The sequence below is a fragment of the Pseudomonas fluorescens genome (assembly GCF_900636825.1).
In the GTDB taxonomy this organism is placed as follows: domain Bacteria; phylum Pseudomonadota; class Gammaproteobacteria; order Pseudomonadales; family Pseudomonadaceae; genus Aquipseudomonas; species Aquipseudomonas fluorescens_BG.
In genome coordinates, this window is sequence record NZ_LR134318.1 from 5,926,408 (window position 1) to 5,984,078 (window position 57,671).

At 59.6% G+C, this 57,671-nt stretch carries 48 protein-coding genes and 1 pseudogene (2 of these 49 only partly in view); 27 read left to right on the forward strand and 22 right to left on the reverse strand.

Going from position 1 to position 57,671, the window contains the following annotated elements:
- Together EL257_RS27175 and EL257_RS27180 are read left to right on the forward strand one after the other, a co-directional pair.
- Nucleotides 1–236 carry the end of a helix-turn-helix domain-containing protein gene (locus EL257_RS27175; protein WP_126367792.1) on the forward strand. 823 nt of this gene lie to the left of the window's left edge, so only the last 236 of its 1,059 coding nucleotides appear in the window; the start codon falls outside the window, past its left edge; the stop codon is at nucleotides 234–236.
- Complete coding sequence (locus EL257_RS27180; RefSeq protein ID WP_126367794.1) at nucleotides 233–724, forward strand: type II toxin-antitoxin system VapC family toxin; 492 nt, start codon at nucleotides 233–235, stop codon at nucleotides 722–724. The genes EL257_RS27175 and EL257_RS27180 overlap by 4 nt, the downstream gene beginning before the upstream one ends.
- 18 nt (nucleotides 725–742) lie before the next feature.
- On the opposite strand, the gene EL257_RS27185 is transcribed toward EL257_RS27180, so the two are convergent.
- A complete protein-coding gene (locus tag EL257_RS27185; protein WP_126367796.1) occupies nucleotides 743–2,041 on the reverse strand; it encodes an MFS transporter in 1,299 nt (432 codons plus the stop codon).
- A gap of 377 nt (nucleotides 2,042–2,418) precedes the next feature.
- On the opposite strand from EL257_RS27185, the gene EL257_RS27190 reads away from it, so the two are divergent.
- Together EL257_RS27190 and EL257_RS27195 are read left to right on the forward strand one after the other, a co-directional pair.
- Entirely contained in the window at nucleotides 2,419–2,823 is a 405-nt protein-coding gene (locus EL257_RS27190; protein ID WP_003229628.1) for an acyl-CoA thioesterase, read from the forward strand.
- Between the two features lie 57 nt (nucleotides 2,824–2,880).
- Nucleotides 2,881–3,780, forward strand: a complete 900-nt coding sequence (locus tag EL257_RS27195) for a D-hexose-6-phosphate mutarotase (RefSeq protein WP_126367798.1) — start codon at nucleotides 2,881–2,883, stop codon at nucleotides 3,778–3,780.
- A 38-nt stretch (nucleotides 3,781–3,818) separates the two neighbouring features.
- Here the strand turns inward: EL257_RS27195 and EL257_RS27200 are convergent, their stop codons facing one another.
- The 5 genes from EL257_RS27200 to EL257_RS27220 all read right to left on the reverse strand — a co-directional run bounded on the left by EL257_RS27200 (nucleotide 3,819) and on the right by EL257_RS27220 (nucleotide 7,589).
- Nucleotides 3,819–4,355 carry a DUF3299 domain-containing protein gene (locus EL257_RS27200; protein WP_126367800.1) on the reverse strand — a complete coding sequence of 179 codons (537 nt, stop codon included), beginning with the start codon at nucleotides 4,353–4,355 and terminating at the stop codon, nucleotides 3,819–3,821.
- Nucleotides 4,356–4,447: 92 nt separating this feature from the next.
- Nucleotides 4,448–4,693 (reverse strand): GlsB/YeaQ/YmgE family stress response membrane protein, encoded by a 246-nt coding sequence (locus EL257_RS27205; protein ID WP_095187854.1) that lies wholly within the window; start codon nucleotides 4,691–4,693, stop codon nucleotides 4,448–4,450.
- Nucleotides 4,694–4,805: 112 nt separating this feature from the next.
- On the reverse strand, nucleotides 4,806–5,888 hold the full coding sequence (locus tag EL257_RS27210) for a 5-(carboxyamino)imidazole ribonucleotide synthase (RefSeq protein WP_126367802.1): 1,083 nt from the start codon (nucleotides 5,886–5,888) through the stop codon (nucleotides 4,806–4,808).
- Between the two features lie 10 nt (nucleotides 5,889–5,898).
- Nucleotides 5,899–6,390, reverse strand: a complete 492-nt coding sequence (purE, locus tag EL257_RS27215) for a 5-(carboxyamino)imidazole ribonucleotide mutase (RefSeq protein WP_007920220.1) — start codon at nucleotides 6,388–6,390, stop codon at nucleotides 5,899–5,901.
- A 290-nt stretch (nucleotides 6,391–6,680) separates the two neighbouring features.
- A complete protein-coding gene (locus tag EL257_RS27220) occupies nucleotides 6,681–7,589 on the reverse strand; it encodes a LysR substrate-binding domain-containing protein (protein ID WP_126367804.1) in 909 nt (302 codons plus the stop codon).
- 180 nt (nucleotides 7,590–7,769) lie between these two features.
- Here EL257_RS27220 and aspA point away from each other — a divergent pair, with 180 nt between their 5' ends.
- The 7 genes from aspA to EL257_RS27255 all read left to right on the forward strand — a co-directional run bounded on the left by aspA (nucleotide 7,770) and on the right by EL257_RS27255 (nucleotide 21,025).
- A complete protein-coding gene (gene aspA / locus EL257_RS27225) occupies nucleotides 7,770–9,194 on the forward strand; it encodes an aspartate ammonia-lyase (protein WP_122592899.1) in 1,425 nt (474 codons plus the stop codon).
- A 501-nt stretch (nucleotides 9,195–9,695) separates the two neighbouring features.
- Nucleotides 9,696–11,144: an alanine/glycine:cation symporter family protein gene (locus tag EL257_RS27230; protein WP_126367806.1), complete on the forward strand. Its 1,449-nt coding sequence runs from the start codon at nucleotides 9,696–9,698 to the stop codon at nucleotides 11,142–11,144.
- A 170-nt stretch (nucleotides 11,145–11,314) separates the two neighbouring features.
- Entirely contained in the window at nucleotides 11,315–12,319 is a 1,005-nt protein-coding gene (locus tag EL257_RS27235; protein WP_126367808.1) for an asparaginase, read from the forward strand.
- Nucleotides 12,320–12,960: 641 nt separating this feature from the next.
- The gene (locus EL257_RS27240) at nucleotides 12,961–13,953 is read left to right on the forward strand and encodes an AraC family transcriptional regulator (RefSeq protein ID WP_126367810.1); all 993 of its coding nucleotides are present in this window, start codon (nucleotides 12,961–12,963) and stop codon (nucleotides 13,951–13,953) included.
- 204 nt (nucleotides 13,954–14,157) lie between these two features.
- The gene (locus tag EL257_RS27245) at nucleotides 14,158–15,183 is read left to right on the forward strand and encodes a histone deacetylase family protein (RefSeq protein ID WP_126367812.1); all 1,026 of its coding nucleotides are present in this window, start codon (nucleotides 14,158–14,160) and stop codon (nucleotides 15,181–15,183) included.
- A complete protein-coding gene (locus tag EL257_RS27250) occupies nucleotides 15,180–16,274 on the forward strand; it encodes a polyamine ABC transporter substrate-binding protein (RefSeq protein WP_126367814.1) in 1,095 nt (364 codons plus the stop codon). Before EL257_RS27245 ends, EL257_RS27250 begins: the two co-directional genes overlap by 4 nt.
- A gap of 143 nt (nucleotides 16,275–16,417) precedes the next feature.
- Nucleotides 16,418–21,025: a hypothetical protein gene (locus tag EL257_RS27255; RefSeq protein ID WP_126367816.1), complete on the forward strand. Its 4,608-nt coding sequence runs from the start codon at nucleotides 16,418–16,420 to the stop codon at nucleotides 21,023–21,025.
- A gap of 4 nt (nucleotides 21,026–21,029) precedes the next feature.
- Here EL257_RS27255 and EL257_RS27260 read toward each other — a convergent pair whose 3' ends face one another.
- Complete coding sequence (locus EL257_RS27260; RefSeq protein WP_126367818.1) at nucleotides 21,030–22,583, reverse strand: PLP-dependent aminotransferase family protein; 1,554 nt, start codon at nucleotides 22,581–22,583, stop codon at nucleotides 21,030–21,032.
- A gap of 92 nt (nucleotides 22,584–22,675) precedes the next feature.
- On the opposite strand from EL257_RS27260, the gene EL257_RS27265 reads away from it, so the two are divergent.
- The 4 genes from EL257_RS27265 (at nucleotide 22,676) to EL257_RS27280 (ending at nucleotide 26,848) form a co-directional block, all read left to right on the forward strand.
- Nucleotides 22,676–23,299: an FMN-binding negative transcriptional regulator gene (locus EL257_RS27265; protein WP_126367820.1), complete on the forward strand. Its 624-nt coding sequence runs from the start codon at nucleotides 22,676–22,678 to the stop codon at nucleotides 23,297–23,299.
- A 10-nt stretch (nucleotides 23,300–23,309) separates the two neighbouring features.
- Nucleotides 23,310–23,756, forward strand: coding sequence for a GNAT family N-acetyltransferase (locus EL257_RS27270; protein WP_126367822.1), 447 nt, complete (start codon nucleotides 23,310–23,312; stop codon nucleotides 23,754–23,756).
- Between the two features lie 12 nt (nucleotides 23,757–23,768).
- Nucleotides 23,769–24,440 carry a GNAT family N-acetyltransferase gene (locus tag EL257_RS27275; RefSeq protein WP_126367824.1) on the forward strand — a complete coding sequence of 224 codons (672 nt, stop codon included), beginning with the start codon at nucleotides 23,769–23,771 and terminating at the stop codon, nucleotides 24,438–24,440.
- Nucleotides 24,441–24,763: 323 nt separating this feature from the next.
- Nucleotides 24,764–26,848 (forward strand): autotransporter outer membrane beta-barrel domain-containing protein, encoded by a 2,085-nt coding sequence (locus EL257_RS27280; protein ID WP_126367826.1) that lies wholly within the window; start codon nucleotides 24,764–24,766, stop codon nucleotides 26,846–26,848.
- Nucleotides 26,849–26,999: 151 nt separating this feature from the next.
- Here the strand turns inward: EL257_RS27280 and oadA are convergent, their stop codons facing one another.
- Nucleotides 27,000–28,808 carry a sodium-extruding oxaloacetate decarboxylase subunit alpha gene (gene oadA, locus EL257_RS27285; protein ID WP_126367828.1) on the reverse strand — a complete coding sequence of 603 codons (1,809 nt, stop codon included), beginning with the start codon at nucleotides 28,806–28,808 and terminating at the stop codon, nucleotides 27,000–27,002.
- Nucleotides 28,809–28,909: 101 nt separating this feature from the next.
- Nucleotides 28,910–30,325 (reverse strand): acetyl-CoA carboxylase biotin carboxylase subunit, encoded by a 1,416-nt coding sequence (locus tag EL257_RS27290; RefSeq protein WP_126367830.1) that lies wholly within the window; start codon nucleotides 30,323–30,325, stop codon nucleotides 28,910–28,912.
- A gap of 189 nt (nucleotides 30,326–30,514) precedes the next feature.
- Between EL257_RS27290 and EL257_RS27295 the strand changes: the two genes are divergently transcribed.
- Nucleotides 30,515–31,477, forward strand: a complete 963-nt coding sequence (locus EL257_RS27295; protein WP_126367832.1) for a LysR family transcriptional regulator — start codon at nucleotides 30,515–30,517, stop codon at nucleotides 31,475–31,477.
- Here EL257_RS27295 and EL257_RS27300 read toward each other — a convergent pair.
- The 3 genes from EL257_RS27300 to EL257_RS27310 form a co-directional block, all read right to left on the reverse strand.
- Entirely contained in the window at nucleotides 31,419–31,622 is a 204-nt protein-coding gene (locus tag EL257_RS27300) for a PA3496 family putative envelope integrity protein (protein ID WP_126367834.1), read from the reverse strand. The two genes, EL257_RS27295 and EL257_RS27300, sit on opposite strands and share 59 nt — an antisense overlap.
- Nucleotides 31,623–31,775: 153 nt before the next feature.
- Complete coding sequence (hexR, locus tag EL257_RS27305; RefSeq protein ID WP_007912071.1) at nucleotides 31,776–32,642, reverse strand: transcriptional regulator HexR; 867 nt, start codon at nucleotides 32,640–32,642, stop codon at nucleotides 31,776–31,778.
- Nucleotides 32,643–32,769: 127 nt separating this feature from the next.
- Nucleotides 32,770–35,643, reverse strand: coding sequence for a putative bifunctional diguanylate cyclase/phosphodiesterase (locus EL257_RS27310; protein ID WP_126367836.1), 2,874 nt, complete (start codon nucleotides 35,641–35,643; stop codon nucleotides 32,770–32,772).
- A 257-nt stretch (nucleotides 35,644–35,900) separates the two neighbouring features.
- Here EL257_RS27310 and uvrD point away from each other — a divergent pair, with 257 nt between their 5' ends.
- From uvrD to EL257_RS27325, 3 genes are all read left to right on the forward strand, one after another.
- Nucleotides 35,901–38,084: a DNA helicase II gene (uvrD, locus tag EL257_RS27315; protein ID WP_126367838.1), complete on the forward strand. Its 2,184-nt coding sequence runs from the start codon at nucleotides 35,901–35,903 to the stop codon at nucleotides 38,082–38,084.
- A gap of 301 nt (nucleotides 38,085–38,385) precedes the next feature.
- Nucleotides 38,386–39,258, forward strand: a complete 873-nt coding sequence (locus EL257_RS27320; protein WP_126367840.1) for a Tim44 domain-containing protein — start codon at nucleotides 38,386–38,388, stop codon at nucleotides 39,256–39,258.
- 136 nt (nucleotides 39,259–39,394) lie between these two features.
- Nucleotides 39,395–39,802 carry an SMI1/KNR4 family protein gene (locus EL257_RS27325; protein ID WP_038359443.1) on the forward strand — a complete coding sequence of 136 codons (408 nt, stop codon included), beginning with the start codon at nucleotides 39,395–39,397 and terminating at the stop codon, nucleotides 39,800–39,802.
- 21 nt (nucleotides 39,803–39,823) lie between these two features.
- On the opposite strand, the gene EL257_RS27330 is transcribed toward EL257_RS27325, so the two are convergent.
- Nucleotides 39,824–41,587: a cation:proton antiporter gene (locus EL257_RS27330; protein ID WP_126367842.1), complete on the reverse strand. Its 1,764-nt coding sequence runs from the start codon at nucleotides 41,585–41,587 to the stop codon at nucleotides 39,824–39,826.
- A gap of 279 nt (nucleotides 41,588–41,866) precedes the next feature.
- On the opposite strand from EL257_RS27330, the gene EL257_RS27335 reads away from it, so the two are divergent.
- Nucleotides 41,867–42,349 (forward strand): acyl-CoA thioesterase, encoded by a 483-nt coding sequence (locus EL257_RS27335; protein ID WP_126367844.1) that lies wholly within the window; start codon nucleotides 41,867–41,869, stop codon nucleotides 42,347–42,349.
- Between the two features lie 93 nt (nucleotides 42,350–42,442).
- On the opposite strand, the gene pdxY is transcribed toward EL257_RS27335, so the two are convergent.
- Complete coding sequence (pdxY, locus tag EL257_RS27340; RefSeq protein ID WP_126367846.1) at nucleotides 42,443–43,315, reverse strand: pyridoxal kinase PdxY; 873 nt, start codon at nucleotides 43,313–43,315, stop codon at nucleotides 42,443–42,445.
- A gap of 117 nt (nucleotides 43,316–43,432) precedes the next feature.
- Here pdxY and EL257_RS27345 point away from each other — a divergent pair, with 117 nt between their 5' ends.
- Nucleotides 43,433–43,846, forward strand: a complete 414-nt coding sequence (locus tag EL257_RS27345) for a DUF3301 domain-containing protein (protein ID WP_126367848.1) — start codon at nucleotides 43,433–43,435, stop codon at nucleotides 43,844–43,846.
- Between the two features lie 87 nt (nucleotides 43,847–43,933).
- Here the strand turns inward: EL257_RS27345 and EL257_RS27350 are convergent, their stop codons facing one another.
- Complete coding sequence (locus EL257_RS27350; protein WP_126367850.1) at nucleotides 43,934–44,899, reverse strand: CobW family GTP-binding protein; 966 nt, start codon at nucleotides 44,897–44,899, stop codon at nucleotides 43,934–43,936.
- A gap of 28 nt (nucleotides 44,900–44,927) precedes the next feature.
- Between EL257_RS27350 and EL257_RS27355 the strand changes: the two genes are divergently transcribed.
- Nucleotides 44,928–45,284, forward strand: coding sequence for an NADH:ubiquinone oxidoreductase (locus EL257_RS27355; RefSeq protein WP_126367852.1), 357 nt, complete (start codon nucleotides 44,928–44,930; stop codon nucleotides 45,282–45,284).
- Nucleotides 45,285–45,288: 4 nt separating this feature from the next.
- Here the strand turns inward: EL257_RS27355 and EL257_RS27360 are convergent, their stop codons facing one another.
- Both EL257_RS27360 and zigA read right to left on the reverse strand, forming a co-directional pair.
- Nucleotides 45,289–45,930, reverse strand: a complete 642-nt coding sequence (locus EL257_RS27360; protein ID WP_126367854.1) for a DUF1826 domain-containing protein — start codon at nucleotides 45,928–45,930, stop codon at nucleotides 45,289–45,291.
- Nucleotides 45,927–47,131 (reverse strand): annotated as a pseudogene (gene zigA, locus EL257_RS27365) (zinc metallochaperone GTPase ZigA). The gene EL257_RS27360 and the pseudogene zigA overlap by 4 nt, the downstream one beginning before the upstream one ends.
- A gap of 130 nt (nucleotides 47,132–47,261) precedes the next feature.
- Here zigA and folE2 point away from each other — a divergent pair.
- The 4 genes from folE2 to EL257_RS27385 are packed head-to-tail and all read left to right on the forward strand — an operon-like array spanning nucleotide 47,262 to nucleotide 50,576.
- Nucleotides 47,262–48,158 (forward strand): GTP cyclohydrolase FolE2, encoded by an 897-nt coding sequence (gene folE2, locus EL257_RS27370; RefSeq protein ID WP_126367856.1) that lies wholly within the window; start codon nucleotides 47,262–47,264, stop codon nucleotides 48,156–48,158.
- Nucleotides 48,155–48,823, forward strand: coding sequence for a metal ABC transporter ATP-binding protein (locus EL257_RS27375; protein ID WP_126367858.1), 669 nt, complete (start codon nucleotides 48,155–48,157; stop codon nucleotides 48,821–48,823). The genes folE2 and EL257_RS27375 overlap by 4 nt, the downstream gene beginning before the upstream one ends.
- Nucleotides 48,823–49,686, forward strand: coding sequence for a metal ABC transporter permease (locus tag EL257_RS27380; protein WP_126367860.1), 864 nt, complete (start codon nucleotides 48,823–48,825; stop codon nucleotides 49,684–49,686). Before EL257_RS27375 ends, EL257_RS27380 begins: the two co-directional genes overlap by 1 nt.
- A gap of 14 nt (nucleotides 49,687–49,700) precedes the next feature.
- Entirely contained in the window at nucleotides 49,701–50,576 is an 876-nt protein-coding gene (locus EL257_RS27385; protein ID WP_126367862.1) for a metal ABC transporter substrate-binding protein, read from the forward strand.
- An 18-nt stretch (nucleotides 50,577–50,594) separates the two neighbouring features.
- Here the strand turns inward: EL257_RS27385 and EL257_RS27390 are convergent, their stop codons facing one another.
- Nucleotides 50,595–51,113, reverse strand: a complete 519-nt coding sequence (locus tag EL257_RS27390; protein ID WP_126367864.1) for a DUF3617 domain-containing protein — start codon at nucleotides 51,111–51,113, stop codon at nucleotides 50,595–50,597.
- Nucleotides 51,114–51,243: 130 nt separating this feature from the next.
- Between EL257_RS27390 and cls the strand changes: the two genes are divergently transcribed.
- The gene (gene cls / locus EL257_RS27395; protein ID WP_126367866.1) at nucleotides 51,244–52,683 is read left to right on the forward strand and encodes a cardiolipin synthase; all 1,440 of its coding nucleotides are present in this window, start codon (nucleotides 51,244–51,246) and stop codon (nucleotides 52,681–52,683) included.
- Nucleotides 52,684–52,685: 2 nt separating this feature from the next.
- Here the strand turns inward: cls and cfaB are convergent, their stop codons facing one another.
- The 4 genes from cfaB to hflC all read right to left on the reverse strand — a co-directional run.
- A complete protein-coding gene (cfaB, locus tag EL257_RS27400) occupies nucleotides 52,686–53,873 on the reverse strand; it encodes a C17 cyclopropane fatty acid synthase CfaB (protein ID WP_126367868.1) in 1,188 nt (395 codons plus the stop codon).
- A gap of 166 nt (nucleotides 53,874–54,039) precedes the next feature.
- Complete coding sequence (locus EL257_RS27405) at nucleotides 54,040–55,947, reverse strand: heavy metal translocating P-type ATPase (protein ID WP_126367870.1); 1,908 nt, start codon at nucleotides 55,945–55,947, stop codon at nucleotides 54,040–54,042.
- Nucleotides 55,944–56,993, reverse strand: coding sequence for a protease modulator HflK (gene hflK, locus EL257_RS27410; protein ID WP_126367872.1), 1,050 nt, complete (start codon nucleotides 56,991–56,993; stop codon nucleotides 55,944–55,946). The genes EL257_RS27405 and hflK overlap by 4 nt, the downstream gene beginning before the upstream one ends.
- A protein-coding gene (gene hflC / locus EL257_RS27415) for a protease modulator HflC (RefSeq protein ID WP_126367874.1) crosses the window boundary here: on the reverse strand, nucleotides 56,990–57,671 show its 3' portion. The gene runs 356 nt beyond the window's last position; the window shows 682 of its 1,038 coding nt (coding positions 357–1,038); its start codon lies beyond the right edge, outside the window — the gene reads right to left on this strand; its stop codon occupies nucleotides 56,990–56,992. Before hflC ends, hflK begins: the two co-directional genes overlap by 4 nt.

Below are 57,671 nucleotides of genomic sequence, written 5' to 3' on the forward strand. Positions count from 1 at the left end.
ATCTGAAGCTGCTCAGTGAAAGCGGCTTCAAATCATTGACCATCCAGTTCAGTTCAAATGGCTGGCGCAAATCGGAACCTGAACCGCTGCCTTGCAAACCGCCACAACGATTCGAGTCGCTCGCATTCTGGGCTTTGGCCGAAGGGCTGATCACCAAGTCCAGAGCCGCTGAACTACTGCGCAAACCAGTGAGCGCATTGGACCCTAATTTCCTGGGTTCACTGGAGAATGCATGAGTCTGATCTACATCAGCGATACGAATATCTGGATTGACTTCAGAAATGCCGGATTGCTGGAACAGATGTTCCACCTGCCTTTTACGCTTTGTTGCACTGACTTTGTAATGGAGGAGCTCGCAGATTTCCCTCATGAAGAATTGCTTGAGCGAGGATTGAACGTTGAGTCGTTCGACGAATCCGGAGTGATTAAACTTTTCGGATTGAAAATCGAGCACAACAATAGCTCACTGGCTGACGTGTCTTGCTACTTGCTCGCGCAGGAAACAGGCCGGCCGTCGTTGACCGGAGACGGCAAGCTACGCCGTCAGGCACAACGAGATGGACTCCAGGTGCACGGTGCGCTGTGGCTGCTGGACTTGATGGTTGAACACCAAGTAATCGATGACCTGCATGCTGCGAATGCCTTGGCTCACATGCTTGAGCATGGAGCCAGACTACCAGCCGGCGAGTGCGAAGCGAGACTCGCGCGCTGGCGAGAGCCTTAGGAAAACTGAAGTCCCGGCTTAGCGACCCTTCCTCCAAAGCCATGCACCCACCACAATCCCCATCCCGCACAGCACCGCTACATAGTAAGCCGGGCCCATTGCGCTTTCCTTCAACAGCAGGCTCACCACCATCGGCGTCAAGCCACCGAAGATCGCGTACGCGACATTGTACGAAAACGACAACCCGCTGAAGCGCACCACTGGCGGGAATGCTTTGACCATCACGTAGGGGACCGCGCCGATAGTGCCGACCAGTAAACCGGTCAGCGCGTACAGCGGAAACAGCCAGTTCGGGTGATCGGCGAGGCTGTGGTAGAAGGTCCAGGAGCTGATCAGCAGCCCCAGACAACCGAACACGAACACACGGCCGGCGCCGAAGCGATCGGCCAGTGCACCGGCGCCGATGCAACCGAGGCTGAGGAATACGATCGCCAGACTGTTGGCTTGCAGCGCGGTGGTCGGCGAAAAGTGGTAGACCGTTTGCAGCACGGTCGGGGTCATCAGAATCACCACGACAACACCGGCCGACAGCAACCAGGTCAGCAGCATCGAGATGGCGATCGCACCGCGATGGTCACGCAGCACGGCGCGCAGCGGCACCTCTTCGGCCAGTGCCTTGCGCTGTTGCAACTCGGCGAACACCGGGGTTTCGTGCAGCCAGCGGCGCAGATACACCGAGAACAGGCCGAACACACCGCCCAGCAGGAACGGGATCCGCCAGGCGTAATCCGACACTTCGGCTGGCGTATATATGCTGTTGATTGCCGTGGCGACCAGCGAGCCAAGCAGGATGCCGGCGGTCAAACCGCTGGTGAGCGTGCCACAGGCATAGCCGATATGTTTTTGCGGTACGTGTTCGGAAACGAAGACCCAAGCCCCCGGCACTTCCCCGCCAATCGCCGCGCCCTGGATCACGCGCATCAGCAGCAACAGGATCGGCGCCCAGATGCCGATCTGCGCGTACGTCGGCAGCAGACCCATGATCAGGGTCGGCACGGCCATCATGAAAATGCTCAGGGTGAACATCTTCTTGCGCCCCAGCAGGTCGCCGAAGTGCGCCATGACGATGCCGCCCAAGGGACGCGCGAGATAGCCGGCGGCGAAGATGCCGAAGGTCTGCATCAACCGCAGCCACTCGGGCATGTCGGCCGGGAAGAACAGCTTGCCGACCACCGTGGCGAAGAAAACGAAGATGATGAAATCGTAAAACTCCAGCGCGCCACCGAGGGCGGACAGCGACAAAGTCTTGTAGTCATTGCGGGTTAACGGTCGTGCGGGTTGCTCGGGCTGCGCGAGGCTCGAAGGCGCTGGGGTCATGGCAAGGGCTTCTCTTATAGTCGAATCTGTCGCCACAACAACGCTGGCGGTGGCTCGGACAGGTTCGGCACCATAGCAAATTGTTCGAAAAAGCACATAGAGGCGCGTAATTGACGGTCGAAATCAGAACCGGGTGGTCGTCGTGGAGTCTATCGACCGATATACTCGCCCCCTGCGCAGGATTTGTAAGAGGTTGCTGTGCGAAAACGTTGTTGGCCCGTCCTTTGCTCGGGATTTAGCCTTTTTCGCAGAGTTTCCCTTTAGGCGCCTGATGGAAAACGTGACGAACGCAGTGTGTTCGGTGTTGAATCGTTTTTCTTGAAGACGGCTACCACCCGCAATACCCACGAAGAGTCACGGGTCAGAGGCCCCTCGGCATGATAGAGCTCGAACAAGAAGATCCGATCCCACAGGGCGACCTGGCCCTGCAAATCACCGCACTTCCGCGCGAAACCAATGGCTTTGGCGATATTTTCGGCGGCTGGCTGGTTGCGCAGATGGACCTGGCCGGCACCGCGATGGCTAGCCGTGTCGCCGGTGGCCGCGTCGCCACCGTCGCCATCGATCGCATGGCGTTCCTGGTGCCGGTCGCCGTCGGTGCGCAATTGTCCTTTTATACCCAGACCCTGGAAATCGGCCGCAGCTCGATTCAGATGATGGTCGAAGTGTGGAGCGACGATCCGCTGTCCAGCGAGTGGCGTAAAGTGACCGAAGCGGTCTTCGTCTTCGTCGCTATCGACGGCAGCGGTCGCACACGCTCGGTGCCGCCACGCGCGCGTTAAACCTCGCGGCCGTTTTGCGGTCGATAGTCGTCCCCAGTGTCTGATCGAGAGTTGCCCATGAACACGCCCAACGTTGAAGCCGTAAAACAGGATGAACTGAACTGCTGGCGTATCCGCCACGGCAAGGCCGAAGTGCTGGTGGCCCAGCAAGGCGCGCACATCCTCAGCTATCAGGTCGACGGCCAGCCGCCGATCATCTGGCTCAACGACAAGGCCGACTTCAAGACCGGCAAGAGCATCCGCGCCGGCGTGCCGGTGTGCTGGCCGTGGTTCGGCAAATTCGAACGCAACCCGCAGAGCGTGCAGGCCATGTTCACCGGCGAGCAACCGGCGCCTGCGCACGGTCTGGTGCGGGCGATGGATTGGGAATTGGGCGGCATCGAAGCTGAGGCCGACGGCATCAAGGTCGAGTTCAAACTGCCCGTCCCGCAAGATGGCCTGCCGGGCTGGTCGCACGAAGTCGATCTGACCCTGACCCTGCACCTGTCAGAGGAATTGCACTACAGCCTGACCAGCCATAACCGTGGCGCCGATACCGTCACGCTCAGTCAGGCGTTGCACACGTATTTCGCCGTGAGTGATGTGCGCAATGTGCACGTCGACGGCGTCGCCGGGCTGAACTACATCGAAACGCTCGATGACTGGAACACCGCCAGCCAGACAGGCGATTTGCAGTTCAGCGGTGAGACCGACCGTATTTATCTGGACGCGCCGCCGCAGCTGAGCATCGTTGATCCGACCTGGGAGCGACGCATCGTGCTGACCGCAACAGGCTCACGTACCGCGGTGATCTGGAACCCGTGGACCGACCGCGCCGCCGCTCTGCCGGACATGGATAACGATGGCTGGCAGCGCATGCTGTGCATCGAGACGGCGAACGTGATGGATGACATCGTCACGCTGGCACCGGGTGCGAGTCATACCATGGGTGTCAGCGTCGCAAGCAAACCGCTTTAAGATCAAAAGATCGGGCCGCGTTCGGACGATCTTTTGCTTTAGAGATCAGATTCCTGCACCACCCGCACTTTGTCCGCCTCCAGCGCATACGCCGCATCGGCCAGGTCGTTGCTGACCTTTTCGATTTTCAGCGTGCCGGTCACCCACAGCGGCGTATAGATATCGTCCAGCTTCAAGCCCTTTGGATACTTCACCAGCACCAATTGGTTTGGCGGCGGTGGCGGCACGTGGATGCAGGCGCCCGGATATGGCACGAGGAAAAACAGCGTGCTGCGGCCCTTGGCGTCAGACTCCAGCGGCACTGGATAACCACCGATGCGAATGTGTTTGTCGTTCATCGACGCCACGGTTTTGCTCGAATACATCACTGCCGGCAAACCTTTGGCCTGCTTCATCCCGCCCTTCTCGGTGAAGGTGCCGGTGGCTTCCGGGGAGTTGTGGTCGATTTCAGGCATGGCCTCGAGGGCCTTTTGATCCGACTTGGGCATCAATTCAAGCCAGTCGGTTTCCGGCAGTTCGCCGGCATGGGCAAAGCCGCTGCCCAGAAAAAGCAGAGTCAACAGAAGACGGCGCATGAAAGTGCTCGGTAAAGAAGGAATGATCGGTAAATCGCCGAGCATTCTAGCCCTCCCTGCCGCGTTGGCAGAGAGGACTTTGTCGCTTTGGATCAGTTCTTTTTGATCAGGCCGTAGATCACCAGCAGCACGATGGCGCCAACCAGTGCACCAATGAAGCCTGCGCCTTCGCCCGCGCGATAAATGCCCAGAGCCTGGCCGCCGTAAGTGGCCGCCAGCGAACCGCCGATACCGAGCAGGATGGTCATGATCCAGCCCATGCTGTCATCGCCCGGTTTCAGGAACCGAGCCAGCAGGCCGACGATCAAGCCGATAAAGATGGTTCCGATAATTCCCATGGCATTTCCCTCTGATTAAGTGGCTATGCCAAAGCCTAGTCAGACTTTGGCATCCTGCCATGAGAGAACGGCGGCGCCTGAATGGTTCCGCCGCTGCCACATGAAACCGTTTTTACTCGGCGATCAGCGCTTCGATCTTGACGATCTGCGCCTGCAGCGTAGCCATGTCGGCGCAGCGCAAGTTGGCGTGACCAACCTTGCGCCCGGCCTTGAAGGCTTTGCCGTAGTGATGCAGATGGCAATCGTCGATCGCGATGACTTTTTCAACGGGCGGGACGACGCCGATGAAGTTGAGCATCGCGCTCTCGCCGACCTTGGCGGTCGAACCCAGCGGCAGGCCGGCAACGGCGCGCAGATGGTTTTCGAACTGGCTGCACTCGGCGCCTTCGGTGGTCCAGTGCCCGGAGTTGTGCACCCGCGGGGCGATTTCGTTGGCTTTCAGGCCGCCGTCGACTTCAAAGAATTCGAAAGCCATCACGCCGACGTAGTCGAGGTGTTTGAGCACGCGGCTGGAGTAATCCTCGGCCAGTGCCTGCAACGGGTGATCGGTGCTGGCGACCGACAGCTTGAGGATGCCGCTGTCGTGGGTGTTGTGCACCAGCGGGTAAAACCTGGTTTCGCCATCGCGGGCACGCACGGCGATCAGCGAGACTTCACCGGTGAACGGCACGAAGCCCTCCAGCAGGCAGGCGACGCTGCCCAGCTCGGCGAAGGTGCCAGCCACATCTTCCGGCTTGCGCAGAACTTTCTGGCCCTTGCCGTCGTAGCCCAGAGTGCGGGTTTTCAACACGGCGGGCAGACCGATCGAAGCGACCGCAGCATCCAGGTCGGCTTGCGACTGAATGTCGGCGAACGCCGGGGTCGGGATGCCCAGATCCTTGAACATGCTCTTTTCGAACCAGCGGTCGCGAGCAATGCGCAGCGCTTCGGCGCTCGGGTAGACCGGAACGAATTGCGAGAGAAATGCCACGGTTTCGGCCGGGACGCTTTCGAACTCGAAGGTCACCAGATCGACTTCATCGGCGAGTTGGCGCAGATGATCCTGATCGCCGTAATCGGCCCGCAGGTGTTCGCCCAGCGCGGCCGCACAGGCGTCCGGCGCAGGGTCGAGGAAAGCGAAGTTCATGCCCAGCGGAGTGCCCGCCAGGGCCAACATGCGACCCAACTGGCCGCCACCGATTACACCGATCTTCATCTCAACAACCTCAGGCAATACGTGGGTCTGGATTGTCCAGGACGCTGTCTGTCTGCTCGGCACGGAAGGTTTTCAGTACCGCGTGGAACTGCGGGTGCTTGGCACCGAGAATGCTCGCCGAGAGCAGCGCGGCGTTGATCGCGCCAGCCTTGCCAATCGCAAGGGTAGCGACCGGAATGCCCGCGGGCATCTGCACGATCGACAGCAGCGAATCGACGCCCGAGAGCATGGCCGACTGCACCGGCACACCCAGCACTGGCAGGTGGGTCTTGGCCGCACACATGCCCGGCAAGTGGGCTGCGCCACCGGCACCGGCGATAATCACCTCGATGCCGCGGCTTTCAGCCTCTTCGGCGTACTGGAACAGCAGATCCGGGGTGCGGTGGGCGGAAACCACCTTGACCTCGTACGGGATGCCGAGCTTTTCCAGCATATCGGCGGTGTGGCTAAGGGTGGACCAATCGGACTTGGAGCCCATGATCACGCCAACCAGTGCACTCATCGTCGCGCCTCTTCTCTCTGGAGCGCCCGCAGGCGCGTCATAAAACAACAAGCCACGCAGGTTGCGTGGCTTGATTGTGCGAAAAATGGCCGGTCGTGCCGGCCGAAGGCCGCGCAGTATACCGCAAAGAAAGCAATAAACAGCCCCCTGCGCGACCATCTGTCATCTGCCGCAAATGCCCGGTTTTATTGACCTGAAGGTCAGCCAAAAGGATCAAAAGATCGCAGCCTTCGGCAGCTCCTACAGGGATATGTATTCCAATGCAGGAGCTGCCGCAGGCTGCGATCTTTTCAGGAAGACTGCGCGGCGCCGCCCTCAAGCTTGCGCCACAGCAAGCGTACGTTGGCCTTGCGCACCAGCGCGCAGCGATACAGGCGGATCTCCAGCGGCACATGCCATTGCGAACCACCGCATACCACCAGCTCACCACGGGCCAGCTCAGCGCGTACGCTCAGTTGCGGCACCCAGGCGATGCCCAGTCCTTCCAGCGCCATGCTTTTCAGACTGTCAGCCATCGCGGTTTCGTAAATGGTGGTGAAACGCAGTTGGCGCTGACGTAGCAATCCATTTACCGAACGCCCGAGAAACGCCCCGGCGCTGTAGGCCAGCAACGGCACGCTCGCATCGCTTTCAAGGTCGAACAACGGCTTGCCGTCGGCATCCGCCGCGCACACCGGAAGCATTTCGGTCTGGCCCAAGTGCAGCGACGGGAAAATCTCCGGGTCCATCTGCATGGCCGCGTCCGGATCATAGAACGCCAGCATCAGATCGCAACCGCCCTCGCGCAACGCGTGCACCGCGTCGCCGACGTTGGTCGCCACGAGGCGCGTGGCGATGTTCAAACCTTCGTTGCGCAACTGCGCGATCCAGCGCGGAAAAAACCCCAGTGCCAACGAGTGAGCGGCGGCGACCTGCATCACTTCGCCCTGCCCGCCTTCCAGATGATGCAGATGACGCAGCACTTCACCGAGCTGTTCGACGACGGTGCGCGCCGTTACCAGAAACAGCTGCCCTGCTGCGGTCAGCTCGATCGGCGTGCGCGAGCGATTGACCAGCGTGAGCCCCAGCGCCGCTTCAAGGCTGCGGATGCGCCGACTGAACGCCGGCTGCGTCACGAAGCGCCGTTCGGCCGCTTGCGAAAAGCTGCGGGTGGCGGCCAGAGCACTGAAGTCCTCGAGCCATTTGCTTTCCAGATTCATCACGTCCTCCCGGACACGCACCAAAACAGGTCACACGTCTGCCGCAGACACGGCGTCACATGGGCATTATGCCGAATGTGCATAGGCCAGCGCTTAACAGCATTGGCCCAAAATTTCCCACAAGCCTAGCATTCGCAGCGTTCCGGCACAGACCGGGTTCTTATCGAGATGATTTCTATCATGTCCTCCGCTGCATCTTTCCGCACAGAAAACGACCTGCTTGGCGCCCTCGAAGTCCCGGCTCAAGCGTATTACGGCATCCAGACCCTGCGAGCGGTGAATAACTTCCGTCTCTCGGGCGTTCCGATTTCGCATTACCCGAAACTGGTTGTCGGTCTGGCGATGGTCAAACAGGCCGCCGCTGACGCCAACCGCGAGTTGGGTCACCTGAGCGAAGCCAAGCACGCTGCCATCAGCGAAGCCTGTGCGCGATTGATCCGCGGTGATTTCCACGAAGAGTTCGTGGTCGACATGATTCAAGGTGGCGCCGGTACTTCCACCAACATGAACGCCAACGAAGTGATCGCCAACATTGCGCTCGAGGCAATGGGTCACCAGAAAGGCGAGTACCAGTTCCTGCACCCGAACGACGACGTGAACATGGCGCAGTCGACCAACGACGCCTATCCGACGGCGATCCGCCTCGGTCTGCTGCTGGGTCACGACACCCTGCTTGCCAGCCTCGACAGCCTGATTCAGGCGTTCGCCGCCAAGGGCAAGGAATTCGATCACGTCCTGAAGATGGGCCGTACCCAGCTGCAAGACGCCGTGCCGATGACCTTGGGTCAGGAATTCCGCGCCTTCGCCACTACCATGGGTGAAGATCTGGCCCGTCTGAAGACGCTGGCCCCGGAACTGCTGACAGAAGTGAACCTCGGCGGCACCGCGATCGGCACCGGCATCAACGCCGATCCGCGTTATCAAGCGCTGGCGGTACAGCGTCTGGCCCTGATCAGCGGTCAACCGCTGGTGCCGGCGGCTGACCTGATCGAAGCGACTTCCGACATGGGCGCGTTCGTGCTGTTCTCCGGCATGCTCAAGCGCACCGCGGTCAAGCTGTCGAAGATCTGCAATGACTTGCGCCTGCTGTCCAGCGGCCCACGCACCGGCATCAACGAAATCAACCTGCCGGCACGTCAGCCAGGCAGCTCGATCATGCCCGGCAAGGTCAACCCGGTAATCCCGGAAGCCGTTAACCAGGTGGCCTTCCAGGTCATCGGTAACGATCTGGCGCTGACCATGGCGGCCGAAGGCGGCCAACTGCAACTGAACGTGATGGAGCCGCTGATCGCTTTCAAGATCTTCGACTCGATCCGCCTGCTGCAACGCGCCATGGACATGTTGCGCGAGCACTGCATCGTCGGCATCACCGCCAACGAAGCGCGCTGCCGTGAGCTGGTCGAACATTCGATCGGCCTGGTCACCGCACTGAACCCGTACATCGGCTATAAAAACGCCACCCGTATCGCCGGTCTCGCTCTTGAAAGCGGCCGCGGCGTACTGGAACTGGTGCGCGAAGAAGGTCTGCTCGACGAAGCCATGCTCGCCGACATCCTGCGCCCGGAAAACATGATTGCACCGCGTCTGGTTCCGCTCAAAGCATGAGCCGAGACGCTATTTGAAGCACCGCTCACCAGGTCGAGGGACTAGACACCTCTCACCTTTTGAGGGCTTGGGGATCTAGTCCCCAAGCCCTTTTTTTTAACTTTTTTGCGGGCAGGACGTTAGATGCTTTGTGTATTCGATACCGCCAAGATCGCAGCCTTCGGCAGCTCCTACATTGATTGACGTACACGTGTAGGAGCTGCCGAAGGCTCGGGCCGTGATCGGACGATTTTTTGATCTTGCAGCACCCTCGTTTCGTCGCTTGCACCACTACCGTGCAGACGGGCACGCCACTGATCGGTATAGTGCCGCCCCTCTTCGCGTGAGCGGTCGTCGGTAACGAGGCCATAACCCATGCGAAACCCGAACTAATAACAAAACCCGCGATATGGATCCGGGACGAAACCTTCGCCTCGCCCGTCGTGCCGCGCGCAGACCGGTGTAACACGATGTTTCTCCGATCCAGCATTTGCACCCACAAAAAACAGCGAGGATAAATCCATGCTCGAAGTCATCAACGACTTCCTCTCAGGGAAAGTACTGATCGCGCTCATTGTCGGGCTCGGTAGTTACTTCACGATTCGCTCGCGTTTCGTTCAATTGCGTCATTTCTTCCACATGTTCGCGGTGTTCCGCGACAGCCTCAAAGGCAGCGCCGGGCAACTCAGCTCGTTCCAGGCCTTGATGCTCAGCCTCGCCGGCCGCGTCGGTGCAGGCAACATTGCCGGTGTCGGCATCGCTGTGACCCTCGGCGGCCCGGGCGCGGTGTTCTGGATGTGGGTGACCGCACTGGTCGGCATGTCCAGCAGCTTCTTCGAGTGCACGCTGGCCCAGGTCTACAAGCGCGCCGATGGCGACGGCCTGTACCGTGGCGGTCCGGCGTATTACATCCAGCACGGACTCAAGCTCAAAGGCATGGCGATAGTGTTCTCCGTCCTGCTGCTGGTCACCTACGGCTTCGCCTTCATCGGCCTGCAGTCCTACACCGTGACCCACTCGCTGCAGAACGCCTTTGACTTCAACCCACAACACACCGGGATCGTGCTCGCGGTGCTGCTGGCCATCACGTTCATCGGCGGCATCAAGCGCATCGCTTCAGTGTCCGACCTGCTGGTACCGATCAAGACTTTGGCCTACATCGGCGTAACCCTGTACGTGATCGGTACCCAGATCGAACAAGTGCCAGCCATGCTGGAAACCATCTTCAAGAGCGCCTTCGGTCTTGACCCGGCTTTTGGCGGCCTGCTCGGCAGCGCCATCGTGATGGGCGTGAAGCGTGGCGTGTTCGCCAACGAAGCGGGCCTGGGCAGTGCGCCGAACGTCGCGGCTGTGGCCGCGGTGAAACATCCGGGCGCGCAGGGCGTGGTCCAGGCGTTCAGCGTGTTCCTCGACACCTTCGTGATCTGCACCTGCACCGCGCTGCTGATTCTGCTGTCGGGCTTCTACACGCCGGGTTTCGAAGGTGACGGGATTGTCCTGACCCAGAACTCGCTGGCCGCCGTGGTCGGTGACTGGGGTCGCATGTTCGTCAGCGTCGCGCTGTCGCTGTTCGTCTTCACGTGCATTCTCTACAACTACTATCTGGGCGAGAACAGCCTGCAATTCCTCACCCGCAACCGCGCTGCACTGATGATTTTCCGCGGTCTGGTGCTGGCGCTGGTGGTGTGGGGTTCGATGCAGGACCTGACGACGGTGTTCGCCTTCGCCGATATCACTATGACCTGCCTGGCCTTCGTTAACCTGGTGGCCCTGGCCATGCTGTTCAAGGTCGGCATGCGAGTCATGCGCGACTACGACGAGCAGCGCCGCGCCGGCGTCAAACAGCCAGTGTTCGACTCGAGCAAGTTCGCCGATCTGGATCTGGATCTGAAGGCCTGGCCGACCAATCCGCCCGCAGCCGCGAGCAAGACTGAAGCCGAGCCGCAAGGCGTACCTGCAGCGCAACGCTGACAGGTAAATGACGGGCGCATCCCCTGCGCCCGTCGGTTATTGTGATGCAATAACTTGTAGGAGCGAGCCTGCTCGCGATAGCGGTTCATCACTCAACATTTATGTTGGCTGAAAGACCGCTATCGCGAGCAGGCTCACTCCTACAATGTCATCTCTTGTGGAGACCTCAGATGATTGCCAATTCTTATCCCGCAGCTCAACACGTCATGGTGCTCTACACCGGCGGCACCATCGGCATGCAGGCCAGCGCCAACGGTCTGGCCCCGGCGTCCGGCTTCGAAGCGCGGATGCGCGACTACTTGCACAGCCAGCCAGAGCTGGTCGTGCCGCAGTGGCGCTTTCGGGAAATGTCACCGCTGATCGACAGCGCCAATATGACCCCGGCCTACTGGCAGCAACTGCGCGAAGCGGTGGTCGATGCCGTCGACGTCCAAGGCTGCGACAGCGTATTGATTCTGCACGGCACCGACACCTTGGCTTACAGCGCGGCGGCGATGAGTTTTCAGTTGCTCGGCCTGCATGCCCGCGTGTGCTTCACCGGTTCGATGCTGCCGGCAGGCGTGACCGACAGCGATGCCTGGGAAAACCTCGGTGGCGCGTTGGTCGCCCTGAGCCAGGGCTTGGCGCCGGGCGTGCATCTGTATTTCCATGGAGAACTGCTGGCGCCGACTCGTTGTGCGAAAGTTCGCAGTTTCGGTCGTCATCCGTTCAAGCGGCTCGAGCGTCAGGGTGGTGGTGTTAAGGCACCATCGATTCCCGCCGAACTGACCTACAACCAGCCCAAGCAACTGGCGAAGGTCGCCGTGCTACCGCTGTTTCCTGGTATCAGCGCCGAAGTCCTCGACGGCCTGCTCGACAGTGGCATTCAAGGGCTGGTGCTGGAGTGCTACGGAAGCGGCACGGGGCCGAGCGATAACCCCGAATTTCTCGCCAGCCTTGGCCGTGCACGGGATAACGGTGTAGTCGTCGTCGCAGTGACGCAATGTCATGAAGGTGGCGTTGAGCTGGATGTTTACGAGGCCGGCAGCCGCTTGCGGGGTGTGGGCGTGTTGTCCGGCGGTGGCATGACACGCGAGGCGGCATTTGGCAAATTGCATGGCTTGCTGGGTGCAGGGCTGGAAGCCGCTGAAGTGCGTCGGCTGATCGAATTGGATCTGTGTGGTGAGTTACTCTGAGCAAGGCTCTGGAATGGCCCTCACCCTAGCCCTCTCCCGGAGGGAGAGGGAACTGACCGAGTTGTTTTTCGCTGTCCGTCGACCTGATAAATCGCGTCGATTGTGGATTCGGCAGAGATGTTTCACGTCGGTGCATCTCGCCAATATCCCCCAATCGGCCCCCTCTCCCGGCGGCAGAGAGGAACTGACCGAGTTGTTTTTCGCTGTCCGTCGACCTGATAAATCGCGTCGATTGTGGATTCGGCAGAGATGTCTCACGTCGGTGCATCTCGTCAATATCCCCCAATCGACCCCTCTCCCGGCGGCAGAGGGGAACTGACCGAGTTGTTTTTCGTTGTCCGTCGACCTGATAAATCGCGTCGATTGTGGATTCGGCAGAGATGTCTCACGTCGGTGCATCTCGCCAAAATCCTCCAATCGGCCCCTCTCCCAGCGGCAGAGGGGAACTGGCCGAGTTGTTTTTCGTTGTCCGTCGACCTGGTAAATCGCGTCGATTGTGGATTCGGCAGAGATGTCTCACGTCGGTGCATCTCGCCAATATCCCCCAATCGGCCCCCTCTCCCTTTGGGAGAGGGCTGGGGTGAGGGGTTTCTGCGGCATGCAACTTGCTGCATTCCAGCATCCCCAGGCTGGAAGATCCCATGCTCCACTCCCACCTCACCACCCTCAACGCCGTCTCTCTGATCATTAACACCTTCAGAGACGAAGGCTTGTCCAGCGAGGCGTTGCTGGCCGGCAGCGGCATCAGTGCGGAGGACTTGCACCGCGCCGATACGCGCATCACCACCAATCAGGAGATGCAGGTCTGTGCCAACGCAGTCGCGCTCAAGCACGACATCGGCCTCGAATTGGGCCGGCGCATGCATGTGTCCTGCTACGGCATCCTCGGTTACGCCCTGCTCACCTGTGCCACCTTCGGTGACGCTTTGCGCCTGGCAATCCGTTATCCGGCGCTGTTGGGAACACTTTTCGAACTGAGTCTGGAAGACGATGGCGAGCGCGTCTGGTTCGTCGCGGCGGACTATCGCGAGAGCCCGGCAATGGCGGTTTTCAACGCAGAGTTTTGCCTCGTGTCGCTGAAAGTGATTTGCGACGACTTGCTCGGCCATGCACTGCCATTGCTCGCCACGCGCTTCGAACACGACGCCCCGGATTACCGCAACCGCTATGCCGATCACTTCCACGCGCCGCTGCACTTCGCCGCCAAGGACAACGCGTTCGCCTTCGACCGTCGTTGGCTCGATCAGCCGCTGCCACTGGCGGACGCCATTACCCATCAAGCCATGGCCGAACGCTGCCGCAAACAGAATCTCGAATTCACCGGACGCCAGGCCTGGCTCGGACGCATCCGCCAACTGCTCAGCGCTCAACTGAACGCCGCACCAGGGCTGGAAGGATTGGCGCAACAGATGAAATGTTCGCCGCGTACCTTGCGCCGACATCTCAAGGACATGGGCAGCAGTTATCAGGAGTTGCTCGATGAGCTGCGCTTCGAGCGGGCCAAGCAGATGTTGTGCGAGGACCAATTGCCGATCTATCGAATCGCCGAGACGCTAGGCTTCAGCGAGACCGCCAGTTTCCGCCACGCGTTTGTGCGCTGGAGCGGTGTGGCGCCGAGTCAGTTCAGAGCCTGAAAATCAAAAGATCGCAGCCTTCGGCAGCTCCCACAGGGATCGATGCAGGAGCTGCCGAAGGCTGCGATCTATTGTTTCCGAGGGGCGAATTACGGTCAGAGATTTTGGCCACATCGATCCCCTTTTGGCCTCTCCTGCCGTTCTCCGATTCGCCCCGCGCCGCAACACTGGACGCAACCGAATCAGCCCTGCGGAGAACAACAAATGCTGACCATCTATTCAGACGATCACCACCTGCACCACGGCCGCTGCGAACTCATCGATGGCCAGCTCAAGCCGTGCTTCGAGATGCCATCGCGCGCCGATCATGTGCTGCAACGTGTGCAAAACCAAAACCTCGGCCCGGTCGAAGCGCCGAAGGACTTTGGCCTGGAGCCGATCGCCCGTATTCACAGCCGCGACTATCTGAAATTTTTCAAAGGTGCGTGGGATCGCTGGACCGAGTTCAACACCGACGGCGATTTGCTGCCCTACACCTGGCCAGCCCGCACCTTGCGCGCGATCAAACCGACCAGTCTGCATGGCCAGCTCGGTTATTACAGTTTTGACGGCGGCGCGCCGATCACCGCTGGCACCTGGCAAGCCGCGTATAGCGCAGCGCAAGTGGCGCTGACCGCGCAGGCTGAAATCCAGGCCGGTGCACGCAGTGCTTTCGCCCTGTGCCGGCCACCGGGACATCACGCCGCCAGCGATTTGATGGGCGGTTATTGCTACCTCAACAACGCTGCCATCGCCGCGCAGGCCTTCCTCGATCAGGGCCATAAAAAGGTCGCGATCCTCGATGTCGATTACCACCACGGCAACGGCACGCAGTCGATTTTCTACGAGCGCAGCGACGTGCTGTTCACCTCGATTCACGGCCACCCGGAAGCAGAATTTCCGTTCTTCCTCGGCTATGACGATGAGCGCGGCGACGGCGCCGGTGAAGGCTTCAACTTCAACTACCCGTTGCCGGCCGGTTCCGGTTGGGACGTGTGGAGCGCGGCGCTGGATCAGGCGTGCGACGAGATCGATCGCTATGGTGCGGACATCATCGTCGTCTCCCTCGGCGTCGACACGTTCAAGGACGACCCGATCTCACAATTCAAACTCGACAGCCCGGATTACCTGGCCATGGGCAAGCGCATTGCCGCTCTCGGCAAACCGACCCTGTTTGTCATGGAGGGCGGCTACGCCGTGGAAGAAATCGGCATCAACGCGGTGAACGTGCTGGAAGGTTTCGAACAATGAAAAAGCAACTGATCGCCTCGGCATTGTGCGCGGCCCTGCTCAGCGCCGGCGCCCATGCTGAAGAACGCACGCTGCGCGTCTACAACTGGTTCGATTACATCACCCCCAAAGCGCTGGACGACTTCAAGGCACAGAACACCCAGACCAAACTGATCTACGACATCTTCGACACCAACGAAGCACTGGAAGCCAAGTTGCTCACCGGCAATTCCGGCTATGACGTGGTGGTGCCGTCCAACGTGTTCCTTGCCAAACAGATTGAGGCGGGGGTGTTCCAGCCGCTGGATCGCAGCAAACTACCGAACTGGAATCACCTCGATCCGAAATTGATGAAGCTGATCGAAGCCAATGATCCGGGGAACAAATTTGCCGTGCCGTACATGTACGGCACCATTCTGATCGGCTTCAACCCGGCCAAGGTCAAAGCCGCGCTGGGTGACAACGCGCCAGTGGACAGCTGGGATCTGATCTTCAAGGAAGAGAACATCAGCAAACTCAAGCAGTGCGGTGTGGCGTTGCTCGACTCGCCTTCCGAGATCCTGCCGCTGGCGCTGCAGCACTTGGGTCTCGATCCCAATAGCAAGAAGCCGGCGGATTACGCCAAGGCCGAAGCGCTGCTGATGAAGATCCGCCCCTACGTGACCTACTTCCATTCGTCCAAGTACATGGCCGACATGGCCAACGGCGACATCTGCGTGGCAGTCGGTTATTCCGGCAGCTTCTCGCAAGCGGCCAACCGCGCCAAAGACGCGAAAAACGGCGTAGTGGTCGACATGCGCCTGCCCAAGGAAGGCGCGCCGATATGGTTCGACATGCTCGCCATTCCGAAGGGCGCGAAGAACCCTGAAGATGCGTATACCTTTATCAACTATCTGTTGCAGCCAGCGGTGATCGCCCCGGTCAGCGATTTTGTCGGCTATCCGAATCCGAACAAGGACGCCACCGGGCTGGTCGATCCGGCAATTCGCAACAACCCGAACCTGTATCCGACCGATGCGGCCATGAGCACGCTCTACACCCTGCAACCGCTGCCCCGTGACGCTGAACGGGCGCGGACTCGGGCGTGGACGAAGATCAAGTCCGGCACCTGAAACCGATGGCAAAAACGAGACCCGCAGACGCGGGTCTTTTTTTGCCCGCGATATTTATCTACCACCCGCAAGAACCCATGGCTGGCTAACGTCGGGCCGGTGCGAGGTGGTGGCTGTCGCCATCTCATTACCGGACGATTTCCATGACTGAAACCACCGTTGCCCCTGCGGCCGACGATTCGCCGCTGCTGCAAAAGCAAAGCCGATTGATCGACCTGACCAGTGAAGGCACCTCCTTGCGCCAAGCTGCATCGACATTGCTGCGTCAGGCGCTGCGCGAACGCCACCCGGAACAGGAGATCGATCCCGACGTCGCCAAAATCGCCACGCCGGATCCCACCGAAAGTAGTCTGTACCATTTCGAAACGCTGACCCACGCTCTGATCCGGCAAAGTTATGCCAAGACGATGGCCCGTTATCTTGAAGGCGAAAGCTTTCTGACCCTGACGACGCACGTGCAAACCGCGGTTCACCTGGCCGTCGACATGGACGACATCAACGCCCTGCTCAATGACCATTCGCCATTTCTGTTCGTTGCCTATCAACAGCAGCAACTGGACTATTGGAATGAAAACGCCGGAAGCCAACCTCGCTGGCAAATGCTCGCCGATTCGTTCCGCGCCGCCCTGAGTGTGCATCAAGTCAGCGGCTGGAATGCCGATGAATGCACGCTCGCACGGTTGATCGCGGCCAGTGCGGACAAAGCGCTGCGCCCGGTGACCAACGATGGCATGAAAGATATCCAGGCACGGCTTATCGATCTGGATCTGGTCGAGGGCGCGAGCAGCCGGCACTTGTCCATCGCCGGAGCTATCGTGTTGACCGCAACCTTGGGCGCTCGGCAATTGATCGCGATGTACACGATCTCCGCGGGATATGAATCATTTGCCTCGATGGCTGAGCTGGGTGACTCGCTGCCAGCGCGTGTTGACGTAAATCTGGACGGACGCACGCTGGAGTGGCGCCTGATCGAACCCGACGGTGACGTTTTCGATGCGGTGACCTGGGCGCTGGTGGCGAGCCAACTCGACGCCATCGCGATGCTCGACCCGGGGCGTCAACCCCTTGAGTCAGCCTCACCGGCATTGCCACAAAGAAGCAGTCTCGGCCTGCAGGACAGCGATCGCCTCGACCGCCTCGATCAGTCCATACCGCCGTGGTTGCGCACAGCTTCACTCAACGATCTGCAAGCCTATCGCGGTTATGTGCATCAACTGGCGTTACTGCGTGACGACCATGCGCAAGCTTTTCGCGAAGACGATATTCCCCTGATCAAAGCCTACGCCCAGCAACAGATGCGCGAGGCAATCATCGCCGACGTCAACGCGATCGGCGCCGCCGACCTGCCACTGGATGAGCTGCGCATCACCGTAACGGCCAGTTTCGAGGCCAGTGGGCTGGTGCTGCCCAATCCGTTTGACCAGAGCGTCGAGACCCTCGGCGAATTCGCCTTGCAGAACACGGCGCCGTATCTGGCGACGCTGGCGTTCGCGGATGACCGCGCGGTCCCGGCCTGGCTGACCGTCGACTACCTGACCACGATGGCCGAGCAGGTCAACATCGGTGAGCGCTATCCGAAGTTGATCAAGCAAACCCTGTTCGACGATCCGCAGCGGGCTGCTCAACAGAAAACCCGCTACACCGCGCAATTGCCAGTGCTCCTGCCGTTGCTGGCCCTGGAGGCCAAATTGCGCGGCCAGGGGCGGATCGAACAGCGCGGCTACAACTACGTTTGTCAGTTGATGAACTCCATCAGGGAGCAACAGCCGCTGGCCGAGCAACCCGTGACGATCCGCCCTTTGGCTTTTGTGCCACGCAATCGCCTGAGCAAGTCGGCGGATGTTATCGACAACATGTTCATCATCGGCCCGCGTGAAGGCGAAGGGCCGTGCCTGCTTTACCGGCCGGCGCTCGACGAACCATTGCTGCAGTTCGAGTCGCCGCAAAATCTGCTGTACGCCCTTTATCAACCCGGAGCCGTACGCGATTCGGTAATGGCCTGGTTCGCCAGTGAAGCCGTTGGTTTCGAATACGCCCAATACGTGTTTACCAGCGAAATCCCCTCGCCCTGGGTCATCCCTCAATTGACGTTCGAGCCGCTTATTCATCTGGATCTGGCGGGCCCCATCGATCTGGCCAACGAGCCTATGAGCGGTGACGTACTTGCCACGCTGTATGACGCGAACCGTCAGGCAATGCTCGCGCTCGCCGACCGCGAGTCGGTTTCCAATACCGAGCGCCGCTGGCGCTTGCTCGCCGACAGTGGTTGGGCGCTATTCGACGTTGCGAGCAATTTCTTCACCGGCGCGGCCGGCACCGCGGTTTGGGTGTGGCAAAGCATCGGTGGAATCCAGAAGGCTATCGACGCGAAACGCCAAGGCGATACGCTGATTGAATGGAAGTCCACGGGTGACGTGTTGCTGGCCCTGAGCATTCTCCTCTCGCAGCACATCGCGGCCAGACGCAACCATGTCACCCTGCGCTCATTCAAGGAGGTGCGCCAGCAAACGCTGGAGTCGGAGACCATCGAGCAAAGCTCTGTCGACGTGCCTGTAACGACTCCGGCCAAGAGCGTGCCGAGGGTCAAATACGACACAGTCATCATCAGCGGGGATGTTCCCGCGGAGCATGTCACTTCGCTGGAATCCGGCACGCCCTATCGCTCGGCCACTGGCGCGCGGTTCATCACTTTGATCGACAGCTTCAAGATCGGCACGCCAGAAGCTCCCGAAACGCTGGAGACCTCTGCTGTCACCCATTTGTCGACGATTGATGGCAAATCCTGCGCAAAGGTCGGGGACCGCTGGTTCGAAGTCGATGCTGCCGCCGATCCGCTGCGCATCGTCGATTCCTCCGATGCTGCCCGCAAAGGTCCGGCAGTGCGCTACGACGAAGCGTCTGGCAGCTGGCACTGGGATTTGAAACTTCGTCTGCTCGGCGGCGCACCTACCGGCCGTATTGCCCTGCTTCGTCGTCAGCGGGAACAGCGAAAAAACGCCGCCATGGCGCAGTTACAACCTTTTCTTGAGGGCGAAACCCGTCAGCAGGAAGGGGTAGTCGAGGCCCTGCGTAACCTGACGCTCAAGCCTGCGGCGGATACCGAAGACGTTTTCGAAGCGAAAACGAAAAGCTATCTGGAAAAATCCATGGCACTCGGTAACGGCTACACCCAAGCGCTCGAACAGTTGCAGATCTGGAACGAATCCGGTGGCCACGGCGTGTTCTTCGAGTCGCAGTCGATCCGCATGACCGTCGAGCAGCACAAGTGCCTCAGCGCCTGGTTGCGGGTCAAGTTGCGGCTCTATCGGCAAACCGTGCAGAAACTCATGGCGGATAAGCCGACGCAGTCGACGCTCACCAGAACCGAGCAGCTGGCTATTACGGCCCAAGCCAACACGCTAAGCGAAGAGTTGGTCGCCACCTTGCAAACCCTCGAAGATTCCCTGCAGGCACTGGCTCGCCAGGGAGGCAAAGCGGAAAAAATCGGCAGAGATCTTAAACTGTTGCTTCCAGCGTTCAGCCGGCTGAACTTGCAGGCGAACGAAATAGGCATGTCCTATGAAAAGTCGCTGCGTCCGTTACCTGAGGCTGAGCTGATTGCGCCACGTTCGGCCATTTACGCGATCACCGCCAGCGCCGCTGACGTCAGTCATGACATGATCGCCATGGGCAGTGTTCCGGTAAATGCCGCCGGCAAGTCCGATCGAGTCGAGCAACTGATTCATGCCGATGACTTGTTCACGAACATCGAGCAGATCATCACCGAACTGCCCGAGACATTTCCGGACAAATTTGATTCGAGCGTGCTGGAGCACATCAACCAACTGATAGCGCAGTTCCATGCTATTGCGCGAAAACGGCTGGCCGAAGAACTGCCGGCCGCCGAAGAAATTGTCGAGCCGCCAGCGCCGCAACCGGGGCCCTCCCGGCCTGCGGTCAAAGGCAAGATTTCAAAATCACGGCCGCGGGCCAGCTCTGCACAGAAAAAGCCTGCAGCCGCTCAGGACTCCGTCGACGACGATATTCCGCTGGTCAAACTACCGCCTGCCAAGACGCCAACTCCCGTCACACTGGTCGAAGAAAACGAGGTGGTCGCCGCCGCCATTGGCTTGAACGTGGACAGCGATGACTTCAACACCCAAACCCGCAACGATGCCAAGCGCCCCGGGCGCATTCCGGCCGACATTCGCGACATTTTCGATCAGCAGGCCGCACGGCTGGACAAGGCTGCCGATGATGTGACGCAGATTCTCAGCCGACAAAGGGCTCGCGGTGAGAGCCCGATGGCTGTTTCCAGTCTCCCTGCGGAGTTGCGCGAACGTGCAATTGAAACGCGTGCAGAAGGCATCACCACTTATGCCAGCATGCTCAAGCAGCGCAAACCGCGCGCGACTTATCTGCTATGGCTGGCGAAAAACGATCAGGTGATGATCGTCAAGGACAAGGGCGGTCGCATCCGTACCAAACAGCGCAAGGACTACTTTCAGGAGTACCGCATCCTCGACAAGGCCAATGCGGATAAAGCGCTTTGGGTCGCGCACTTCCACTACGACAGCCTCGCCGATCCCGATGCGCAGTTCACCGCGGCCCACCTGAAATTCGCCGATGACTATCTGAAAACGCTCGATTCCAAAACGCGCCAGACCATGGAAAATTTTGACGGCTTCGATAATGCCCTGCGCAGAATTGTCGATCCGCAGGTGCGCGATCTGTTCCTGCAACCGCAGCCTGCGGAAATCGCAGCCGACTGATCTTTCACGCCTTCCATGCCTGTCGCAGGCGCGCCAGGGCCGACTCGATAGCCGGCTCCGGCACCGCCGCAAATCCCAGCACCAGACCGGCGCGCTGATCGCTCGGCGTGATGGAATCCGGTAGCCAGTAATTGCTCAGGCCATTGATTTCCACATCGACGCTGTGCGCCTGCTCGATCAATTGTTGCTCGCGAGCGACACTCTCCACTGCCACCGTCAGGTGCAGCCCGGCGGCGACGGCAGGCAGGCCGGCGACGCCGGGCAACTCCGTCGGCCAGCCTTCCATCAAGGTATTGCGCCGACTCAGCGCCGCCCGACGCATGCGGCGAATGTGCCGCTGGAAGTGCCCGGCCGCCATGAACTCGGCCATCACCGCTTGCGTACTGACCTCCGAATGCCGCACATCGACCGCGCGCCGCTGGCAAAACGCATCGACCAGATTTGTCGGCAATACCAGATAGCCAAGGCGCAACGCCGGGAAAGCGATCTTGCCGAAGGTGCCGACGTACAGAACCCGCCCCTGTCGATCCAGCGCGGCCAATGGCGCCAATGGAGCGCCGCTGTAACGGTACTCGCCGTCATAGTCGTCCTCGACGATCCAGCCTTGAGTGCGCTCCGCCCAGGCCAGCAGTTCCAGACGTCTGGCGAGGCTCATCACCACGCCCGTCGGATATTGATGCGACGGCGTGACGTAGGCCACCCGGCAGTCGCTGAGCTCGGCCATTGCGCTGCAATCAATACCTTCGCTGTCCACCGCTACTCCGTGCAATCGCGCACCAGCCACAGCGAACGCATGACCCGCTGCGCGATAGCCCGGATTCTCGATCGCCACACCATCCCCAGGCTCGACCAGCAACTGTGCACAAAGGCTGATGCCTTGCTGTGCGCCACTGGTGATCACAATTTGTTCAGCCGAACACTGCATGCCCCGAGAGCTGCGCAAATAAGCAGCGATCATCCCGCGCAAACGCGCATCCCCTGCCGGATCGCCGTAACACAACTGCTGCAGATCCGATTTGCGCCAGAAAGCCGCATTCAGCTTGGCCCAGACCTCGAACGGAAACAGATCGAACGCTGGCACGCCGACGCGAAACGCCCGTGGCGGACCACTTGGCGGCTTGGCCAAATGGTTCTGTTCAAGTCGGGAAAACGTGCCACTGTGGATAACTTTGCTGGATGAAACCACAGGTAAATCCAGCCAATCTGTGGATAAGGCTGTGGGTAAGCCTATTGAAAACCCTGTGGATACTTTTGTGGATAATTTTTTCGCGGCGGGCAATGCCTGGGCCAGTTGCGCAATGTAGGTGCCATCGCCAACGCGTCCCTCGATGAAGCCTTCGGCATACAACTGATCATAGGCGCGCACCACGCTGTTTCGAGAGATCGCCAGCGCCGCCGCCAGATCACGACTGGCGGGCAATCGCGTGCCACTGGCCAGTCGCCCATCGAGCACACGCTGGCGCAACGCCTGATAAAGCTGTCGGCTCAAGCCTTGGCGGCGATCGAGCTCGATTCCGGCGGGATTGAAGGGCATGGACAACAGCGGCTCGTCAGGCATGGCAATGGACCTATGAAAATGCTCTTCAATGGCTCTTACAACAGACCAATAGCCTGCCTAGGATGCAGGCATTCGCCAAGGAAAATTTGTCCATGTACACACCACGCGCCTTTGCCATCGAAGAATTGTCTCAGTTGCACGAAGTGATCCTCGCCACCCGTCTCGCGATTCTGGTCACCCATGGCGCAGAAGGTCTGCAAGCCAGCCATGTTCCGGTGCTGCTGCACTGCGAACAAGGCGAGTACGGCACGGTGTACGGGCATCTGGCCCGCGCCAATCCGCAATGGAAGGACCTGCGGGACGGCGCCGAAGCCATGCTGATTTTCGCCGGCGCCGATGCCTACGTCAGCCCCGGCTTCTACCCAAGCAAAGCCGAACACGGCAAGGTCGTGCCGACCTGGAACTACATCGCCGTCCATGCCTATGGCCACGCCGAGACTTTCAGCGACGGCGGACGCCTGCTCGACATCGTCAGCACGCTCACCGATCGCCATGAGGCCGGTCGCGCCCAGCCGTGGTCAGTCGCCGACGCGCCGGCTGATTACATCGACGGCATGCTCAAAGCGATTGTCGGTTTCGCTATTCCCATCGACCGCCTCGAAGGCAAACGCAAGCTCAGCCAGAACCGCAGCGCCGAAGACATTGCCGGGGTGCGCGCAGGCCTCACCGCCAGCCCCGAAACCAACGACCAAACCCTCGCCCGCTTGATGCGCTAAGGAAACCAGCATGACTCAGATCGACATTCGCCAGGTCAGCGCCGCTGACCGCGCCGCGTGGCTACCGCTATGGCAGGCCTACCTGCGTTTCTACAACACCGAACTGCCGGACGCGGTGACCGACAGCACCTGGCAGCGCTTTCTCGATCCGAGCGAACCGACCCACGCGGCATTGGCGTGGGCCGATGGCGAAGCGGTGGGCATGGTCCATTACATTTATCATCGTTCGAACTGGAGCATCGAAAACTCCTGCTACCTGCAGGACTTGCTGGTGGCGGCGCAAACTCGCGGCACTGGCATCGGTCGCCTGTTGATCGAACATGTTTACGCCACCGCCAAGGCTGACGGTTGCTGCAAAGTGCATTGGCTGACCCACGAAACCAACGCCACCGCGATCCAGCTCTACGAACGCATCGCCGAACGTCCGGGCTTTATCCAGTTTCGCAAAACCCTTTAAGGAGAGGCGCTCATGACTGCTTCACTCGCTGACTGGAAAGGCGTCCCCGCGCCCACCGCGACGCTCCTCGAAGGCCGTTTCATCCGGCTGGAGCGCCTCGACCCTGCGCGCCACGCCGATGATTTGTTCGCTGCACTCGAAGGCCCCGGCGCCGACCCGAAACTTTGGGATTACTTGCCCTACGGCCCGTTCCAGGAGCGTCGCGATTTCGATGCCTGGCTGAACAACCACGCGGCTGCAAGCGACCCGTATTTTTTCAGTGTCGTTGATCGCGTCAGCGGCCAGGTGCAGGGCATCCTCAGCCTGATGTCGATTGTCCCGGCTCAGGGCCGTATCGAAATCGGCCACGTCACATTTGGCGCGCCGATGCAGCGCTCGCCGAAAAGCACCGAAGCGGTTTACCTGCTGGTCAAGTATTCGTTCGAACTGGGTTACCGACGCCTGGAGTGGAAGTGCAATAACGGCAATGGCCGCTCCAAATATGCAGCCGAACGTTTGGGTTTCACCTTTGAAGGCGTGTTTCGTCAGCACATGGTGGTCAAAGGGCAGAACCGTGATACCGCGTGGTATTCGATTCTCGACTCCGAGTGGCCGGAGATTGGTGCCGGGTTCGAGCGCTGGTTGAGCGAGGAAAACCAGACGCCTGACGGCCAACTCAAAGGTTTGGTCGACTGCCGTAGCTGATCGGTAAAAACGAAAAGATCGCCGAATGCGTTCCTGCAGGAGCTACCGAATGCTCGGGCCGCGTTCGGACGATCTTTTGATTTGGTTGGGATGCAAACGGCGCGTGGCTTGGAGTCCTGAAGGCACGCTGCGCAATCGGCGGCATCCGTGTTGGTCGTAGGAAAAAGCATCGCCTGGATCAAGCAAAAGCGTTCCTTCCGCCCATAGCGTGAGTTTTCTACACCACGCTCCGATTTCGCCTGCGAATCTGCGGGAAGCGGCCGACATCGGAATTTTCGCCATCTCAATAGAGTTGGGCCTTCTACTAACAGAGGCCCGACTTGATGCCCATTCAACCTACGCACCCACGCAAACAACTCGCTCTGGCCATCGCGCTGACCCTTGGTTGCGCGCCGTTCACCTATGCGCAACAGGCGTCCGATGCAGTGCCGGCGACTCACCACTTGATCGAGATGCTGGACAACTTCAAAAACATTCCTGACCTGGTGAAGACCCCCGTCAAGACCAAGGACCAGCCACTTCAGCTCACTGATCAGGATGATCTGGTCATCGTTTCAAGCCGGGGCAGCTTCGCCGGGCCAGCGGACGGCGCGGGCGGCATCAACGTCATTCAGCTGGAAGCAGCGAAGAAAGGCACCTTGGGGGAGACCCGTAATTTCGCGGGACTGGAAGTCAGGCAAGGCGACTGGACCCGCAGTGGCGAAAGCGATTTCGAACTCGGCGTGCTGATCCGGCCGAAAGCCTCACTGATCAATGAAGGGGTGATTAAAGGCAGCGCGCTCGCACAGGGTGTTCTCATAAACAAAAATGCGATCGCAGGTGATGCCGTTGTGTTTGCCGGCGGCGATCTGACCAACCTCGGATTGATCGGCGGCAACGTTACCGTTCACGAGACTGGACACTTCGCGGGTCGCGGCGTGACAGGTGATCTGAACTTGCAAGGGAAACTGTCGGTGGATCAGGTCTACGGCGCACCGGTCATCAACGGAGACCTCAATCTGACGCGATCGGCGACGCTGGCTTACGAGGTCGATGCCGGCGGTAAAAGCCCGACCATTGTAGTCAACGGCACAGCACGCCTGGGCGATTCGACCCTGACGTTGGTGACTGCCGGCGAGTATCCACAAACAAGCCAACACACGATTCTGACCGCGGAAAAAGTCGAAGGTGAATTCGCCAAGGTCGAAAACAAACTGGCGTTCATGACTCCCGAACTTCAGTACGAAGAAAAGTACGTCGGGCTGACTTACACCCGCAACCAGGTTGAGCTGGAAGACGTTGTCACGACAGATAACGCTCGCGCGGTTGCCAGAAGCATCGAGGAACCATCCGCGCTTGCTGCGCCGAGCACGCAAACGCCGGCCGTCGCAAACGCAGCGGTCGTCGCGTTGCTCGCCAGCGATAAATCCACCGCACCGATCGCCATCGAACAACTCGCCGCCGGCAGCAACGCCAACCTCGCCAAGGCCACCTTGAGCAGCGTCACCCCGGTAAGTGCGAGCATGCTCTCGGCCATGCGCCAACTGGATCGCTCCGGCCCGACTTACGGTTCGGGCAACGCACCTCGGCGTGCCGCCGGCGAAGCGAATTCAGGTCGAGTGTGGATTCAAGGACTTGGCCATGGCGGCAAGGTCGACCGTGACTTCGACAGCACTCTGAAGCATTCCACTCAAGGCTTGGTCATGGGTGCCGACTGGCGTCTGGGTGAGCAATGGCATGTCGGCCTGATCGGCGGCAAATCCCAGACATCGCTCGATGCCCGTCAGTATGGTGGCGATCTCGACAGCTGGCATCTCGGCGCGTATGCGGTGCGTCAGGACGGGCCGCTGGCGCTGCGTTTCGGTGCCACTTACGGCAGCCATGAAGGCAGCAGTAAACGTCGGGTCGCCTTTAACGGATTCAGCGATCGCCTCAAAGGGAATTACGACGCCAATACCCAGCAGGCACTTGCCGAATTGGGCTTCAACCTGGGCCGCAACAACGTAACCCTCGAACCGTTTGCCAGCCTCGGCTATCAACGTTATCAGCGCGACAGCTATACCGAGAAAGGCGGCGACGCAGCGCTGAAAGTCTTCGGTCAAACCCGTGACAACCTCAGCAGCACCTTTGGTTTTCGCGCCGCGAAAACCGGTCGCCTGGACAACGGCATGAGCCTCACGCCGCGATTCAGTGCAGGCTGGAAACACCTGTACGGCGAGCTCGACGGCGACACCAATCAGCAATTGGTCAAGGGCGGGAAACGTTACACGGTGACGGGTGCCGAGCTGGATCGAAACAGTCTGGCGGTGGATGCTGGCCTGGATCTCGGCTTATCGAGCCACCACTCACTCGGGGTTGGCCTCACCGGTGAATTCGGCACCGAAAGCCGCAATCACGGCGTCATGGGCCAATGGCGCATGGCGTTCTAACCAACGCCTTTGGCAGGAGCTGCCGCAGGCTGCGATCCTTTGTCTTTGTACAAGATCGCAGCCTGCGGCAGCTCCTACAGGGACAAAAAAACGCAAAAAAAGGGGAGCACATGCCCCCCCGAGGTTAAAACGTTTTATCGCGGCCGTTATCTCAGCCTTCGATCTCGATCAGAACCTCGCCCGGATTGACTCGATCGCCCTTGGCCACATGAATCGCGGTGACCTTGCCGGCAATTGCCGCCTGGACTTCGGTTTCCATCTTCATCGCTTCGGTGATCAGTACAGCCTGGCCAGCCTTGACGGTGTCGCCCTCCTTGACCAGCACATCGACGATGTTGCCCGGCATGGTGGTGCTGACGTGGCCCGGCGCCGACGCTTGCTTGCGTTTGCTGCTGCCACCACCGACAAATTCATTGAGCGGTTCGAACACCACTTCTTCCGGCATGCCATCGATGGACAAGTAGAAGTGACGCTTGCCTTCGGCCTTGACGCCGACACCGGTGATGTCGACGCGGTAGGTCTCGCCGTGCACATCGATGACGAACTCGGTCGGCACGCCTTCACCGCCCGCCGACGCAACGGCGCCTGCTTCCGGGATCGGCAGCAACACTTCCGGCGTCAGGGTGCCCGCAGCACGCTCTTCGAGGAATTTGCGGCCAATGTCCGGGAACATGGCGAAGGTCAGCACGTCTTCTTCGGATTTGGCCAGTGCGCCGATGTCGGCACGCAGTTTGGTCATTTCCGCCTTGAGCAGATCGGCCGGGCGCACGTCGATGACGTCTTCGCTGCCGATTGCCTGACGGCGCAGTTTTTCATTCACCACACCCGGCGCTTTGCCGTAGCCGCCTTGCAGATAGAGCTTCACTTCGTTGGTGATGGTCTTGTAACGCTCGCCGGCCAGCACGTTGAAAAATGCCTGGGTGCCGACGATCTGCGAAGTCGGCGTCACCAGCGGCGGGAAGCCGAGGTCTTCACGCACACGCGGGATTTCCGCGAGCACTTCGCTCATGCGGTTGAGCGCGCCCTGCTCTTTCAACTGGTTGGCGAGGTTAGAGATCATCCCGCCCGGCACCTGGTTGACTTGCACGCGGGTGTCGACCGCGGTGAATTCGCTTTCGAACTGATGGTACTTCTTGCGCACCGCGTAGAAGTACAGGCCAATTTCCTGAAGCAATTCGAGATTCAGGCCGGTGTCGTATTCGGTGCCTTTCAGTGCGGCGACCATCGACTCGGTGCCCGGATGGCTGGTGCCCGAGGCGAAGCTGGAGATGGCAGTGTCGATGTGGTCAGCACCGTTTTCGATTGCCTTGAGCTGACACATGGTCGCCAGGCCAGCGGTGTCGTGGGAATGGATAAATACCGGCAGCGACTGCTCGGCCTTCAACGCGCGCACCAGTTCACCAGTGGCGTAAGGGGTCAGCAGACCGGCCATATCCTTGATCGCCACCGAGTCGCAACCCATGGCTTCCATTTGCTTGGCCTGGGTGACGAAGGCATCGATGGTGTGCACCGGGCTGGTGGTGTAGGCGATGGTGCCTTGTGCATGTTTGCCCGCTGCCTTCACTGCTTCGATGGCTACGCGCAGGTTACGCACGTCGTTCATCGCGTCGAAGATGCGGAACACGTCGATGCCGTTCACCGCTGCCTTGGCGACGAACGCTTTGACCACATCGTCGCTGTAATGGCGGTAGCCGAGCAGGTTCTGCCCGCGCAGCAACATCTGCAGACGCGTGTTAGGCAGCGCCGCGCGCAATTGGCGCAGGCGCTCCCACGGATCTTCCTTGAGGAAGCGCACGCAGGCGTCAAACGTCGCACCGCCCCAGCATTCCAGCGACCAATAGCCGACTTTGTCGAGCTTGTCGCAGATCGGCAGCATGTCTTCGGTGCGCATGCGAGTGGCGAGCAGCGATTGGTGAGCGTCGCGCAGGATGGTGTCGGTAACGAAGATCTTCTTAGTCATTGGTATCTCCTCATAGCGGCAAGCTTCAAGTTACGAGCTGCAAGAAAAAGCCAATCTGCTTTTACTTGCCGCTTGCAGCTAAAAGCTCGCAGCTGTTTCATTCATAGGCCTGCGTGGGCGGCGATGGCGGCGGCGATGGCCAGGGCCAGCTCTTCGGGTTTGCGCTTGATCGAGTAATTGGTCAGTTCAGGGTGGCTTTCAACGAAGCTGGTATTGAACTGACCGCTGCGGAATTCCGGGTTGCGCAGGATTTCCTGGTAGTACGCGGCAGTGGTTTTCACGCCTTGCAGACGCATGTCGTCGAGGGCGCGCAGGCCACGGTCCATCGCCTCTTCCCAAGTCAGCGCCCAGACCACCAGCTTCAGGCACATCGAGTCGTAGAACGGCGGGATGGTGTAGCCGGTGTAGATCGCTGTGTCGGTGCGCACGCCCGGGCCACCGGGAGCGTAGTAACGGGTGATCTTGCCGAAGCTCGGCAGAAAATTGTTCTTCGGGTCTTCGGCATTGATGCGGAACTGCAACGCGAAACCACGGTGCTGAATGTCTTCCTGTTTCACCGACAGCGGCAGGCCGGAGGCGATGCGAATCTGTTCGCGGACGATGTCGATCCCGGTGATTTCTTCGGTGATGGTGTGTTCCACCTGCACCCGGGTGTTCATCTCCATGAAGTACACCTCGCCTTCGGCGAGCAGAAACTCCACGGTGCCAGCGTTCTCGTAACCCACGGCTTTGGCTGCACGCACGGACAGGTCGCCAATGTAGGCGCGCTGTTCCGGGGTCAGTTGCGGGCTCGGGGCGATTTCGATCAGCTTCTGGTTGCGACGCTGAATCGAGCAGTCACGCTCAAACAGGTGCACGACGTTGCCAAAACTGTCGCCGAGAATCTGCGCTTCGATGTGCTTGGGATTGACAATGCATTTTTCCAAAAACACTTCCGCCGAACCGAACGCCTTGGTGGCTTCGGAAATCACCCGAGGGAAATTCTGTTCGAGTTCTTCGCGGCTGTTGCAGCGCCGAATGCCGCGACCACCACCCCCGGAAGTTGCCTTGAGCATCACCGGATAGCCGATACGGTCGCCTTCTGCCAAGGCTTCTTCGATGTCGGCGACATTGCCTTCGGTGCCCGGCGTCACCGGTACGCCAGCCTTGATCATGCTACGGCGCGCTTCGGTCTTGTCGCCCATGCGCCGGATGACTTCCGCCGATGGGCCAATGAACTTGATCCCGCGCTCGGCGCAGATCTCGGCCAGTTCGGCGTTTTCCGAAAGGAAACCGTAACCGGGGTGCAGTGCGTCGCATCCGGTTTCCACGGCCAGATTCACCAGCTTGCGCGGGTTCAGGTAACCGGCCAGGGGCTCGGCACCGATACTGTGGGCCTCGTCCGCACGCTTCACATGCAAGGCATGGCGGTCGGCGTCGGAAAAAATCGCAACCGAGCGAATGCCCATTTCGGCGCAGGCCCGCACGATTCGTACGGCAATCTCACCACGGTTGGCGATCAGGATCTTTGTTATCACTTGGAGGTTCCCTTGAGCCGGTGGCACCACGACCTGTCATTGCCAGGTCGACGCGTGACCAAATGTTTCAATTTGGTCGCAGGGCAACACTAGCGCTCATGAGGGATTAACAAAAATGAATAAAAATTGGGTCAGGCATAAGCAAAGACTTATAGTTGAGACATCCACCGCGCGAAGAGCCCGAATAAAATGCGTAAGTCCTTGATGCGTATGACATTGCGTCAGTTGCAGATCTTCAACGAGGTGTGCGATCTGCGCTCATACAGCCGCGCCGCAGAGGAAATGTCCCTGACACAGCCGGCCGTCAGCTTGCAGATTCGCCAGCTCGAAGAGCTGATCGGCCAGCCATTATTCGATTACGTCGGCAAAAAACTCTACATGACCGAAGCCGCTGAGGCACTTCAGCGCGCCAGTCGGGACATATTCGGGCGACTGGAAAACCTCGATATGCAGCTTTCGGACATGCAAGGTTCGCTGCAAGGCCAACTCAAACTGGCGATCGAGTCCAGCGCCAAATATTTCGTTCCGCATCTGTTCGCTGCGTTCAAGCGCCAACATCCGGAAGTGAATCTGCAACTGACGGTGGTCAACCGCGGCCAGGTCATTCGACGGCTTTCCGATAACCGCGACGATCTGGTGATCATGTCGATGGTGCCGCAGGACATGGGCCTGGAATTCCTGCCGTTCCTGAATAACCCGATCGTGGCGGTGGCGCGCCCGGATCATCCGCTCGCGCATATGGGCCCATTGCGCTTGCAGGATCTGGAACCTTACACGCTGCTGATTCGCGAGCCGGGATCAGGTACGCGAATGGCCTGCGAGGAATATTTCAAAGAGAAGCGCGTGCATTTCACCCAGACTCAGGAAGTGGCCTCCGCCGAAGCCCAACGCGAATGCGTGCTGGCGGGTCTGGGCCTGGCGCTGTTGACGCGCCACGCCCTGAACCTGGAGCTGGCGACCGGCGGACTTGTCGAGCTGCCGGTCGAGGAATTGCCGCTGTTCCGTAGCTGGTGCCTGGTGCAAGCCAAAGCCAAACGCTTGTCACCGGTGGCGCACGCCTTCCTGGCGTTTATCCGCAGCGAGCGCGTGCAGATCAGCGCGCTGGTTGAGCGCTTCGACGGGAAGCTGCGGGCGCTGCCTGCCAGTGAGTGATATCGGCAAAGTCACCGATTTCAGCTTGAAGCTGGCGAAGCTCGAAGCGATCTTCGATAGCGCGGCGAAATCCCATGCGGCGCTGATCTTCCTGCTGACGGCGGGTTTTCGCGGCGCTGTTGCGTTCTTCGTAAGGCTGAGCCATTTCGAGTCTCCCAAGGCGATGACGGGAGTTTCACGATAGGCGTGGGGGATGACGGTTTGATGAAAGTTGTCGGCAAAAAAGCAAAAGATCGCAGCCTCTGGCAGCTCCTACATTGACTGTGTAGGAGCTGCCGCAGGCTGCGATCTTTTGATCTTAGTCATCCAGAGCTTTGGCAGCCTTGGGCGACAGGCGCAGGCTACGCAAACTGCGCTTCACGCTCTTCAGGTGATTAACCAGACTCGGCCCACGCGCCATCGCCACGCCCATCGCCAACACATCAATCACCACCAGATGCGCAATGCGCGAGGTCAGCGGCGTATAGATTTCAGTGTCTTCATGCACATCGATCGCCAGATTGACGGTCGACAGCTCAGCCAACGGTGTCTGGCTCGGGCACAGCGTGATCAACGACGCCCCGCTCTCACGCACCAGATTCGCAGTGATCAGCAAGTCCTTGGAGCGCCCCGACTGGGAAATACAGATGGCTACGTCGGTAGGCTTCAACGTCACCGCCGACATTGCCTGCATGTGCGGATCGGAGTATGCCGCCGCAGTCAGCAATAAACGGAAGAACTTGTGCTGCGCATCCGCGGCCACCGCGCCAGAGGCACCGAAACCGTAGAACTCGACACGCTGCGCCTGCGACATCAGCGTCACCGCGCGCTGCAACTCGACCGGATCGAGTTTCTCGCGAACCTCCATCAGGGTGTGCAACGTGGTGTCGAAAATCTTCAGGCTGTAATCGGCGACCGAGTCGTCTTCGTGGATCGCGAACTGGCCAAAACTGGCACCGGCGGCCAGGCTTTGCGCCAGTTTGAGTTTCAGATCCTGAAACCCGGAACAGCCGATCGCGCGACAGAAACGCACGATGGTCGGCTCGCTGATGCCGACACTGTGGGCCAGATCGGCCATGGAACTGTGCATCACCGCCGCAGGGTCAAGCAGCACGTGGTCGGCGACCTTGAGCTCCGACTTGCGTAACAGGTGACGTGACTGGGCAATGTGTTGCAGCAGATTCAAGGGGCTGGACTCTTCTTGTGGGCGAGGATGTAGCAAGCTTGTAGTTATACTACATGAATGGGCATTTTGCCTGCTCAATGCGTAACTCGATGTCCCCATAACCGGGACCGTAAAGTCCATGTAGCCCTTAAAGCGGATTTGTCTGCTCGCGCAAAACCCCGGCCAGAGCGCTCGCTTCTATCGGCCGACTGATCAGATAGCCTTGCACTTCATCGCAACGCTCGACGCGCAGGAATTCCAGCTGATCCTGGCGCTCAACACCCTCCGCCACGACTTTCAATGACAGCCCATGGGCCATGGCGATGATCGCCCGCGTGATCGCCGCGTCCGCGCTGCCCTCGCTCAAACCACGAATGAATGCCTGATCGATCTTCACGTAATCCACCGGAATGCGCTTGAGGTAACTCAACGAGGAATAGCCGGTGCCGAAATCATCGATGGCCAGTTTCACCCCCAGATCGCGCAGTTGCTGGAAGGTCGCGATGATGTGTTCAACGCTGTCGAGCAACTGGCTCTCGGTCAGCTCAAGCTCAAGATAATGCGGCGCGAGTCCGGTTTCTTCCAGCACCTGCCGCACCAGACTGACCAGTTTTCCCTGACGCAGTTGATGTACCGACAGGTTCACCGAAACGCGGATCGGCGCCAGCCCCTGCCGTTGCCATTCGCACGCTTGCCAGCACGCCTGACGCAGGACGAATTCACCGATCGGGCCGATCAGCCCGGTCTCTTCAGCCAGCCCGATGAAGTCGCTTGGCGGCACCTGCCCCATGGTCGGGTGATCCCAGCGCACCAATGCCTCTGCGGCATTCAGCCGACCGGTTTGCAGGCACAGTTTCGGCTGGTAGAACACCTTGAGCTGCTTGTCTTCGATGGCTTTGCGCAGCTGGTTTTCCAGCTGCAAACGTTCAAGGGTGCTGGCCTGCAAGCTCTCGGTGTAGAACTGGAAATTGTTGCCGCCCAGATGCTTGGCGTGTTGCATGGCCATGTTCGACTGGCTGATCAGCGCGGCAATTTCCCGGGCGTTGTCCGGCAACAGGCTGATGCCCATCGAGGCACTGACCACCAGTTCGTGCCCGTCGACCGTCAACGGCAAGCGCAGCTTCGCCGACAAGCGCGTGGCGACGCGCGCCAGACTCGACAGATTGCCGTATGCATCGAACAGCACAGCAAATTCATCGCCAGACAAACGCGCGATGGTGTCGGCTTCCGGCAAGGCGTTCACCAGCCGGCGAGCCATCTTCTGCAGCAACTGGTCAGCGACTTCGTGGCCGAGACTGTCGTTGAGCAACTTGAAGCGATCCAGATTGATGTGCAGCAGCGCCAGGCTGCGCCGCCCGCCCTGCCTTACCCGTTGATGCGCTTCGTGCAGGCGCTCGCGAAACAGCGAGCGATTGGCCAGCCCGGTGAGTTCGTCATAGTGCGTCAGGTAGCGCATGCGCTCTTCGGATTCGCGGCGCGCTGACAGATCGGCGAAGAAGCCCACGATATGGCTGACATTTCCCCGATTATCGCGCACCGCGTTGAGCTGCAGCCACTGCGGATACAGCTCGCCGTTCTTGCGGGTTTCCACCAATTCGCCTTGCCAGGTGCCGTGTTGCTGCAGTGCCTGGCGGATGGCAACGTAATGGCGGCGCGCATCCCGGCTGCACGGCAGCTCGACGACATTGCGCCCGAGCATGTCGTCGATGTCATAGCCGGTCACGCGGCTGAACGCTTGGTTGATCGCGATGAGCGCGTAGTCCGGGTCAAGAATCACGATGCCTTCGCTGGCCGCTTCGAACACCGTGGCTGCCAGACGCTGCTGCTCTTCCACGTTCTTGCTGGCGCTGATATCGCGACGGGTGCCGACCATGCGGATCACCCGGCCGCTGTCGCTGCGCTCCACGGCACGACCACGGTCTTCGATCCAGACCCAGTGTCCGTCGCCATGGCGCAGGCGGTATTCGACCTGATAATCCTCCGTGCGCCCCTTCAGGTGCTCGACCAGGGCAAACTTGAGTGACGGCACGTCTTCGGGATGCAGCCGCGGTGTAAGGTCGCGCAGCAGCGCCGTGACGTACTCCGGCGCGAGGCCGAACAGCTCCTGAATCTGCGTATGGTGAACTTCGTCAGTCTGCAGATTCCAGTCCCACAGCCCCAATTCACTGGCCTTCAAGGCCAGCGCCAGGCGCGCTTCGCTTTTGCTCAAGGCCTGACTGGCAGCGTCCAGCTCACGGCTGCGCTGGGCGACACGATCTTCGAGCTCGATCTGCGCTTCGCGCAGCTTTCCTTCGGCGCAGCGCCGCTGTTCGATTTCCTTGGCCAGTGCCTGATTGAGCAGCTCACCGCGCGCCTGGGTCTGCTGCAAATGCTCGATCAAATGCTGATTCTGAAAGCGCCGCAGCAAGCCGCGATCAATCAGTCGATTGACCTGCCAGGCGACCACGCTCAACGACCCCAATAAAATCAGCCCGAGCCAGCCCCAGCCGCGCGCCAGTTCATCACCGCCCCAGAACAGGTAGCCGATCGCGGGTAGCAGACAGGGCAATGTGAATGACAGAAATGCCGGCAGGCTTACCGCATAGGCAACGCTCGCCGATAAGGTCGCGGCGCCGATCAGGCCAAACACCCAGGCTTGTTGAATGAAATTATCGGCGGGCACCAGCGCGATACCGGCGCCGGCGAGGGTCAGACCGGTCATCGTCGACCCCAGCAGAAACATCTGCCGCCAGATCGGCTGGGCCTGGCGATCGGGGATCGCCGAATCGAACGCGGCCACCTGAATCACCCGCAACGCGACCAGTGAAAGCAACCACACCAGCCAGACGCTGACCACGAAATATCGCTGCGGACTCCAGAGCAAACCGGCGCAGACCAGACCATTGATCAACATGAACAGGGTGGGCAACAGCGAGCCTTGATAAAGCAGCCGCGTGCGCTCGACCGCCATCTCGACGGCGTAGTGTTTGCGGATAACCCGGGGATCCACGGAGGGGCCCGACAGTTCGGCGCTGAGGGTCATGGGCAACGTTCTTGTTCTTATAAGGAGGGCGTGCGCCCGAAACGTGCACGGAGCATACACAAGCCGATCCCGATGCCAAACTGCTGCAGATCAGATTTCCAGCGATAATTTCCACTGCTTCGGCATCGTCCCGCCCCCACAAGCGAGACGGGCCGAAGCCTGCAGCCAGTGACCGACCGGTCGTCATCGACAACACTTTCATCGGCTAATGCAACGCACGGTTTGCCCGGGCCTGCGGCGCACCCTAGAATGCTGCGATGCGCGATGATCTCTCCCTTCTGCTGAACTCCCTCAACGATGCCCAACGCCAGGCTGTAGCAGCCCCCGTTGGCCGTCAGTTGGTCCTGGCCGGCGCCGGTTCCGGTAAAACCCGAGTGCTGGTGCACCGTATCGCCTGGTTGATCCAGGTCGAAAACGCCTCGCCCCACTCCATTCTGTCGGTGACCTTCACCAACAAGGCCGCTGCCGAGATGCGTCATCGCATCGAGCAGTTGCTGGGTATCAACCCGGCCGGCATGTGGGTCGGCACCTTCCACGGCCTCGCACACCGCTTGTTGCGCGCGCACTGGCAGGAAGCGGGCCTGAGCCAGACTTTCCAGATTCTCGACAGCGACGACCAGCAACGGCTGGTCAAGCGGGTGATCCGCGAGCTGGGGCTGGACGAGCAACGCTGGCCGGCGCGTCAGGCGCAATGGTTCATCAACGGGCAAAAAGACGAAGGTCTGCGTCCGCAACACATTCAAGCCAGTGGCGACCTGTTCCTGGCCACCATGCGCGGTATCTACGAGGCTTACGAGGCGGCGTGCCTGCGTGCCGGCGTGATCGATTTCTCCGAACTGCTGCTGCGCGCTCTCGATCTGTGGCGCGATCACCCGGGCCTGCTGGCGCATTATCAGAAACGCTTCCGGCATATTCTGGTCGACGAGTTCCAGGACACCAACGCCGTGCAGTACGCCTGGTTGCGTCTGCTCGGCAAGGGCGGCGACAGCCTGATGGTGGTCGGCGACGACGACCAGTCGATTTACGGCTGGCGCGGCGCGAAGATCGAGAATATCCATCAGTACTCCTCGGACTTCCCGGACTCCGAGACGATTCGTCTGGAGCAGAATTACCGCTCCACCGCCGGCATTCTCAAGGCTGCCAACGCCCTGATCGCCAACAATACCGGGCGTCTCGGCAAAGAGTTGTGGACTGATGGCGGCGACGGCGAAGCGATCAATCTGTACGCCGCGTTCAACGAACATGATGAAGCACGCTACGTTGTCGAAACCATCGAAAGCGCGCTGAAAACCGGCTTGGCCCGCAGCGATATCGCAATTCTGTACCGCTCCAACGCCCAATCGCGCGTGTTGGAGGAGGCTTTGCTGCGCGAGCGCATCCCATACCGCATCTACGGTGGTCAGCGCTTCTTCGAACGCGCGGAAATCAAGAACGCCATGGCTTACCTGCGTCTGCTCGAAGGTCGCGGCAACGACGCGGCGCTGGAGCGGGTGATCAATGTTCCGGCGCGCGGTATCGGCGAGAAAACCGTCGAGGCGATTCGCGAACACGCGCGCCACAGCGATGTGTCGATGTGGGAGGCGATGCGCCAACTGGTCGCCAATAAAGGCCTGACCGGTCGCGCGGCCGGGGCGCTCGGTGCGTTTATCGAGCTGATCGAAAACCTTGCCGCCAAGTGCGCCGAAATGCCGCTGCATCTGATGACCCAAACCGTCATCGAGCAATCCGGCCTCATCGCATATCACGAAGCGGAAAAAGGCGAAAAAGGCCAGGCCCGCGTAGAAAACCTTGAAGAACTGGTCAGCGCTGCGCGCAACTTCGAGAACACCGAAGACGACGAAGAGCTGACGCCGTTGGCAGCGTTCCTCGGCCATGCTTCGCTGGAGGCGGGTGATACGCAGGCTGACGAACACGAAGACAGTATTCAACTGATGACGCTGCACAGCGCCAAGGGTCTGGAATTCCCGTACGTGTTTCTCGTGGGCATGGAAGAAGGCCTGTTCCCGCACAAGATGAGCCTGGAAGAGCCGGGGCGTCTTGAGGAGGAACGGCGCCTGGCTTACGTCGGCATTACGCGGGCGATGCAGAATCTGGTGATGACCTACGCGGAGACTCGCCGTCTCTACGGCAGCGAAACCTACAACAAGGTCTCGCGTTTCGTTCGCGAAGTGCCGAAAGGCCTGATCCAGGAAGTGCGCCTGTCGAACAGCGTCAGCCGACCATTCGGCGGCAATCAGTCGATGAGCGGCAGCAATCTGTTCAGCGGCAGCGAGATTCCGGAGACCGGTTTGGTGCTGGGTCAGGCTGTACGCCATTCGATCTTCGGCGAGGGCGTGATTCTCAACTTCGAAGGCTCCGGCGCCCAGGCTCGAGTGCAGGTGAACTTCGGCGAAGGCAGCAAATGGCTGATGCTCGGCTACGCCAAGCTGGAAGCCATCTAAAGCCCAACGCAGAACCCATGTGGGAGCGAGCCTGCTCGCGAAAGCGGTGTGTCATCAAGCATTCAGTTGTCTGACACGCCGCCATCGCGAGCAGGCTCGCTCCCACAGGTTGTCCGGCGCATAGAGCAACTATCCGTCTGAACCTATCGCCTTTTCCTACAGACAAAAGTACATCGGCTGATTGCCTTACCAAGCTGAACGCAACCTGTCAGGCAAAAGCCCGAAACACTCTCTCGCTAGCCAGTAACACTTCAGCTGTGCAACATGGCGCGCGTGTCTCCACAAAACGGGAATACCCTTTATGAAACGTTTTCTTAGCATCGCCATGGCGTTGTGCATCGGCCTGACGATGAGCCTCGACGCCAACGCCAAGCGCTTTGGTGGTGGCAAAAGCGCCGGCGCTGCGCCGACGCACCAGACCAGCCAAATGGCTCCTTCTTCAGGCGCAGGCGGCGCAGCAGCGACCGCAGGTGCTGCCGGTGCCGCTGGCGCTGCGGCCAAGGCCGGCGGTGCCTCGAAATGGCTGGGCCCTCTGGCCGGTATCGCCGCCGGTGGCCTGCTCGCTTCCATGTTCATGGGCGGCGGCTTCCAGGGCATGCAGATCTTCGACATCCTGATCATGGCGGTCATCGCGTTCGTGATCTTCCGCTTCATCGCCGCCCGTCGTCGCAAGCAGCAGGCGCAATTTGCTCCGGCCGGCGCGCCAATGCAGCGTGAAGTGTTCGAGCAGAAGCCTGCGGCCATGGGTTCGATCTTCGGCGGTTCGGCTGCTCCGGTTGCCGCCCGTCCGGTGATCAACGCACCGGCGTGGTTCAACGAGCAGAACTTCCTTGAAGCTGCGCGCAGCCACTTCCAGTCGCTGCAGCAGCACTGGGATGCCAACGAAATGGACAAAATCGCCGAGTTCGTGACCCCGCAAATGCTCGACTTCCTCAAGCGTGAGCGTGCGGATCTGGGCGACGGCTTCCAGTCCACTTACATCGACAACCTGCAGGTGCAGCTGGACGGCGTCGACGATCGTGCCGACAAGACCATCGCCACGCTGACTTTCACTGGCGTGTCGAAGACTTCGCGTTTCGACCAGGGCGAAGTGTTCAGCGAAAGCTGGAACATGGACCGTCCGCAGGGCGAGAACCAGCCTTGGCTGGTCGCCGGTATCCGCCAGAACGGCTGATCCCCGACGCGTTTCACTTGTTGTAAAAAAACCCCAGCCTCGGCTGGGGTTTTCTATTTCACGGTTGCATCTATAGCGAGCTACTGTATAAACCGGCCCATATAAACCGCGCCATTCAAGCAAGAGGATCCCGGACGTGGAAGAAATCATCGAACAACTGCGTGAAGCCAACGAACCCGTACCGGTTCCATTGGAGTTGCCTGACGAAGACCTGCTGGTCGAAATCGAAGAACAACTGTTCATCGACATTCCATTTGTTTTCAAAGAATTTTTGCTGACCGTCAGCGATGTGGTCTACGGCAGCCTCGAACCCGTGACCGTCACTGACCCGCAATCGCACACCTATTTGCCGGACGTCGCAGCGAATGCGTGGGATGTCGGTGTTGATCGCAGCTTGATCCCGATCTGTCAGGACGGCGATGACTATTACTGTGTCGAAGAAGACGGCACCGTAGTGCTGTGGCAGGCCGAGGAAGAACTGATTGCCGAAGAAACCTGGGAATCGGTGTGGCACTGGGCACGGGACGTCTGGCTGGAAAGCTGAACCGCCAGACGCCCCAGGTGGTCAATGCCCCGACGATTCGTTGTGGTTGTCGAGGGTTTCCAGCAAGGCCACCTGCATCCGCGTATGCACGCGGATGAACCAGCGCCAGAGCAGCGCCGCCACAGCGGCGGCGACTACCGCGATCAGCATCAGCAGTTCGTTGGTCGGCAGAATACTGGCCGACAGGGCCGCCAACAGCAGGAAAATCACCAGCAGCGAGAGGATGGGGATCACTTCGGCGATCACCCGGCGTACTCGCTGCGTGTGACGCCCGGCCATCTCCGGCTTCACGCCCAATTCCGCCAACAGCATCGACAGCGCCTTTAGCTTGCGATAAGCCGCAATCAGGAAAGGCAGCGACACCAGCAGCGCACCGCCCCAGATCAGCGCCTTCTGCCAGCCGGGATCGCCGATCCAGTCCTGCAACCACAGCGAAATGCGCTCGGCGAAATACGCGCCGGCGAAGAAGATCGCGATCACCAGTGCGAGATTGACCCCGACCTGCAAGAGAATCCGCCGGATCATCGACGCCAGCATCGCGCCTTCACCTTGCGGCTGAATACTGCGCAGCCATTCGCCGTACATGCCCAGCACCCGGCCGAGCCGCTTGGGCACCGCCGCCGAGAGCTTGATCGATAACGGATCCGCCGCGCGAATCAGGTACGGTGTCAGCAGCGTGGTAATCACCGAGACCGCCACGGCGACTGGATAAAGGAAGTTGCTGGTGACCTGCAGCGTCATGCCCAACGCAGCGATGATGAAGGAAAATTCGCCGATCTGTGACAGACCCATGCCAACCCGCAGCGAGGTGCGTCCGTCGTTACCGGCAATAAAAGCGCCGAGGCCGCAAGACACCATTTTGCCCAGCACCACGGCTACGGTAATTACGGCGATCGGCCAGGCGTACTCGACGAGGATCAGCGGATCCAGCATCAGCCCGATGGCAACAAAGAAGATAGCGCTGAACAGGTCGCGAACCGGCTCGATCAGGCGCTCGATTTTCAGCAGTTGCCGCGATTCGGCCATGATCGCGCCGATCAGGAATGCGCCGAGAACCATGCTGTATTCAAGCTTGACCACCAGCAGGCAAAAGCCGAAACACAGGCCGAGCACAGTGATCAGCAGCATCTCGTTGCTTTCGAATTTCGCCACATAGGCCAGCAGGCGCGGCACCAACAGGATGCCGATGACCAGCGCGACGACCATGAACAGCGACAGCTTGCCGACTGTGGAAAACACTTCGCCCGAGCTGACCGTGCCACTGACGGCGATGCTCGAGAGCAACGCGATAATGCCGATTCCAAGGATGTCTTCGACGATCAATACGCCGAAGATCAACTGAGCGAAGCGCTCGTTCTTCATCTTCAGATCATTGAGCGCTTTGACGATGATGGTGGTCGAAGAGATCGCCAGAATCGCGCCAAGGAACAGCGAATCCATGGTGTTCCAGTCGAACCAGCGGCCGATTTCATAGCCGATCCAGATCATCAGGGTGATTTCGAGAAACGCTGCAATAAACGCCGTCGCGCCGACCTTGAACAGCTTGCGCAGGCTGAACTCAAGGCCGAGACAGAACATCAGAAAAATCACCCCCAGCTCGGCGAGGGTCTTGATGGTTTCTTCATCGTGGATCAGCCCGAACGGCGGGGTGTGCGGGCCGATGATGAAGCCGGCAACGATATAGCCGAGCACCACCGGTTGCTTGAATCGGTGAAAAAGCACGGTCACCACACCTGCGACCAGCATGATCACTGCCAGATCCTGAATAAAACTGATGGCATGCATGGTGTGGGCTCCTTGATAACGAGGCTCACGGACAGACGTCAGAAAGATCTGCGCGAGCAGGGTAAAAATCCGCTTTTGATGTGGGAGTTGCCTTCAGGCAGGGCTTTCGCAGGTTAACACCGCGACTTCCATCTGGAAGCCGGTGCAATATATGGAAACAGATCGCTGCCGGCGTGACGGCGGCCCGTCGCCCGGCGTCCCGATAACGGTGCTTTTTGAAAAGCGACCAGGCACCCGCAGAGGTGCTTCCTGCAATCAGCCTTGATCCGTGAGAACGTTATGGAACCCGGAAACGCCCAGCTGTCGATGACGGTACTGATGACCCCCGACATGGCCAACTTCTCTGGCAATGTCCACGGCGGTACCCTGCTCAAATATCTCGACGAAGTGGCCTACGCCTGTGCGAGCCGTTATGCCGGTCGCTATGTGGTGACCCTGTCGGTGGATCAGGTGATTTTCCGCGAGCCGATCCATGTCGGCGAACTGGTAACTTTCCTCGCTTCAGTCAACTTCACTGGCAATACCTCGATGGAAGTCGGCATCAAGGTGGTGACCGAGAACATTCGCGAACGCTCCGTGCGCCACACCAACAGTTGTTTCTTCACCATGGTCGCGGTTGATGACCAGCGCAAACCGGCACCGGTGCCACCTCTGCAACCGCAGAACAGTGAAGACAAGCGCCGCTACATGCAGGCGCAGCAGCGCCGGCAGATTCGTCAGGAGCTGGAAAAGCGTTATCAGGAGATCAAGGGCGACGCATAAGAAAAAAATCGCAGCCTGCGGCAGCTCCTGCACGGGAATGCAAACCCTGTAGGAGCTGCCGCAGGCTGCGATCTTTTCTGACCGATAATGCGATTACAAACTGATCGCCGTCGCCTCGAACTTCACTCGGGGATGCGCGATCCGGTCCTGCGCGCGTATCAATTGCAACTCATAGCTGGCGCACGCCTGGGTCTCCAGCAGCACTTCATGCACCGCCGCTGCGGTAAATTCGAACGCTGCCAGCAGGCTATCACCCAACAGCACCCGCGCCAGAAACAGGCCGGACGTCAGATCACCCACGCCCACCGGCTGACGCGGGAACGCCAGCAATGGCCGGCGCAAATGCCAACTGCCCTCGGCCGTCACCAACAGCATCTCGAAGCCATCGGCGGGTTTGCCCGGGTAATCCAGATGCTTGACCAGCACCGCTTTTGGCCCGCGCGCCAACAGTCCCCGCGCCATCGCCAGGCAATCGAACAATGACTGTGGCTTGCGCCCGGCGAAGCTGTCGAGTTCCAACTGGTTGGGGCACATGATGTCCGCAACTGCCGCCGCCTCTTGGAGAAGAAAATCGCTGACCTCGCTCGGCACGCTGCAGCCTTTTTCGAAGTGCCCCATCACCGGATCGCACAGATACAGCGCCTTGGGATTGACCGACTTGATCCGCTCGACGCCGCTGAGAATCGCCCGCCCTTGCGCTGCACTGCCCAGATAACCGGAGAGCACCGCATCGCAGTTGCCCAGCTCGCCAATGGCGGCGATGCCTTCGACCAGCTCGGGAATCTGCTGCGGCGGCAACACTTCGCCGGCCCACTGGCCGTACTGGGTGTGATTGGAAAATTGCACGGTATTGAGCGGCCAGACATTAACCCCGACCCGCTGCATCGGAAAAACCGCCGCGCTGTTGCCGGCATGGCCGAACACGACGTGGGACTGAATGGCGAGCAGATGAGGCGTACGTTTCATTCGGGTCATTCCGTAAAACGATTGAAATTCAAGCCGCGCAGTATGCGACGAAACGCAGCCTGTACGACAGACCGGCGAGGCAGTTAAGCTGACGCTATCTTTGGGAGTCCGATGTTGATGCTGAGCCTCGAAAACATCTTTGTGCTGATGCTGTTCGCCGCCGCTGGCGCATGGCTATGGCACAACCACGGCTTGCGCGAACGAGCGCTGGAGCGGGTCAAACAGCATTGTCTGAACGTGCGTGTCGAGCTGCTCGACGACAACGTCGCGCTAAAAAAAATCGCGTTCATCAAGGACGCCAGCGGTCGCCGACGACTGGCGCGGGTCTACAATTTCGAGTTCACAGTGACCGGCGAAACTCGCCACAACGGCACCATCACCCAATTTGGCGCCCACAGTGCGCAAATCGAGCTCGCGCCCTACCCGGCCCCTTTCGACGATACGCCGCCAGTGGTCGAGGTGCACAAGCCGCGGGCGCAAGTCGTCGAGCTGAGCCAGTGGCGGCAAGAGCATACGAAGTGGAAGCCTTAAAGATCAAAAGATCGCAGCCTTCGGCAGCTCCTACAGGTTGTAAATAAATCCCCCTCTAGGAGCTGCCGAAGGCTGCGATCTTTTGATCTAACTTTCCCGACATCCCGATAACCCTCGCTGCAACGCCTCAATATCCTGCGCCCGCGTAAAGATCAGCTCGATCCGCGAATCTTTCCGCCATTCACTGGCCTGCCAATTCAGCTCTGCATTTTCCAGAGCATTCGCCGAGACCCAGCCCTCGACGCCATGGATGACCAGTTTCGCCCGCTGCCAATCGAGGCTTATCAGCCAGTCAGCAATACGCTGCTTATCGAATGTCTGCCCTGGATGCCAGCACCAACCGACACTCCAGCCGCCCTCCTGCGCATGACTCAAGCAAATCGGCAGCGTCGGATCACTCCAGACCGCCGGAATTTGCCCGAGTCCTGTCGGTACCACGAGATTATCCACGCCGACTACGGCTTGCGTGGCCAGACCCGGCAATTCGCCGAGCGGCAGATACGCTTGATGCGTCCAGTTCAGCCTGACTGGCGGCAACGCTCGGGCGATGGTCCGCCTCGCGGCGTCATCAAGATCTTCAGCCTTGTTCAAAATCAATAGACCGGCATTGGCCAACGCTTCCTGCTGCGCCGCCGGTAATGCCTTTCCGGCTCGCAGCGACTGCGCGTCCAGCACCAGCACACACGGCTGAACCGCCAGCGCACCCAGCCATGGCGCCTTGCTCAACTGCTTGAGCAACTGAGCCGGATGGCCCAGTCCGGACGGTTCGATGAACAGGCGATCCGGTCGCGCTTTGCGTAACAAACGCCCGAGGCCGATCTGGAACGGCGCGCCATTGACGCAACACAGGCAGCCGCCGGCCACCTCGCCCAATGCGATACCATCGGTATCGGACGTCAGCAGCGCGGCATCGAGACCGATCTGGCCGAACTCATTGATCAGCACCGCCCAACGTTCACCGGCCGGGCGCTGAGCCATGAGCTGGCGAATCAGGCTGGTCTTGCCAGCGCCCAAAGGGCCAGCAATGACATGCGTAGGAATGTTCTGCAACATGGCTGGAAGCTTTCTTGGAGATTGAGAGATGCGTTGGAGGGGATGGTCGTTGCTGTTGGCGCTGCTGTCGAGCGAAGCGTGCGCCCAGGCTTGCCTGGTGCATAGCCAGGGCGAGCGGCTCGATGTGAAAGTCTGTCAGCAGAACCGCAATATTCCGCAGAAACTGTTCACCGACGGCTTCTGCCAACCGACTCTCGCCGGGCAGAAAGTCGAAGTGCAATTCGTCGACCAATGCCCGAGCGGCGCATTCGGCGTGTGCAGCAACGCGCAGGTCGCCAATATGCCTTATCGCCAGGACATCCACTATTACGGCGTAGCCACCGACGCGGCGTATTTGAAGCCTTATTGCGAGGGCCAGAGCCAGGGCTCGTGGCGTAAACCTTGAGGCATCAGCCAAGCCAATCGAGGGTCAGGATCAGACGCCGCTCGCCCATGGCGGGTTGCGGCGAGCGATGAATCAAACCAAAGCCTTCATTGCTTAGCCACTTTTCGCCCTTCAACAGCGCGACGTCACCGCTGTCGAGTTGCTGGATCTGCACGTGCGGCTCAGCGTTGGCCTGCCCCAGTTGCTGACGATCCATCGCCCCTTCCTTGAGCCACTCGCTACCGGCACCCGAGTAGGTGGTGATTAAACGCACCGGCACATGATCAACGTGGAAACGCGGGCACATGGCTTTATCCAGTACCCGCAGACGCAGTCCGATGCGCTTGGCGCCGAGCAAGCAGGCAAAGGCGCTGACCAGCCATTTCAGGTCGGCGATAAAACCTTCGTAACCCTGCAGGTCACGCAATCCCGAAGCCAGTCCGGCCAGATCAGGCTCAGCGTCCTCGTCGGGCAACTCCAGACACACTGATTCGGCCAACGGTTCGTTGAGCGACAGGACCAAGTAAGCAAACTCGCTGACGTGCAGTGGCAGTTGCCGCTGCCAAACCGCGAGGTTGATGTCATCGTCGAGAATCCGCGTCAGCGCTTCAGGCGACGGGCCTTGGTGTTGGCTGCGCGTCGTTATCTGCTCAGGCTTGCGCATCATGCGGCGTCCTCGTGCCATGGGCCGAATGGATCCGGCAACAATCGCCAGCCTTCGACCCCGAGCGCCATTTCTTCATCGGTCAGCAGGCAGCCGTCCAATTCTGCGAACAGTTGCGAGAAATCGATGTTCTGGCCAATGAACACCAGCTCCTGGCGACAATCTCCTACGCTCGGCGCCCAGTTTTCCATGATCGCTGCGTTGCTTTCCTGATCCTGCGGCCATTGGTTTTTTGGTACGAAACGCCACCAGCGTCCGGCAAAACCATGGCGCATCAAACCGCCCGCCTGCGACCAGCTACCGGCATCCGTGGGTTTACTCGCCAGCCAGAAGAAGCCTTTGGATCGCAGCAACTTGCCGTTCAGCCAAGGACGGTCGATAAAGCTGAAAAAACGTTGCGGGTGAAACGGCCGACGCGCGCGGTAGGCGGTAGAAGCGATGCCGTACTCTTCGGTCTCCGCACATGTTCACCGCGCAGCTCTTTCAGCCAGCCTGGCGCTTGCGCAGCCCGTTCGAAATCGAAACGGCCGGTATTGAGGATTTTCTCCAACGGCACTTCACCCATCACCATTGGAGTGATCTCGGCTTGCGCATTGAGGCGTCTCAAGATCGCCATCAGCTCATCCCGCTCGGCCTGGCTGATCAAATCAATCTTGCTGATCAACAGCACGTCTGCGAATTCGATCTGCTCGATCAACAGGTCAGTGATCGAGCGCTCATCTTCTTCACCGAGGATTTGTCCACGAGAAGCAAGATCTTCCGCAGCTTGGTAGTCGGGCAGGAAATTCGTGCCGTCGACGACGGTGACCATGGTGTCCAGACGCGCAACGTCGGAAAGGCTTTGCCCGTGTTCATCGCGGAAGGTGAACGTCTCGGCGACCGGCAGCGGCTCGGAGATCCCTGTGGATTCGATCAACAGATAATCGAAGCGTCCTTCAGCGGCGAGTTTGCTGACTTCCAGTAGAAGATCCTCGCGTAACGTACAACAGATACAGCCATTGCTCATTTCGACGATTTTTTCTTCTGAACGGTTCAGGCTCACATTACGCTGGACTTCGCTGCCATCGATGTTGATCTCGCTCATATCGTTAACGATGACTGCTACGCGGAGCCCTTGCCGATTACGTAGTACGTAATTCAAAAGCGTACTTTTTCCGACGCCGAGGAATCCTGAAAGTACGGTAACGGGTAACGCTTGTGACATTGGATAATCCTCTCGGTAGAGCAGCGAATTGGCGCAAATTTCTCAATGAAAACCTTTTTATGAAAAAAGCTATCGTGACTTGAATTGTTATAATGTAACATCAAATTCAATTAACACGATGGTTCTGCTCATGAATTCGCTGACACTTCCAGATATCGCCGTACAGCCCGCTCGCCATGCGCTGCCCCTCGAATGGGTAGGCATGCACGGCATCGCTTTGCCTGTCGTGCTGGAAGGGCAACGGTTAAGTGCGAAAGCTGATGCTGGAGTCAGTCTGGATGACGGTGAGGCGCGGGGGATTCACATGTCGCGTCTTTACCTGGAGCTGGAAATGCTCGAACGGGAGAGTCTTTGCCCTTCGTTACTGCAGCAGGTATTGAGGCGTTTTCTGGAAAGCCACGAAGGCTTATCGAGCCGGGCTTACCTGAATATTCACACCGACTTGCTACTGAAACGGCCAGCATTGATCAGCCCTTTGGCGGGATGGAAATCTTATCCGACAACCATTTCTGCAAGCCTCGAACATGAGATGTTCCACGTGGAACTAAAGATCGAAGTGCCCTATTCCTCCACTTGCCCTTGTTCAGCAGCATTGGCGAGACAGCTCATCCAGCAGCAATTCATCACCGATTTCGCCAATCACTCACTTCGGCACGCAGACGTTTTAGCCTGGCTCGGATCATCGAACGGCATTGTCGCCACGCCGCACAGTCAACGAAGCACCGCTCAACTAAATGTGCACCTCGACGAATTTATCGATGAATTACCGCTGGGCGTAATCATCAATTACGCCGAAGCAGCGCTCGGTACTGCCGTGCAGACCGCGGTCAAGCGTGCAGACGAGCAAGCCTTCGCCCTCGCAAATGGACAGAACCTGATGTTCTGCGAAGACGCCGCCCGCCGATTGAATCTGGCGCTGCGCCGCACACCCGGGGTCAAGCGCTTCAACCTGCGGGTAATCCACGCCGAAAGCCTGCACGCCCATGACGCTGTCGCAGAGAGCCAGTGGCAGCGTGAACAAGCATGATCCGATGCCAATCCCTGAGTTGGGGCGCGCTCGGCCAGCCCTTGACCACAGCTCTTGATCTGGAACTTGACGCTGGCAGCTTGACCGCCGTCATCGGCGCGAACGGCTGCGGCAAAAGCAGCCTGCTGAAGGTCATCGCCGGACTGCAAAAACCCTTGGCAGGAAAGGTGACCCTCAGTGTTCCACGGCAAAGTGGCTTGTCTTTCTTGCCGCAACAGCAACACCTCGATCGGCAATTTCCGATCAGTCTCGAAGAGTTGATCGCCGCTGGATTCTGGGGTCGTCGACTGTCCACGCAACTGCGCGCACAACGTCTGCAGGATGCACTGGAGAACTGGCACCTGAGTGGACTTGAACACCGCCCGCTCATCGCCCTTTCCGGGGGAGAGCTGCAACGCGCCCTGCTCGCCCGATTGAGCCTGACCGATGCCCCCGTCCTTCTTCTCGATGAACCTCACGCGGCGCTGGACGAACTCGGGCAACAACTGCTTTGGCAGCACATACATGCTTGGCAGAACGAAGGTCGTACGCTCGTCGTGGTGTGCCACGACCTCGGCGCCGTGCGCCAGCACATTCCACAAACGTTGCTGATCAGACATGGCCAGTGCGTATTCGGCACCAGCGCGGAATTGATCGAGCAAACGCCGCACGCGCAGGTGGCCTGATGCAAGCCGTCGCCCACCTCTGGCAACCATTCCTCGACTTCATGTTCATGCGCAGAGCGCTGCTTGGCGGATTAGTGTTGGCCTGCAGCACCGCACCGCTCGGAGTGTTTCTGATTCTGCGCCGGATGAGCCTGATCGGCGATGCGGTGGCCCATGGCATCCTGCCGGGGGCTGCGTTGGGGTTCTGGTTCGCCGGCCTAAGCCTGCCCGCGCTCACAGTTGGCGGCCTTGGTGCTGGCCTGAGCATGGCCGGGCTTGCCGCCTGGATCACCCGCCGCACCGCTTTGCGCGAGGACGCGAGCCTCGCCGCGATCTACCCGATTTCCCTGGCCGGCGGCGTCCTGATTCTCGGCATTGCCGGCAAACGGCTCGACTTATTGCACCTGCTATTCGGCTCGGCTCTGGCAGTTGATGGGCCGACACTTACCGGAATGTTATGGGTCTCGGCGTTCAGCCTGATAGCCATGGCGCTGATCTACAAACCGTTGCTACTCGACACCCTCGATCCGCTGTTTCTGAGAACGGTGAGCCGCCTCGGCCCGCTCGCTCATGGCGTGTTCCTGACCTTGGTGGTGCTCAATCTGGTCATCGGTTTCCAGGCGATCGGCGCATTGATGGTCGTCGGACTGATGATGCTGCCGGCCGTGGCGTCGCGATTCTGGAGTCGGCGCCTGCCGATCCTGATCGCCATCGCCGCGGTTATGGGCTGCCTCTCTGTCTGGTTCGGTTTGCTGCTGTCGTTCTATTACTCGCTACCGAGCGGCCCGGCCATCGTGCTGGTCGCCGGCGCCGGTTATTTACTCTCCGTGGTGTTCGGACCAGTTCACGGTCTGCTGCGCCGCCCGCCCTTGCTCACGTCCTAATGAGGTTTTCTCCGATGCGCATTCTTTTTGTATTGTTCAGCCTGCTGTTATCGATGCCTATATGGGCGTCGGAGAAATTGCCGGTGGTGACCAGCTTCAGCATCCTCGCCGACATGGTCAATCAGGTAGGCGGCGAGCATGTTCAGATCACCAATATGGTCGGCGCGGACGCCGACGCGCACACATACGAGCCGACACCGGACGATGCCAAAGCGCTGCTGCATGCCAAATTGATTATCAAGAATGGCCTCGGATTCGAACCGTGGCTGGATCGGCTGGTGACCAGCACTGAGACCAAGGCGACCGTTGTCAGCGCCAGCCATGGCGTGATTCCTCGCACAATGGATGAAGACGGCGAAAGCGTTCCCGATCCACATGCCTGGCACAACCTCGCGAACGCCGAGTTGTACGTTGCCAACATCACCCAAGCATTGATCACCGCTGACCCGGCGAACAAGGCCGACTACCAGCGCAACAGCACCACCTACCTCAAGCAGATCTACAAGCTGCTCGCGGAGGCCAAGGCCAAGCTCGGTTCACTGCCGCCGGGCAATCGCAAGATCGTCACCAGCCATGATGCCTTCGGTTATCTGGGTCAGGCCTATGGCATCGACTTCATGGCGCCGCAGGGCCTGTCGACCGAACGCGAACCCTCAGCCGCCGAAGTCGCTGCGCTGATTACGCAGATTCGCCACGCCAAGGTCAAAGCGGTGTTCATGGAAAACATCAAGGACGCGCGCCTGCTCAAGCAGATCGCAGAAGAAAGCGGCGCGCACATCGGTGGCACGTTGTACTCCGACGCCCTCGCCGCCAACGGTCCGGCCAGCACGTTCACTGGCCTGTTCGAATACAACCTCGACACTCTCTACAAAGCGTTGAGTCAACCGTAAGCCTGCTGACGGTTCTTCTTACGCGCGGGGTTTAACGGTGCCGCAATCTTTGCCCAGCCACACCGCGCGAGTTTCCAGGCTGCCTTTCTGATTGATCCCGATGGCATTAAACGTCCCGTTGGCAACGGTGTTGAATTCGCGATCACTGAGGAAGGTCGCCACGCCGGTGCCTTGCGCTTTCGGGCAGCTGAAGCGGAATTTCCATTGGTTGCCGGTGCGCTCGGTGATCTGCTGCTTGCAGCCCGATTGCGGATCCGCCAGTGGAATATCATTGGTCGCCACTTGCTCCGGCGTGAGGCAGGCGCGGATGCCTTTGCCGCCAATGTTGATCCCGTTTTTCTCCAGTGCGGCGCGCTGTTGAGGGGTGATCTGCCCCTGGATCTGGCCAAGGATCGATTGCACATCCATCGCCTGATCATCGACTTTCAGATTGCTCGAAGTCATTTCCCACAAACCCGGCTGCAGCATCTGCGCCTGAGCAACCACCGGTAAAGCCAAACCCACACCCAGCGCCAAACTCAGCAGACGAACGTTCATCGAAAAACTCCTGATCAGTAGTGGCCGTTAGACGTCGGCCGATTGCTTCGGTTCATGCCCAATTAAATAGCGACATTCACGGTAGAACATGGTCTGTTAAGCATTGAGTCTTCCGGAGCAAGGCTGCCCCATGGATTATTTCGGACCGCACATCTTCGGTTATCTGATCGCCCTGACACACACCCTTGGCTTGATCGCCGCGATCCATGCGGTGCTGACCGTGCGCACGGCCCAAGGCTCGATCGCTTGGGCATTGTCGCTGATCTTCATTCCCTACCTCACGCTAATTCCATACCTGGTGTTCGGTCGCAGCACCTTCGATGGTTACATCAAAGCGCGCCGCCAAGCCAACGAACAGATGCGCCAGGCCATCTCGGAACTGAATTGGCGCCCGTGGGTTGAAGAAGCCTTGGCCGCGCGCGCTTCGAATGCTTACGCATCTTTACGCGCCATGCCCAAACTGGGGCGCATGCCCTGTCTGGCCAACAACGAAGTCGAGTTATTGGTGAATGGTGGCGCTACCTTCGAGGCGATATTCCGCGCCATCGCCGAAGCTAAAGAGGCCGTGCTGATTCAGTTTTTCATCATTCACGATGACCGGCTCGGCCAGCGCCTGCGTGACGTGCTGCTGCAAAAAGCTGCGGAAGGCGTGGCGATTCATCTGTTGTACGACCGCATCGGTAGCCATGCCCTGCCCCACAGTTATGTTCAGGCACTGCGTGATGGCGGCGTCGAGGTCAAAGCCTTCGCCAATCGAAGTGGCTGGCTCAATCGTTTCCAGGTCAACTTTCGCAATCATCGCAAAATCGTCGTGGTCGACGGTGTCGTGGGGTTTGTCGGCGGGCATAACGTTGGCGATGAATACATGGGCCAGAAACCACCGCTGGCGCCGTGGCGCGACACGCATGTGAAAGTTCGTGGCCCAGTGGTGGCCTGCATGCAGGAATCCTTCGCCGAAGACTGGTTCTGGGTCACACGCACATTGCCGCCGTTGATTTTGCCGGACGCATACCCTGAAGACGGCGTGCTGTGCCAACTGCTCGCCAGCGGGCCGGCCGATGCCTACGAAACCTGCTCGCTGTTCTTTGTTGAAGCGATCCATGCGGCGACCGAACGAGTGTGGATCACCAGCCCTTATTTCATTCCTGACGAAGCGGTGTTTGCGGCGCTGCGCCTGGCGGTGCTGCGCGGCGTCGATGTGCGTTTACTGCTGCCGTCGCGGCCGGATCATCGCATCGTCTACGCCGCATCCAGTCTGTATGCGTTTGAAGCCGTACGTGCCGGGGTGCGGGTATTTCGCTACGAACCCGGCTTCCTTCATCAGAAAGTAGTGCTGATCGACAGTGAGATCAGTGCCATCGGCAGCGCCAATCTGGACAACCGTTCATTCCGGCTGAATTTCGAAGTGATGTTGCTGACCGTTGACAGCGACTTCGCTGCGAGCGTGGAACAGATGCTCAATCGGGACTTTGAAAACGCTTACGAAGTCGCCAAAGGAGAAAGCCGGGAGATCCACCGCCTGCAACAAGTTGGCATGCGGATCGCCCGGCTGATTTCGCCAATTCTGTAACCCTAGGGGTTATAGATATCGTCACGGGTCCACGGCAATTCGTGGCTGCCATCCGGGTGCGCTTTTACCGCGAGGATCTGGTGCAAATTGATCCAGCCGCGCGCGAACGCATAAGCGCAACCGGCCAGATACAGGCGCCAGATGCGCAGCGCTTGCTCTGGTACCAGATTCGCCGCAGCTTCAAGGTTGTCTTCCAGCCGCTCGCTCCAGTGATCGAGCGTGCGAGCGTAGTGCAGGCGCAGGCTTTCAACGTCGACAATCTCCAGCCCGGCTTCGCTGATCTCGGCCGAGATCATCGACACGTGCGGTAACTCGCCGTTGGGGAATACATACTTCTCGATGAACTCGCCGGCGCCTCGTCCGACTGGTCGGCCGTCAGTGTGCTTGGCGGTGATACCGTGGTTCATCACCAGGCCGCCCTCCTTCACCGCGCCGAACAACGTCTTGCAATACTCGGCCAGATTCGCGTGACCGACATGCTCGAACATGCCGACGCTGACGACCTTGTCGAAACGCCCGTCCTGGGGCAAATCGCGGTAGTCGAGCAACTGCAGTTCGATCTGATCTTCCAGGCCTTCAGCCTTGACTCGCTCGCGCGCAAGTTCCAGCTGTTCCTTGCTTAGCGTAATGCCAAAAACTTTCGCCCCAAACTCTCTCGCCGCATAGCGCGCCAGGCCACCCCAGCCGCAGCCGACATCCAGCAGATAGTCGCCCGGTTGCAAACGCAATTTGCGGCACAGATGGCGGAACTTGGCTTGCTGCGCTTGTTCGAGGGTTTCGCTGCCCGTTTCGAAATACGCGCAGGAATAGGCCATGTCGCTGTCCAGCCATAGCTGGTAGAACGCGTTCGACAGGTCGTAATGATAGGAGATGGCCTTGGCGTCAGTTTCCTTGTCGTGCAAGGTCCGTACGGGCTGGCTGCCGTCATCTTCGTCGAGTAGCGCCGAACTCAATTCGTCACAGACGCGGATGACTTCGCTGATCGAGCCCTCTAGTTCAAGCTTGCCTTCGACAAAAGCCGCACCCAGTGCATCAAGGCTTGGATGGGTGAATTGAGTCACCATTTGCGGGTCCTTGACCACAATGGTGACACTGGGCGCCGGGCCCAGGTTGAACTCATGGCCGTCCCAGAGACGCAAGCGAAGCGGAAGCTGCAAATTCTGTAAGGCCGGTGGAAGTTGCGCGAGCATGGAAAATCCCCCTTGTTTCAGACGTCAAATCTGAGGGTAGACCATCCTGGAAAAATAGCAGGCTATCGATTTGATAGCCGCCGACTATGCATCCCGAGTCTGTTCAAGCGCTTTCAAAGACATCTGTTCAAAGGACAAACCGCCCGATGCGCAGTTCAAAAAATGCTCAGCCCTGCTCTTTCATCTTTAGCAGAGGCTCTTGAAACCGTAACAACCGTCCGGCATTGCCGAGCACCAGCAATGTGCTGAGGTTATGCAGCAATGCAGCGATCATCGCCCCCGCAGCGCCAAGCCATCCGAACGCGGCGAACACCACGATCGCCAATGTCCAGCCCAGGCCAATGATCACGTTGACCTGCAATGTCCTGCGGCACTGGCGACTCAGGCGCACGCATGTGCCGAGGCGGCGCAAATCGCTGCCGATCAGTACGATGTCCGCCGAAGCCAAAGCGATGTCCGCGCCACCCGCGCCCATGGCCACACCGACCACACCGGCCTTGAGCGCGAGTGAATCGTTGATGCCATCGCCCACTACCATCGGCCGGAAGCCGTTAGTGATTTCCTCAAGCACACGGTTGAGTTTGTCTTCAGGCAACGCTTGCGCTTCGATCTCATGCAGGCCGACTTCCTTGGCCAAAGACTGCGCGACGCTTTGCCGGTCGCCGGTCAGCAGCAATTGCCGACCGAGACCCAATTCACGCAGCTCGCCAAGAGCGAAGCGTGCCTCCGGTTTGAGCGTGTCAGCCAACAGCAGCCAGGCGAGGAATTCCCCATTAAGCGAGAGGCCGGCAATCGGCCCGTCATGTTCGGGAACCGCTGTAGTAGCAATGCCCAACTGCGCGAACAACTCTGGACGGCCAAGCGCCGCTTCGCCCTGCTCGGTCATCGCCACCACGCCGAGGCCTTGGCGCTCATGAACGTCGCTGAGCGGCAACATGGCTGGCGGACTGACCAGCCCTGCCAGCGCACGACTGACCGGATGACTGCTGGCTGCACCAAGGCTGGCAGCGAGCGCCTTGACCATCGCTGATTCCGTACGAGGGCTGAGGATAGACTGTAAACGCAAGGTCCCGAACGTCAGCGTTCCGGTCTTGTCGACCACCAGCGAAGTCAGATCGGCCAGCTCTTCCAGAAACGCGGAACTGCGGATCAGAATTCCATGCCGCGCCGCCACTGCTACACCGGCAATCGCCGTAGCCGGCGCCGATAGCACCAAGGCACACGGACAGGCCGCGACCAACACCGCGAGCATCGCTTGCGCATCGTTGGTAACAAACCAGGTCACCGCCGCCAGCAACAACACCAGCACCATGTAACTGCCGGCGTAACGTTCGAGCAAACGCGTGATTGGCGGTTTTGAACGTTCGGCGTTTTGCATCAGCGCAATGACTTTGCCCAGCGTCGATTCTTCGCCGGTGCGGGTCACTTCAATGCGCAACAGACCGTCGAGGTTAATTGCCCCGCCAAACACCGACATGCCGACGCCCGCCTCGACCGGCACCGATTCGCCGGTAATCGAAGCGGTGTCGAGACTGGCTTGACCGGAAATCACGCGCCCATCCGCTGGTATCCGATCACCCGCCCGCACTTCAACCGTGTCGCCGGATACCAGCGTCGCGTTGTCTACGTCGATGATTGAACCGTCAGCCTGAACCTTGCGCGCGTGGCTGCGGGTCAGTTGGCCGAGGGCATGAATCGCTTCCTGAGAGCCGATGACGCTGCGTTCTTCCAACACATGGCCGAAGATCATGATGATCGGCAACAATGCCGCAGTCAGCAGATCCCCCGTCGCCCAAGCGCCGAGCATGGCCAAGGCAATCAGTTGATCGGTGATGCCGTGCAAGCTCGGATACCGCAAGCTGTACCAGGCCGAACGCATCACCGGGACGGCCACCAATAACGAAGCAAAACCCAACAGCAGTTGGCTGACACCCGTTTGTTCGGGCATCAGCCAGCGCCAGATCAATCCCAGACCCAGCAAGCCCAATGCGAGCATGGCCAAACTCAGTTGCCGAGCCGCGCGGCGTTGTTCGGCCGAGGACAACAGGCTCGGTGCGGCAGTGGTTGCAGTCATTTATTGGCTCCCTGAATGATCAGGCGGGAATCGTCTTTCGGGTCGATCGTAGTCACTGATCCGGCTTGGCCGAGAATCTTCGGCACGCGCTCACGGTAAAGGCGCAGGAGCATTTGCGGATCGGTGCTGCTGGCCAGACTCGACACCGTGGCGGTGTCGGCGGACGCCTTGGCCAAGCGTTCGCCGGCCTGTGCATGAGCGACTTGCAGCGCACGGTCAGCTTGTTCGTTGGCACTTTGGGTAAGTTTTTCGGCTTCAGTGCGTGCGTTGGCCACGGCCTTGTCGGCTTGCTGGCTAGCCGTTAACACTGCGTTGAACGCATTCACCGCCGGTCCGGGCAGACTCGATTGCACATCCACCCGCGCCACTTCGATGCCGATGCTCTGCCCGCTGGCTTTCAACTCGGCCAAACGCCGGTTGATGCTTTGCACCAAATCTCCGCGTAGCCTTTCGCGCCGTTCGGCGGCCTGATTGTCGGCGCCAATCAACTCCGGCCGAGCAACGAGAATGGTGTCGAGATCACGGGCGGCGGTCAGGGCCAATGCGCTACTTGTGACCACACGATCCAATGCTGGCAGCACATGCTCAGCCTGCAATACGAAGTCGTAAGGGTTGGTGACTTTGTAAAAGACCCGCACATCCAGTTGCACGACGCCGGCGTCACCGGTCAGCAAATAACCTGAGCCGGCCAATGCGTCGCTCAATGGCGTTGCAAAGGATGCGACACGATCGCCTTTCAGTGCCTCGTCGCTGCGCAACAGGTTTTCCACTCGGCGCTCCATCACTCGATCCGCCGCTGGCAATAACACCACTTGTTCGAACGGCTGCGGCCAGGCGAGCAGCAGACCCGCGTTCTGCACGCGGTTCAAAGCGCCAAAATGCAAAACCACCGCGCGATTCTGTGGGTCGATCTGCCGCACGTTAGAAAATGCCCAAGCCAGCGCGGCCAATACCGTCACCGCGTATAGCGCGATAAAAGCCAAGCGCCCTGCTTGTATCCATGGACTGTTCAGCGCCTGTGTTCCACGTGGAACTTTGTCATTCATGGCTGCGATCCGGATTTGTTTTCGAGCATTGGCGGCCCATCAACCAACGCCCGAAATGGCGCCGCGTCGGTGCGCAAAATCAGCTTGGTATCCGGAGTGACGATAGTCCCCAAGGTATCCAGAGATCGCAGCAAGTTATAAAGCTGCGGTGAACTCGCGTAAGCGCGGCCATAAATTTGCGCGGCTTCGACGCGAGATTGCGCTTCAATTTCTGCCGCCTTCACGGTCGCGTCTGCTTGCACGATTCGCGCGTCGCGTTCGGCGGCGGAGCGGATCTGCGCCGCTTCACGCTTGCCGATCGCGGTGCGTTCAGTGGCGATGGTTTCACGCTCGGCACGCATGCGATCAACCGTGGCGGTGAGCGTTACCGACGGTAAGGTCAGACGCTCAATGCCAACTTGCACAACGCGCACGCCGTAAGTCGCGAGCAGTTGCTGGTCGATCTGCTGGCGCAACTGCGCTTCAAAATCGGCGATGTGCACCTGACTGGCATCGGTGTTCACCAGATGCGCCAGATCGAAACTGCTGGCGGTGGTCTCCAGCGCCGAGCCAACGAACGTCCGAATCTGCCGCGCCGCTTCGTCTGGCTGGTTCTGCACCGCGCGCATGAAACGCTGCACATTTTGCGGATCACCCTGAACCTGCCACGCCACATACGCCTGCACGATGATGCGCAAG

Excerpts from the sequence above, each read along its gene's own strand:
- EL257_RS27180 (WP_126367794.1), top strand. The coding sequence starts at position 233 with ATGAGTCTGATCTACATCAGCGATACGAATATCTGGATTGACTTCAGA.
- EL257_RS27185 (WP_126367796.1), bottom strand. The coding sequence starts at position 2,041 with ATGACCCCAGCGCCTTCGAGCCTCGCGCAGCCCGAGCAACCCGCACGA.
- EL257_RS27190 (WP_003229628.1), top strand. The coding sequence starts at position 2,419 with ATGATAGAGCTCGAACAAGAAGATCCGATCCCACAGGGCGACCTGGCC.
- EL257_RS27195 (WP_126367798.1), top strand. The coding sequence starts at position 2,881 with ATGAACACGCCCAACGTTGAAGCCGTAAAACAGGATGAACTGAACTGC.
- EL257_RS27200 (WP_126367800.1), bottom strand. The coding sequence starts at position 4,355 with ATGCGCCGTCTTCTGTTGACTCTGCTTTTTCTGGGCAGCGGCTTTGCC.
- EL257_RS27205 (WP_095187854.1), bottom strand. The coding sequence starts at position 4,693 with ATGGGAATTATCGGAACCATCTTTATCGGCTTGATCGTCGGCCTGCTG.
- EL257_RS27210 (WP_126367802.1), bottom strand. The coding sequence starts at position 5,888 with ATGAAGATCGGTGTAATCGGTGGCGGCCAGTTGGGTCGCATGTTGGCC.
- purE (WP_007920220.1), bottom strand. The coding sequence starts at position 6,390 with ATGAGTGCACTGGTTGGCGTGATCATGGGCTCCAAGTCCGATTGGTCC.
- EL257_RS27220 (WP_126367804.1), bottom strand. The coding sequence starts at position 7,589 with ATGAATCTGGAAAGCAAATGGCTCGAGGACTTCAGTGCTCTGGCCGCC.
- aspA (WP_122592899.1), top strand. The coding sequence starts at position 7,770 with ATGTCCTCCGCTGCATCTTTCCGCACAGAAAACGACCTGCTTGGCGCC.
- EL257_RS27230 (WP_126367806.1), top strand. The coding sequence starts at position 9,696 with ATGCTCGAAGTCATCAACGACTTCCTCTCAGGGAAAGTACTGATCGCG.
- EL257_RS27235 (WP_126367808.1), top strand. The coding sequence starts at position 11,315 with ATGATTGCCAATTCTTATCCCGCAGCTCAACACGTCATGGTGCTCTAC.
- EL257_RS27240 (WP_126367810.1), top strand. The coding sequence starts at position 12,961 with ATGCTCCACTCCCACCTCACCACCCTCAACGCCGTCTCTCTGATCATT.
- EL257_RS27245 (WP_126367812.1), top strand. The coding sequence starts at position 14,158 with ATGCTGACCATCTATTCAGACGATCACCACCTGCACCACGGCCGCTGC.
- EL257_RS27250 (WP_126367814.1), top strand. The coding sequence starts at position 15,180 with ATGAAAAAGCAACTGATCGCCTCGGCATTGTGCGCGGCCCTGCTCAGC.
- EL257_RS27255 (WP_126367816.1), top strand. The coding sequence starts at position 16,418 with ATGACTGAAACCACCGTTGCCCCTGCGGCCGACGATTCGCCGCTGCTG.
- EL257_RS27260 (WP_126367818.1), bottom strand. The coding sequence starts at position 22,583 with ATGCCTGACGAGCCGCTGTTGTCCATGCCCTTCAATCCCGCCGGAATC.
- EL257_RS27265 (WP_126367820.1), top strand. The coding sequence starts at position 22,676 with ATGTACACACCACGCGCCTTTGCCATCGAAGAATTGTCTCAGTTGCAC.
- EL257_RS27270 (WP_126367822.1), top strand. The coding sequence starts at position 23,310 with ATGACTCAGATCGACATTCGCCAGGTCAGCGCCGCTGACCGCGCCGCG.
- EL257_RS27275 (WP_126367824.1), top strand. The coding sequence starts at position 23,769 with ATGACTGCTTCACTCGCTGACTGGAAAGGCGTCCCCGCGCCCACCGCG.
- EL257_RS27280 (WP_126367826.1), top strand. The coding sequence starts at position 24,764 with ATGCCCATTCAACCTACGCACCCACGCAAACAACTCGCTCTGGCCATC.
- oadA (WP_126367828.1), bottom strand. The coding sequence starts at position 28,808 with ATGACTAAGAAGATCTTCGTTACCGACACCATCCTGCGCGACGCTCAC.
- EL257_RS27295 (WP_126367832.1), top strand. The coding sequence starts at position 30,515 with ATGCGTAAGTCCTTGATGCGTATGACATTGCGTCAGTTGCAGATCTTC.
- EL257_RS27300 (WP_126367834.1), bottom strand. The coding sequence starts at position 31,622 with ATGGCTCAGCCTTACGAAGAACGCAACAGCGCCGCGAAAACCCGCCGT.
- EL257_RS27310 (WP_126367836.1), bottom strand. The coding sequence starts at position 35,643 with ATGACCCTCAGCGCCGAACTGTCGGGCCCCTCCGTGGATCCCCGGGTT.
- uvrD (WP_126367838.1), top strand. The coding sequence starts at position 35,901 with ATGCGCGATGATCTCTCCCTTCTGCTGAACTCCCTCAACGATGCCCAA.
- EL257_RS27320 (WP_126367840.1), top strand. The coding sequence starts at position 38,386 with ATGAAACGTTTTCTTAGCATCGCCATGGCGTTGTGCATCGGCCTGACG.
- EL257_RS27330 (WP_126367842.1), bottom strand. The coding sequence starts at position 41,587 with ATGCATGCCATCAGTTTTATTCAGGATCTGGCAGTGATCATGCTGGTC.
- EL257_RS27335 (WP_126367844.1), top strand. The coding sequence starts at position 41,867 with ATGGAACCCGGAAACGCCCAGCTGTCGATGACGGTACTGATGACCCCC.
- pdxY (WP_126367846.1), bottom strand. The coding sequence starts at position 43,315 with ATGAAACGTACGCCTCATCTGCTCGCCATTCAGTCCCACGTCGTGTTC.
- EL257_RS27345 (WP_126367848.1), top strand. The coding sequence starts at position 43,433 with ATGCTGAGCCTCGAAAACATCTTTGTGCTGATGCTGTTCGCCGCCGCT.
- EL257_RS27350 (WP_126367850.1), bottom strand. The coding sequence starts at position 44,899 with ATGTTGCAGAACATTCCTACGCATGTCATTGCTGGCCCTTTGGGCGCT.
- EL257_RS27355 (WP_126367852.1), top strand. The coding sequence starts at position 44,928 with ATGCGTTGGAGGGGATGGTCGTTGCTGTTGGCGCTGCTGTCGAGCGAA.
- EL257_RS27360 (WP_126367854.1), bottom strand. The coding sequence starts at position 45,930 with ATGATGCGCAAGCCTGAGCAGATAACGACGCGCAGCCAACACCAAGGC.
- folE2 (WP_126367856.1), top strand. The coding sequence starts at position 47,262 with ATGAATTCGCTGACACTTCCAGATATCGCCGTACAGCCCGCTCGCCAT.
- EL257_RS27375 (WP_126367858.1), top strand. The coding sequence starts at position 48,155 with ATGATCCGATGCCAATCCCTGAGTTGGGGCGCGCTCGGCCAGCCCTTG.
- EL257_RS27380 (WP_126367860.1), top strand. The coding sequence starts at position 48,823 with ATGCAAGCCGTCGCCCACCTCTGGCAACCATTCCTCGACTTCATGTTC.
- EL257_RS27385 (WP_126367862.1), top strand. The coding sequence starts at position 49,701 with ATGCGCATTCTTTTTGTATTGTTCAGCCTGCTGTTATCGATGCCTATA.
- EL257_RS27390 (WP_126367864.1), bottom strand. The coding sequence starts at position 51,113 with ATGAACGTTCGTCTGCTGAGTTTGGCGCTGGGTGTGGGTTTGGCTTTA.
- cls (WP_126367866.1), top strand. The coding sequence starts at position 51,244 with ATGGATTATTTCGGACCGCACATCTTCGGTTATCTGATCGCCCTGACA.
- cfaB (WP_126367868.1), bottom strand. The coding sequence starts at position 53,873 with ATGCTCGCGCAACTTCCACCGGCCTTACAGAATTTGCAGCTTCCGCTT.
- EL257_RS27405 (WP_126367870.1), bottom strand. The coding sequence starts at position 55,947 with ATGACTGCAACCACTGCCGCACCGAGCCTGTTGTCCTCGGCCGAACAA.
- hflK (WP_126367872.1), bottom strand. The coding sequence starts at position 56,993 with ATGAATGACAAAGTTCCACGTGGAACACAGGCGCTGAACAGTCCATGG.